At 66.0% G+C, this 56,575-nt stretch carries 51 protein-coding genes and 1 pseudogene (2 of these 52 running past the window's edge); 36 read left to right on the top strand and 16 right to left on the bottom strand.

All coding sequences use genetic code 11. The annotated features are described in order from the left end of the window. The 3 genes from C8C95_RS08130 to pyk form a co-directional block, all read left to right on the top strand. A protein-coding gene (locus C8C95_RS08130; protein WP_116748230.1) for an aminopeptidase P N-terminal domain-containing protein crosses the window boundary here: on the top strand, positions 1-1,345 show its 3' portion. Its footprint begins 53 nt before the window's first position; only the last 1,345 of its 1,398 coding nucleotides appear in the window; the start codon falls outside the window, past its left edge; the stop codon is at positions 1,343-1,345. 14 nt (positions 1,346-1,359) lie between these two features. Next, entirely contained in the window at positions 1,360-2,145 is a 786-nt protein-coding gene (locus C8C95_RS08125; protein ID WP_165836523.1) for a CPBP family glutamic-type intramembrane protease, read from the top strand. A 107-nt stretch (positions 2,146-2,252) separates the two neighbouring features. After that, positions 2,253-3,689 (top strand): pyruvate kinase, encoded by a 1,437-nt coding sequence (gene pyk / locus C8C95_RS08120; RefSeq protein WP_116750190.1) that lies wholly within the window; start codon positions 2,253-2,255, stop codon positions 3,687-3,689. A gap of 66 nt (positions 3,690-3,755) precedes the next feature. Here the strand turns inward: pyk and C8C95_RS08115 are convergent, their stop codons facing one another. Beyond that, positions 3,756-4,319, bottom strand: coding sequence for a phosphatase PAP2 family protein (locus tag C8C95_RS08115; protein WP_116748228.1), 564 nt, complete (start codon positions 4,317-4,319; stop codon positions 3,756-3,758). Next, a complete protein-coding gene (locus C8C95_RS08110) occupies positions 4,312-5,064 on the bottom strand; it encodes a phosphatase PAP2 family protein (RefSeq protein ID WP_116748227.1) in 753 nt (250 codons plus the stop codon). Before C8C95_RS08110 ends, C8C95_RS08115 begins: the two co-directional genes overlap by 8 nt. 92 nt (positions 5,065-5,156) lie before the next feature. Here C8C95_RS08110 and C8C95_RS08105 point away from each other — a divergent pair, with 92 nt between their 5' ends. From C8C95_RS08105 to C8C95_RS08070, 8 genes are all read left to right on the top strand, one after another. Further along, a complete protein-coding gene (locus C8C95_RS08105) occupies positions 5,157-5,861 on the top strand; it encodes a response regulator transcription factor (RefSeq protein ID WP_110960958.1) in 705 nt (234 codons plus the stop codon). Then, positions 5,858-7,249: a histidine kinase dimerization/phospho-acceptor domain-containing protein gene (locus C8C95_RS08100; protein ID WP_116748226.1), complete on the top strand. Its 1,392-nt coding sequence runs from the start codon at positions 5,858-5,860 to the stop codon at positions 7,247-7,249. The genes C8C95_RS08105 and C8C95_RS08100 overlap by 4 nt, the downstream gene beginning before the upstream one ends. A gap of 91 nt (positions 7,250-7,340) precedes the next feature. Continuing rightward, on the top strand, positions 7,341-8,405 hold the full coding sequence (gene fba, locus C8C95_RS08095; RefSeq protein ID WP_116748225.1) for a class II fructose-bisphosphate aldolase: 1,065 nt from the start codon (positions 7,341-7,343) through the stop codon (positions 8,403-8,405). A gap of 317 nt (positions 8,406-8,722) precedes the next feature. Further along, positions 8,723-9,448 carry a hypothetical protein gene (locus C8C95_RS08090; RefSeq protein WP_116748224.1) on the top strand — a complete coding sequence of 242 codons (726 nt, stop codon included), beginning with the start codon at positions 8,723-8,725 and terminating at the stop codon, positions 9,446-9,448. A gap of 63 nt (positions 9,449-9,511) precedes the next feature. Further along, positions 9,512-11,110: a Re/Si-specific NAD(P)(+) transhydrogenase subunit alpha gene (locus C8C95_RS08085; protein WP_108497541.1), complete on the top strand. Its 1,599-nt coding sequence runs from the start codon at positions 9,512-9,514 to the stop codon at positions 11,108-11,110. A 35-nt stretch (positions 11,111-11,145) separates the two neighbouring features. Further along, entirely contained in the window at positions 11,146-12,558 is a 1,413-nt protein-coding gene (gene pntB / locus C8C95_RS08080; RefSeq protein ID WP_116748223.1) for a Re/Si-specific NAD(P)(+) transhydrogenase subunit beta, read from the top strand. A 94-nt stretch (positions 12,559-12,652) separates the two neighbouring features. Beyond that, entirely contained in the window at positions 12,653-14,332 is a 1,680-nt protein-coding gene (locus tag C8C95_RS08075) for a long-chain-fatty-acid--CoA ligase (protein ID WP_056068036.1), read from the top strand. Positions 14,333-14,450: 118 nt separating this feature from the next. Beyond that, a complete protein-coding gene (locus C8C95_RS08070) occupies positions 14,451-15,203 on the top strand; it encodes a 5'-methylthioadenosine/adenosylhomocysteine nucleosidase (RefSeq protein ID WP_116748222.1) in 753 nt (250 codons plus the stop codon). A 197-nt stretch (positions 15,204-15,400) separates the two neighbouring features. Here C8C95_RS08070 and corA read toward each other — a convergent pair whose 3' ends face one another. The 5 genes from corA to C8C95_RS08045 form a co-directional block, all read right to left on the bottom strand. After that, on the bottom strand, positions 15,401-16,387 hold the full coding sequence (corA, locus tag C8C95_RS08065) for a magnesium/cobalt transporter CorA (RefSeq protein ID WP_015016148.1): 987 nt from the start codon (positions 16,385-16,387) through the stop codon (positions 15,401-15,403). A 222-nt stretch (positions 16,388-16,609) separates the two neighbouring features. Continuing rightward, on the bottom strand, positions 16,610-17,392 hold the full coding sequence (locus tag C8C95_RS08060) for a uracil-DNA glycosylase family protein (protein ID WP_243415652.1): 783 nt from the start codon (positions 17,390-17,392) through the stop codon (positions 16,610-16,612). A gap of 54 nt (positions 17,393-17,446) precedes the next feature. Further along, entirely contained in the window at positions 17,447-17,947 is a 501-nt protein-coding gene (gene rimI, locus C8C95_RS08055; RefSeq protein ID WP_015016146.1) for a ribosomal protein S18-alanine N-acetyltransferase, read from the bottom strand. Between the two features lie 21 nt (positions 17,948-17,968). After that, complete coding sequence (gene tsaB, locus C8C95_RS08050) at positions 17,969-18,682, bottom strand: tRNA (adenosine(37)-N6)-threonylcarbamoyltransferase complex dimerization subunit type 1 TsaB (protein ID WP_116748221.1); 714 nt, start codon at positions 18,680-18,682, stop codon at positions 17,969-17,971. A gap of 46 nt (positions 18,683-18,728) precedes the next feature. After that, complete coding sequence (locus C8C95_RS08045) at positions 18,729-19,709, bottom strand: DMT family transporter (RefSeq protein WP_116748220.1); 981 nt, start codon at positions 19,707-19,709, stop codon at positions 18,729-18,731. A 90-nt stretch (positions 19,710-19,799) separates the two neighbouring features. Between C8C95_RS08045 and dacB the strand changes: the two genes are divergently transcribed. The 5 genes from dacB to C8C95_RS08020 all read left to right on the top strand — a co-directional run bounded on the left by dacB (position 19,800) and on the right by C8C95_RS08020 (position 25,028). Then, positions 19,800-21,275, top strand: a complete 1,476-nt coding sequence (gene dacB / locus C8C95_RS08040) for a D-alanyl-D-alanine carboxypeptidase/D-alanyl-D-alanine-endopeptidase (protein WP_116748219.1) — start codon at positions 19,800-19,802, stop codon at positions 21,273-21,275. Between the two features lie 31 nt (positions 21,276-21,306). Beyond that, positions 21,307-21,576, top strand: a complete 270-nt coding sequence (locus tag C8C95_RS08035; protein ID WP_015016142.1) for a SemiSWEET transporter — start codon at positions 21,307-21,309, stop codon at positions 21,574-21,576. A gap of 133 nt (positions 21,577-21,709) precedes the next feature. Next, positions 21,710-23,008, top strand: coding sequence for a lipase family protein (locus tag C8C95_RS08030; RefSeq protein ID WP_116748218.1), 1,299 nt, complete (start codon positions 21,710-21,712; stop codon positions 23,006-23,008). Between the two features lie 165 nt (positions 23,009-23,173). Next, on the top strand, positions 23,174-24,316 hold the full coding sequence (locus tag C8C95_RS08025; protein WP_116748217.1) for an SGNH/GDSL hydrolase family protein: 1,143 nt from the start codon (positions 23,174-23,176) through the stop codon (positions 24,314-24,316). Between the two features lie 25 nt (positions 24,317-24,341). Beyond that, complete coding sequence (locus tag C8C95_RS08020) at positions 24,342-25,028, top strand: OmpW family outer membrane protein (RefSeq protein ID WP_116748216.1); 687 nt, start codon at positions 24,342-24,344, stop codon at positions 25,026-25,028. Positions 25,029-25,105: 77 nt separating this feature from the next. Here C8C95_RS08020 and C8C95_RS08015 read toward each other — a convergent pair. The 5 genes and pseudogenes from C8C95_RS08015 to purE all read right to left on the bottom strand — a co-directional run bounded on the left by C8C95_RS08015 (position 25,106) and on the right by purE (position 30,172). Beyond that, positions 25,106-26,334, bottom strand: a pseudogene (locus C8C95_RS08015) (IS3 family transposase). 117 nt (positions 26,335-26,451) lie between these two features. Then, entirely contained in the window at positions 26,452-27,405 is a 954-nt protein-coding gene (locus C8C95_RS08010) for an SGNH/GDSL hydrolase family protein (RefSeq protein WP_116748215.1), read from the bottom strand. A gap of 75 nt (positions 27,406-27,480) precedes the next feature. Continuing rightward, positions 27,481-28,497 carry an L-threonylcarbamoyladenylate synthase gene (locus C8C95_RS08005; RefSeq protein WP_116748214.1) on the bottom strand — a complete coding sequence of 339 codons (1,017 nt, stop codon included), beginning with the start codon at positions 28,495-28,497 and terminating at the stop codon, positions 27,481-27,483. Positions 28,498-28,511: 14 nt separating this feature from the next. Then, a complete protein-coding gene (locus C8C95_RS08000) occupies positions 28,512-29,681 on the bottom strand; it encodes a 5-(carboxyamino)imidazole ribonucleotide synthase (protein ID WP_116748213.1) in 1,170 nt (389 codons plus the stop codon). After that, complete coding sequence (purE, locus tag C8C95_RS07995; protein ID WP_055395445.1) at positions 29,678-30,172, bottom strand: 5-(carboxyamino)imidazole ribonucleotide mutase; 495 nt, start codon at positions 30,170-30,172, stop codon at positions 29,678-29,680. Before purE ends, C8C95_RS08000 begins: the two co-directional genes overlap by 4 nt. 156 nt (positions 30,173-30,328) lie before the next feature. Between purE and trxA the strand changes: the two genes are divergently transcribed. Together trxA and C8C95_RS07985 are read left to right on the top strand one after the other, a co-directional pair. Next, positions 30,329-31,237 (top strand): thioredoxin, encoded by a 909-nt coding sequence (trxA, locus tag C8C95_RS07990; RefSeq protein ID WP_116748212.1) that lies wholly within the window; start codon positions 30,329-30,331, stop codon positions 31,235-31,237. A 209-nt stretch (positions 31,238-31,446) separates the two neighbouring features. After that, the gene (locus C8C95_RS07985) at positions 31,447-32,121 is read left to right on the top strand and encodes an META domain-containing protein (RefSeq protein ID WP_116748211.1); all 675 of its coding nucleotides are present in this window, start codon (positions 31,447-31,449) and stop codon (positions 32,119-32,121) included. A gap of 42 nt (positions 32,122-32,163) precedes the next feature. On the opposite strand, the gene C8C95_RS07980 is transcribed toward C8C95_RS07985, so the two are convergent. Then, the gene (locus C8C95_RS07980; RefSeq protein WP_116748210.1) at positions 32,164-33,087 is read right to left on the bottom strand and encodes a phosphoribosylaminoimidazolesuccinocarboxamide synthase; all 924 of its coding nucleotides are present in this window, start codon (positions 33,085-33,087) and stop codon (positions 32,164-32,166) included. 219 nt (positions 33,088-33,306) lie between these two features. Here C8C95_RS07980 and C8C95_RS07975 point away from each other — a divergent pair, with 219 nt between their 5' ends. From C8C95_RS07975 to hprK, 4 genes are all read left to right on the top strand, one after another. Next, positions 33,307-34,536 carry an MFS transporter gene (locus C8C95_RS07975; protein ID WP_116748209.1) on the top strand — a complete coding sequence of 410 codons (1,230 nt, stop codon included), beginning with the start codon at positions 33,307-33,309 and terminating at the stop codon, positions 34,534-34,536. Between the two features lie 243 nt (positions 34,537-34,779). Beyond that, on the top strand, positions 34,780-35,115 hold the full coding sequence (raiA, locus tag C8C95_RS07970; RefSeq protein WP_015016131.1) for a ribosome-associated translation inhibitor RaiA: 336 nt from the start codon (positions 34,780-34,782) through the stop codon (positions 35,113-35,115). A 113-nt stretch (positions 35,116-35,228) separates the two neighbouring features. Continuing rightward, positions 35,229-35,696, top strand: a complete 468-nt coding sequence (locus tag C8C95_RS07965; protein ID WP_056068066.1) for a PTS sugar transporter subunit IIA — start codon at positions 35,229-35,231, stop codon at positions 35,694-35,696. A gap of 44 nt (positions 35,697-35,740) precedes the next feature. Then, a complete protein-coding gene (hprK, locus tag C8C95_RS07960) occupies positions 35,741-36,697 on the top strand; it encodes an HPr(Ser) kinase/phosphatase (RefSeq protein ID WP_056068067.1) in 957 nt (318 codons plus the stop codon). Between the two features lie 113 nt (positions 36,698-36,810). On the opposite strand, the gene fur is transcribed toward hprK, so the two are convergent. Beyond that, entirely contained in the window at positions 36,811-37,227 is a 417-nt protein-coding gene (gene fur, locus C8C95_RS07955) for a ferric iron uptake transcriptional regulator (RefSeq protein ID WP_056068069.1), read from the bottom strand. 89 nt (positions 37,228-37,316) lie between these two features. On the opposite strand from fur, the gene C8C95_RS07950 reads away from it, so the two are divergent. The 6 genes from C8C95_RS07950 (at position 37,317) to lptE (ending at position 43,248) form a co-directional block, all read left to right on the top strand. After that, positions 37,317-37,880 (top strand): outer membrane protein assembly factor BamE, encoded by a 564-nt coding sequence (locus C8C95_RS07950; RefSeq protein WP_056068072.1) that lies wholly within the window; start codon positions 37,317-37,319, stop codon positions 37,878-37,880. Between the two features lie 63 nt (positions 37,881-37,943). Continuing rightward, the gene (dapB, locus tag C8C95_RS07945) at positions 37,944-38,783 is read left to right on the top strand and encodes a 4-hydroxy-tetrahydrodipicolinate reductase (RefSeq protein WP_116748208.1); all 840 of its coding nucleotides are present in this window, start codon (positions 37,944-37,946) and stop codon (positions 38,781-38,783) included. 13 nt (positions 38,784-38,796) lie between these two features. Then, entirely contained in the window at positions 38,797-39,477 is a 681-nt protein-coding gene (locus C8C95_RS07940; protein WP_116748207.1) for a MotA/TolQ/ExbB proton channel family protein, read from the top strand. Positions 39,478-39,500: 23 nt separating this feature from the next. Then, a complete protein-coding gene (locus C8C95_RS07935) occupies positions 39,501-39,953 on the top strand; it encodes a biopolymer transporter ExbD (protein WP_116748206.1) in 453 nt (150 codons plus the stop codon). Between the two features lie 99 nt (positions 39,954-40,052). Next, entirely contained in the window at positions 40,053-42,746 is a 2,694-nt protein-coding gene (gene leuS, locus C8C95_RS07930) for a leucine--tRNA ligase (RefSeq protein ID WP_116748205.1), read from the top strand. Between the two features lie 4 nt (positions 42,747-42,750). Next, positions 42,751-43,248, top strand: a complete 498-nt coding sequence (gene lptE, locus C8C95_RS07925; protein WP_056068079.1) for an LPS assembly lipoprotein LptE — start codon at positions 42,751-42,753, stop codon at positions 43,246-43,248. A gap of 152 nt (positions 43,249-43,400) precedes the next feature. On the opposite strand, the gene rocF is transcribed toward lptE, so the two are convergent. Further along, positions 43,401-44,378, bottom strand: coding sequence for an arginase (gene rocF / locus C8C95_RS07920; RefSeq protein WP_116748204.1), 978 nt, complete (start codon positions 44,376-44,378; stop codon positions 43,401-43,403). Positions 44,379-44,566: 188 nt separating this feature from the next. On the opposite strand from rocF, the gene holA reads away from it, so the two are divergent. Both holA and C8C95_RS07910 read left to right on the top strand, forming a co-directional pair. After that, a complete protein-coding gene (holA, locus tag C8C95_RS07915; protein WP_116748203.1) occupies positions 44,567-45,622 on the top strand; it encodes a DNA polymerase III subunit delta in 1,056 nt (351 codons plus the stop codon). After that, positions 45,595-46,968: an FAD-binding oxidoreductase gene (locus C8C95_RS07910; protein ID WP_243415651.1), complete on the top strand. Its 1,374-nt coding sequence runs from the start codon at positions 45,595-45,597 to the stop codon at positions 46,966-46,968. Before holA ends, C8C95_RS07910 begins: the two co-directional genes overlap by 28 nt. Positions 46,969-47,347: 379 nt before the next feature. Here C8C95_RS07910 and C8C95_RS07900 read toward each other — a convergent pair whose 3' ends face one another. Next, the gene (locus tag C8C95_RS07900) at positions 47,348-47,686 is read right to left on the bottom strand and encodes a hypothetical protein (protein ID WP_116748201.1); all 339 of its coding nucleotides are present in this window, start codon (positions 47,684-47,686) and stop codon (positions 47,348-47,350) included. A gap of 46 nt (positions 47,687-47,732) precedes the next feature. Between C8C95_RS07900 and C8C95_RS07895 the strand changes: the two genes are divergently transcribed. From C8C95_RS07895 to C8C95_RS07870, 6 genes are all read left to right on the top strand, one after another. Then, positions 47,733-49,013 carry a glutamate-5-semialdehyde dehydrogenase gene (locus tag C8C95_RS07895; RefSeq protein ID WP_116748200.1) on the top strand — a complete coding sequence of 427 codons (1,281 nt, stop codon included), beginning with the start codon at positions 47,733-47,735 and terminating at the stop codon, positions 49,011-49,013. 60 nt (positions 49,014-49,073) lie between these two features. Continuing rightward, complete coding sequence (gene trkA, locus C8C95_RS07890) at positions 49,074-50,537, top strand: Trk system potassium transporter TrkA (RefSeq protein ID WP_116748199.1); 1,464 nt, start codon at positions 49,074-49,076, stop codon at positions 50,535-50,537. Positions 50,538-50,564: 27 nt separating this feature from the next. Continuing rightward, positions 50,565-52,031 (top strand): potassium transporter TrkG, encoded by a 1,467-nt coding sequence (locus C8C95_RS07885; protein ID WP_116748198.1) that lies wholly within the window; start codon positions 50,565-50,567, stop codon positions 52,029-52,031. Between the two features lie 94 nt (positions 52,032-52,125). Beyond that, entirely contained in the window at positions 52,126-53,421 is a 1,296-nt protein-coding gene (gene gshA / locus C8C95_RS07880) for a glutamate--cysteine ligase (protein WP_015016114.1), read from the top strand. 257 nt (positions 53,422-53,678) lie between these two features. After that, on the top strand, positions 53,679-55,547 hold the full coding sequence (locus C8C95_RS07875) for a potassium transporter Kup (RefSeq protein WP_116748197.1): 1,869 nt from the start codon (positions 53,679-53,681) through the stop codon (positions 55,545-55,547). A gap of 172 nt (positions 55,548-55,719) precedes the next feature. Continuing rightward, positions 55,720-56,575: the 5' portion of a benzoate/H(+) symporter BenE family transporter gene (locus C8C95_RS07870; RefSeq protein WP_116748196.1), read on the top strand. The gene runs 332 nt beyond the window's last position; 856 of the gene's 1,188 nt are visible here — the first part of the coding sequence; the start codon lies at positions 55,720-55,722; the stop codon falls past the right edge of the window.

Raw genomic sequence — 56,575 nt, 5'->3', positions numbered from 1 at the left:
TGCCCAGCTGGGCCCCGGGGGCATTGCCATCATTCCTACGGCGCTGGAGCGCCCACGCAACCGGGACAGCGACTTTCTGTTCCGCCACGACAGCTACTTCTATTACCTGACCGGCTTCACCGAGCCCGGCGCCTGCCTGGTGCTGGCGCACGACGACCGCAGCACGCTGTTCTGCCAGCCCAAGGACCTGGAACGCGAGATCTGGGATGGCTACCGCCTGGGCCCGGCTGCTGCGCCCGCAGCATTGGGCGTGGACGCCGCGCATTCGATGGCGGAGCTGGACAGCAAGCTGCCGCGCCTGCTGGAAAACACGGCCTGCGTCTGGTACCCGTTTGCCACGCACAGCGGTCTGGCTGCCCGCGTGGAGGGCTGGCTCAACGTGGTGCGCGGGCGGGTGCGCTATGGCGCCATCTGCCCTGCCGAGCAGAACGACCTGTGCACCTTGCTCGACGAGATGCGCCTGTTCAAGGACGCGTATGAGCAGGACATCATGCGCCGCGCCAGCGCCATCAGCGCGCAGGCCCACATCCGCGCCATGCAGCGCTCGGCCCGCATGCTGCGCGCCGGGGAGGATGTGCGCGAATACCACCTGGATGCCGAGCTGCTGCACGCGTTCCGCGACGCGGGCTCGCAGTACCCGGCCTACAGTTCCATCGTGGCCGCGGGGGCCAACGCCTGCGTGCTGCACTACCGCGCCGATGCAGCGCCTGTGCGCGACGGCGAGCTGGTGCTGATCGACGCAGGCTGCGAGCTGGACAGCTACGCCAGCGACATCACCCGCACTTTCCCGGCCAACGGCAAGTTCACCGGCCCGCGGCGCGCGCTGTATGACCTGGTGTTGGCCAGCCAGGATGCGGCTGTGGCGGCCACCAAGGCAGGCGCACGCTTCAACGACCCGCACGACGCCACGGTGGCCGTGCTGGCGCAAGGCATGCTGGACCTGGGCCTGCTCGACAAGAACAAGGTGGGGTCGGCGCAGGACGTGATCGACAAGCGTGCCTACTTCCAGTTCTACATGCACCGCACCAGCCACTGGCTGGGCATGGACGTGCATGACTGCGGCAGCTATGTGGAGCCCGGCGAGGTGGGGCAGACCAGCGAACGCAAAGACCCGCTGTCGGGCGAAACGATCACCAATCGCCCCAGCCGCATCCTGCGGCCCGGCATGGTGCTGACCATCGAGCCCGGCATCTACGTGCGCCCCGCCGAAGGGGTGCCCGAGCAGTTTCACAACATCGGCATCCGTATCGAAGACGATGCCATCGTCACCGAGACGGGTTGTGAGCTGATCACGCGCGGCGTGCCGGTGAAGGCCGACGAGATCGAAGCGCTGATGCGCGCCTGAGCGTGGGCAAAACCATGGCCGTGGACACCGCTGCCGGAGCCGATGCGGCGCATGCTCCGGCTCAGCCCGGCAAGTGGCGGCTGGGCGGCGCGCTGTGGCTGCTGGGCATGCCCGGCGTGGTGGCGGTGGTCTGGACGCTGCTTCCCACCCTGAAGGCCAACGAAGCCCTGCTGCCGCTGGCGCCAGAGGTTGTGCTGTTGCTCAGCGGGTTGCAGACTTCGGCGCTCCTGGCGCTGGCCGTGGCGCTGGGGGTGTGGCTGGCGCCCCGCGTGGGGCTGCAGGCGCCTGCAGTGTCTGCCTGGCTGGGCGGGCAACCTGCCTGGCCTGGGCTGAGAGCCCAATTGCTGCCCGGCATCGTGGGCGGTGTGGCAGGCGCTGCGTGGCTGTGGGTGCTGTCCCGGCTGGCGCCCACGGCGCTCCAGCCCTCCGATCCTGCCAGTGCGATGCCGTTGGTGGTCAAGCTGCTCTACGGCGGCATTACCGAAGAGCTGATGGTGCGCTGGGGTGTGATGACCCTGCTGCTGTGGCTGGGCTGGCGCCTGTTGCAGCGCGGGCAGGGGCGGCCGGGCAAGGGATTGGTGGCTTTGGCGGTGCTGCTCAGTGCCGTGTTGTTTGCCGTGGGGCACCTGCCTGCCGCGCAGGCGGTGGCCGGCGTGTTGACCGTGCCGGTGGTGGCGTTCGTCTTGGTGGGCAACACGGTTTTTGGCTTGGTGGCCGGCTGGCTCTTTGCGCGCCAGGGCCTGGAAGCCTCGATCATTGCGCACGTGCTGGCGCATTGGTTGTCATCCCCGCTGCTCTGACGCGCTGAGCCCTGTTGCTGCGGAACGGGTAACTCGCATGTAACCGCTTCGTGTGAGAATTGAAACTCGATTACATCCCCAACGACCGAGAGAAAAGAGACATGTCCATGCCTACCCGCCGCGCCACCAAGATTGTTGCCACCCTGGGTCCTGCGTCGAGCGACCCGGCGCTGCTGGAGGCGATGATCCGAGCGGGGGTGAACGTGGTGCGGCTGAACTTCAGCCACGGCAAGGCCCAGGACCACATCGATCGCGCCGCCACCGTGCGTGCTGCAGCCCAGCGTGCGGGCCGCGAAGTGGCCATCATGGCCGACCTGCAGGGCCCCAAGATCCGCGTAGGCAAGTTTGCCGAGGGCAAGGTACAACTGGAGCCGGGCGCCAAGTTCGTGCTCGATGCCTCGCGCTCCGAGCTGGGCGACATCGATGGCGTGGGGCTGGACTACAAGGAGCTGCCGCGAGACGTGAAGGCGGGCGACCTGTTGCTGCTCAACGATGGCCTGATCGTGCTCACCGTGGATGCGGTGCGCGGCGAAGAAGTGCACACCACCGTCAAGGTGGGTGGCGAGCTGTCCAACAACAAGGGCATCAACAAGAAGGGCGGCGGCCTCACGGCGCCAGCCCTTACGGCCAAGGACATGGAAGACATCCGCACGGCGATGAGCTTCCAGGCCGACTATGTGGCCGTGAGCTTCCCCAAGAACGCGACCGACATGGAAATGGCCCGCCAGCTGTGCAACGTGGCAGCCTCCGAGTTCCGCCACAAGCCCGGCCTGATCGCCAAGATCGAACGCGCCGAGGCCATCCCGCACCTGGAGGCCATCCTGCGTGTCTCCGACGGCATCATGGTGGCGCGTGGCGACCTGGCGGTGGAAGTCGGCAACGCGGCAGTGCCTGCCCTGCAAAAGAAGATGATCCGCATGGCGCGTGATCTGGACAAGGTCGTCATCACCGCCACGCAGATGATGGAAAGCATGATCACCAACCCCGTGCCCACGCGCGCCGAGGTGAGTGACGTGGCCAATGCCGTGCTGGACGGCACCGACGCCGTGATGCTGAGTGCCGAAACGGCCGCTGGCCGCTACCCGCTCGAAACCGTGGAAGAGATGGCCACCATCTGCGCTGCGGCCGAAGCGGCGGAAGACCACCAGCTGGATGCCGACTTCACCGGCCAGACCTTTGGCCGCATCGACCAGTCCATCGCCATGGGCGCGCTGTTCACAGCCCACCACCTGGGCGCCAAGGCCATCGTGGCCATGACCGACAGCGGCGCTACGGCCCTGTGGATGAGCCGCCACAGCATCCGCATCCCTATCTACGCGCTCACCCCCAAGGTGGCCACGCAACGCAAGATGGCCATGTACCGCAACGTGCGCCCCTTGCTCATGGACACCAGCGCCGACCGTGACACCGCGCTGGACCAGGCCGAGCGCCACCTCAAGAGCCGCAACATCGTGCAAAAGGGCGACGTGTACGCCATCACCTGCGGCGAGCCCATGGGGGCACCCGGTGGCACGAACATGCTGAAGATCTGCGTGGCCAGCTGACTGGCAGAGGGGCGCTCCCTCACCGCTCCTGCGCTACGCCCTCGAGGCGATTACGCCGGACGGCGGTCAGTGTGCGTTGCCCTGTGGCGACTTGTGCAGCAGCGCTGCCTGCCAGCGGGGCGCCCGCGCGGCCAGGGCATGGATGGCCGCTGCGGCCAGCCCCCCGGTGAGCAGGCCCGCCAGCACATCGGACGGAAAGTGCACGCCCAGGCAGACGCGGCTCCAAACCATCGCGGCCGTGACAGCAGCGGCCAGCCAGGTCAGCCCGCGGACCGGCCGCAGTGCGAGGCTGGCCGCCAGTGCGGCGGCGCCTGCTACATGCATGCTGGGAAAGCCTGCGCGCGCCGCGTGCTCGATCCATTGCACGCCAATGCCCAGTTGCGCAGGTCGCGGCGCCGGTACGGCCAGCCGCAGCAATTGCACCCCTAGCCAGGCCAGGGCCATCGACGCGAGCGCCAGGGCCAGGGCGCGCCGCTGCGCTGCGTTGCCCAGCACCAAGCTGCCGAGCAGCAGGCCGCCCATGGCGGTGGGCAGTTGCTGCGACACCCACCGTGCCACCGTTACCACGGCAGGCAAGGTGGCGGCGTCGGCATTGAGGGCCTGAAACAGGACCAGATCGATTTCAAGCATGGGAGCCGTCCGCTGGCGTGCTGGTGTTGGCGAAATGCGGAAAGCGGGGCCGCAATGCGGTGGCGGCCAGGTCGCAGAGCCAGCCGGTGGTCCAGCACAGCCAGCCTGTCCACAGCGTATGGCTCATGAAATGGGCGCCGCGCACCTGCTGGGCGGCACCCAATACAAACCCGGCCAGCAATGCGCCAGCCAGCCACCAGCGCGCGGCCGTCGGCGCCTTGTGGCGCAGCGCGAAGTAGCCGCCCAGAAAGGCGAATCCCGCCGATGCATGGCCCGCCGGAAAGCAGCGGCCGCTGCCGCCATCGAGCACGCCCAGCGCCCAGTGCGACACATGGCGCGCCACGCCGCCAAACTGCGCCAGGTCCCAGGGGCAACTGGTGGCGCTGAGGTTCTTGGTGATGCTGACCACGGCCAGCGAGAGCAGGGCGCTCACGGCCATTTGCAGGCGCTCGCTGGCGTCCAGCTTGCGCAAAAAGCCGCGCGGCCACCACACGCTCAACGCCAGCAGCAGCACCAGCAGCCATCCCAGGCGGCGGGCGCCTTCATGCAGCACCTGCACAAAAAACCACTGGTCCCGCATCGGAAATCCGTTGGAGGACCCGAACACCTGCGCAAAGGCCAGGTCCTGGCCTGCCGCATCCCAGGCCAAGACACAGGCCAAGGCCCCCAGGGTCCAGAAAAGCAGTGTGTGGCGGTGTAAGGGGGCGTGGGGCGCGGTGGACGGCGGGACGGACGAAGGCTGCATGGGCCGGAAGATAGGCGGCCGTACTTAACGCCGTCTTAAAGCAGGCATCGTCACTGTCACTCCCCTGTCTGATGGGCTGCGACAATGCCCGCATGCGAATACTCGTGGTCGAAGACGATGCGGGCATAGCCAGTGGCCTGCGCAGCAACCTGCAACAGCGCGGCTATGCGGTGGATGTCAGTGATGGCGTCGCCAGCGCCTGGAGCGCCTTGCGCGCCGAGCGTTTTGACGCGGTGCTGCTGGATCTGGGGCTGGTAGACGGAGACGGCAGCGAACTGCTCAGGCGCCTGCGCCTGAGCCCTCCCGCCACCGGCGCCGCATCAGCAACCTTGCCGGACCCCGCCACGCCCGTCCTCATCGTCACCGCGCGCGACCAGGTGCACCAGCGCATTGCGGGGCTGGACCAGGGGGCTGACGACTATCTGACCAAGCCGTTTGATGTGGATGAGCTGGACGCGCGCCTGCGCGCCCTGTTGCGGCGCGCGGCGGGGCGGGCGTCGCCCACCATCCGCCTGGGCGACATCGAGCTGGACCCTGCGACCCGCACGGTGCGCCAGCAAGGCAAGCCGGTGGAAATGTCTCCGCGCGAGTTTTCGGTGCTGCTGGTGCTGCTGGAGGCGCGCGGCCGGGTCCTGTCGCGCCAGCAGATCGAGGAGCGCCTGTACAGCTGGGATGCTGCCGTGGAGAGCAATGCCGTCGAGGTGCACATCCACCACCTGCGCCGCAAGCTGGGCAGTGCCTCGATCCAGACCATGCGCGGAGTGGGCTATTTCATGCCGCAGGAAAAGCCTGCATGATCGCGCCCCCTGTTTCTCGTCCCGCATCGGGGCGCCGCCCCTCGCTCACCCGGCAGCTGTTGCTCTGGTCCCTGGGGGCGCTGGCCATTGTCTGGGGCAGCTTCGTCTTCATTGGCTACCAGACCGGTGTGCATGAGGCCGACGAGCTGACCGACGGGCACCTGGCCAGTGTGGCCGCGCTGCTGCTCAACCTGCGGGCCACCGAGGCCATGGAGGGCCCGCAACGGACCGAGCGCACCCCCACGCCCTGGCTCAAGTCGCACGACTACCAGCAGACCATCAGCGTGGTGCAGTGGGATGCGCAGGGGCGGGTGCTGTCCATCACAGGCTCGGTGCCCGAGCCACCTTTCAGCGATGCCGAGGGGTTTGCCGACCTCACGCTGGGCCCCGACAAGGTGGCCTGGCGCAGCTTTTCGCAATGGGATGCGGGGCGCACCCGCAAGATCATGGTGATGCTGGAGCTGCGCGAGCGGGACGAGCTGGCGGATGACATCGCGGGGCAGCTGATCGAGCCCGGTCTGTGGTTGCTGCCTGTGGTGTCTTTGGCCCTGGGGCTCGCGCTGTGGCGGGGCTTGCGGCCCTTGTACGCGCTGTCGGCCGATGTGGCGGCGTTGGACCCGGCTAGCGCACAGCGCCTGGCATCGCGCCATGCCTGGAGCGAGTTCGAGTCAGTGGTGGCGTCGATCAACACTTTGCTGGACCGCCAGCAGGTCGCCATGGTGCGCGAGCGCCGGCTGGCCAACGAGGTGGCGCACGAGCTGCGCACGCCGCTGTCCTCCATCGCGCTGCAGGCCAGCGCCCTGGCGGGGGAGCTGACGGAAGAGGCCCGGGCCCAGTCGCTGGCGCGCATCGGTCAGGATGCTCTGCGTGCGGGTCACGTTCTCAACCAGCTGCTGGCCCTGGCCCGCGCCAGCCGGGCCGAGCTGCACGAAGCCAAGGCGCCCGTGGACCTGAGCGCACTGGCGCGGTCGGTGTGCGCCGACTATGCCCAGGCGGCGTGGAAACGCGGCGACGACCTGGCCCTGTCGGCCCCGCCCGCGCTCACCGTGCCCGGCCATGCCGTGTTGCTGGACATCGCGGTGCGCAATCTGGTGGAAAACGCGCTCAAGCACACGCCCGAAGGCACCCAGATCGCCGTCCAGCTGGGCATGGCGGACGCTGGTGGCGTGTGGCTGCAGGTGTGTGATGACGGGGCGCGCCCGCAGGCCGGCGGCGCACCGGGCCGTGCGGCGGCGGTGCCGGTGGACAGCCTGCATCTGGGGCACGAAATCCTGCGCCGCGTGGCGGACATTCACGGGGGGCACTTTGGCGCAGCCCCAGCACCGGCGCCCTTTACCACCTGCTACCGGTTGGATTTGCCATCGCCCTCCGTGTCGGCCCCCGGTTAAAATTGCGAGTTACCAAGCGGTTACCGCCGCGTTGCCAGGTGCTACAGCGCCTCGCACCCTCCTTCTTCAACCCACCACGGACCCCACGACCATGCCCCTCGTTTCGATGCGCGAACTGCTCGACCATGCCGCTGCCAACAGCTATGGCATCCCTGCCTTCAACGTCAACAACCTGGAGCAGGTGCAGGCCGTGATGGCTGCTGCGGACGAAGTGGGCGCTCCTGTCATCCTGCAGGCCAGCGCTGGCGCACGCAAGTACGCGGGCGAACCCTTCATCAAGCACCTGATCCAGGCGGCGGTCGAGGCCTTCCCCCACATCCCGCTGGTGATGCACCAGGACCACGGCACCTCGCCCAAGATTTGCCAGGGTGCCATCGACCTGGGCTTTGGCTCGGTGATGATGGACGGCTCGCTGATGGAAGACGGCAAGACCCCTTCGTCCTTCGACTACAACGTTGAAGTGACGCGCAAGGTGGTGGACATGGCGCACAAGGTGGGCGTCACGGTCGAAGGCGAACTGGGCTGCCTGGGCAATCTCGAAACCGGGGATGCGGGCGAAGAAGACGGCATTGGTGCGGTCGGCAAGCTCGACCACAGCCAGATGCTGACCGACCCCGAAGAAGCCGCCGTGTTTGTGAAGGCCACCCAGCTGGACGCCCTGGCCATTGCCATCGGCACCAGCCATGGCGCCTACAAGTTCAGCCGCAAGCCCACGGGCGACATCCTGGCCATCAGCCGCGTGAAGGAAATCCACCAGCGCATTCCCAACACCCACCTGGTGATGCATGGCTCCTCGTCGGTGCCCGCCGAGTTGCTGGCCATCATCAACCAGTACGGCGGCAAGATGAAGGAAACCTATGGCGTGCCGGTCGAGGAAATCCAGGAAGCCATCAAGCACGGCGTGCGCAAGATCAACATCGACACCGACATTCGCCTGGCCATGACGGGCGCAGTGCGCAAGTTCCTGTTTGAAAACCCCGAAAAGTTCGACGCCCGCGAATGGCTCAAGCCCGCCCGCGAAGCGGCCAAGCAGGTGTGCAAGCAGCGTTACCTGGAGTTCGGCTGCGAAGGCCAGGGCAGCAAGATCAAGGGCCTGAGCCTGCAGGCCGTGGCCGCCCAGTACGCCTCGGGTGCGCTGGCCCAAGTGGTGAACTGATCGTTGGCACCAGGCCCTGCGGGGCCGCTGCCCAGCCTGGCTGCTTTGTGCTGCCAGGCTTTTTTTTGCCTGTTTGCGGAGGGAGACTGGGGAGTTCCCTCTACTGCAGACAAAGGCGACAGCGACAAGATTTTCTTCATGTAAGCTCGCGGTCAGCTTGCCCACCGGCAGCGCCGCAAGAAGTGTCCGATACCAGGGCGCTTTCAACACATTTTTCACCAGCTACACCGCGCTGGTTGTTGCATGGCAGAAGCCGTCGAGGGACGGACTTGGGTGCCGTGGGATGATTGAAGGCGAATTCGTATGAACCTTTCTCTATGACTCTGACCATTTCAAAGTTCCGGCGGCTGTTGCCTGTGTTGGCTGTGACGGTGTTCACGGTGGCGTGCGCGCCCCTGACCGTTCCTCCCAAGTCCGAATATCCAGTCGGGCGTGCCCGCCTTGTACTGCCGCCGGGGGCCTGGCAGGACCTGGGTACCTCCGAGGAAGCCATTGCAGGCTCCGGAGGACGTATTGCGCTCCAGACCCGCGATGTGGGCTTGCGGAATGCGCAGGGAGACTGGCTGGCCGTGTTGCGCGTGCAGACCAACCGCGCAGGAGACCTGAGTGGTTCTCCGCAAGGCATCGGTTATTGCCCCACCCAGCAGGACGTCACCGTGGAGGACGGCGCTGCAGGCAGTCCTGTGCGCGCAGACTGTCTGCGCCTCAAGCGATGGGGAAGCAGTTCCCAGTGGCTGGACAAGAACCGGCCGGACCTTGTCGAGTGGCTCAGCACCCGCCAGATCACTCTGACCCAGCCCTATACCTATCTGAGCTATCGCTATGTGACGGAGGCGGGTGCCTGGGTGAAGGTCGATGCCTTGGTGGACCAGCGGCTGTTGCGTCCGGCTACGCGCAATAACGAGGAGTTCCTTGTGGCGGGAAGACCCGCGCTGCAATGGGGGCGTGACCTGGCCCAGGCCGTGCGCCTGAGCTCCGGCATGGTGGACGGCCACCTGGCCGTTCCGCCCTTCCCGTTCCCTGCGCCCACATCCAAACCCTAGCGCGCCAGTCCTCCCCTGCCTGGCGGCCTTGCATAACGATTACGAAACTCGAGGAGACCTCTGATGCAGACAAGCCCCGTCCCGCAGCCGCAGCGTATCGGCGTGCCAAGGGAAACCTTTCCCGGTGAAAAGCGCGTGGCCACCGTGCCCGATGTGGTGGAGAAGCTGATCAAGCTGGGCTTCACTGTCACGGTGGAGTCGGGGGCAGGGGATGCCGCCAACTTCAGTGACGACGCCTACCGCGCTGCGGGCGCCGAGATCGTGGGCGACGCTGCCGCGCTGTGGGCTGCATCCGATATCGTCTTCAAGGTCCGCCCGCCCAGCAGCGATGAAGTGGCGCTGATGCGCGAGGGCACGACGCTCATCGACTTCATCTGGCCCGCCCAGAACCCCGAACTGATGCAGCAGCTGGCGGCCCGCAAGGCGACGGTGCTGGCCATCGACTGCCTGCCGCGCACGCTCTCGCGCGCCCAGAAGATGGACGCGCTCACTTCCACCGCAGGGGTCAGCGGTTACCGCGCCGTCATCGAGGCGGCCAACGCCTTTGGCCGGTTCTTCAACGGCCAGATCACGGCCGCAGGCAAGGTGCCACCGGCCAAGGTGTTCATCGCAGGCGCTGGCGTGGCGGGCCTGGCGGCCATCGGCACGGCCGCCAACCTGGGCGCCATCGTGCGCGCCAACGACACGCGCGCCGAAGTGGCCGACCAGGTCAAGTCGCTGGGTGGCGAGTTCGTCAAGGTGGACTACGAAGAAGAAGGCTCGGGCGGCGGCGGCTATGCCAAGGTCATGAGCGAAGGCTTTCAGGCTGCGCAGCGCAAGATGTATGCGGAGCAGGCCAAGGACGCGGACATCATCATCACCACCGCGCTGATCCCCGGCAAACCCGCCCCCAAGCTCATCACCGCTGAAATGGTGCAGAGCATGAAGCCCGGCAGCGTGATCGTGGACATGGCGGCCGAGCAGGGCGGCAACTGCGAACTGACCGTGCCCGGCGAGGCCGTGGTGCGCCACGGCGTGACCATTGTGGGCTACACCGACCTGGCTTCGCGCCTGGCCAAGCAGTCGTCCACGCTGTATGCCACCAACCTGCTGCGCCTGACGGAGGAGCTGTGCAAGGCCAAGGACGGCGTGGCCGTGGTCAACATGGAGGACGACGCGATCCGCGGCCTCGCTGTGGTCAAGGAAGGCTCGATCACCTGGCCTGCGCCGCCGCTCAAGCAGGCGCCGGCACCCGCGCCCAAGGCGGCAGCCCCGGTGGCCGAGAAGAAATCGAGCCACGGCACAGGCGCACCCATGTCCGCCAAGACGCTGACCATCGTTTTTGCCGTGCTGGCTGTGCTGTTCTGGGCCATCGGTGCCTACGCGCCCGTGGCCTTCCTGGGGCACTTCACGGTGTTCGTGCTGGCCTGCTTCATCGGCTACATGGTGGTATGGAACGTCACGCCCGCACTGCACACGCCGCTGATGAGCGTGACCAACGCCATCTCCAGCATCATCGCCATCGGTGCGCTGGTGCAGATTGCGCCGCCCGATGCGGGGGTGAACGGTCGACCTGACGGCCTCATCCTGTGGCTCGCCTTTGCGGCCCTGGTGCTCACGGCCATCAACATGTTCGGCGGCTTTGCGGTCACGCGCCGCATGCTGGCGATGTTCCGCAAGTAATCCGATAACGACAAGAACAACGAGGAGCACAAAGCATGTCCCAAAGTCTCGCTACCGTCGCCTACCTGGGCGCGGCCATTTTGTTCATCCTGAGCCTGGGTGGGCTTTCCAATCCTGAAACCTCCCGCCGGGGCAACCTGTTCGGCATGGTCGGCATGGCGCTGGCCGTGCTGGCCACCGTGTTTGGCCCCCGTGTCAGCCCGGCGGGCGTGGCCTGGATCATCGGTGCGCTGGTCATTGGCGGCGGCATTGGCCTCTATGCGGCCAAGGTCGTCAAGATGACGCAGATGCCCGAGCTGGTTGCGCTCATGCACAGCCTGGTAGGTCTGGCCGCCTGCCTGGTGGGGTTTGCCAGCTATGTCGATACCTCCATCCAGCTGCAGGGCGCGGAAAAGATCATCCACGAGGTAGAGATCTATGTCGGCATCCTGATCGGCGCGGTCACCTTCAGTGGCTCGCTGATCGCCTTTGGCAAGCTCAACGGCAAGATCGGCGGCAAGCCGCTGCTGCTGCCTGGCCGCCACTGGCTCAACCTGGCCGCGCTGCTGATCGTGATCTGGTTTGGCCGTGAGTTCCTGCGCGCCGAGACCGTCGAGCAAGGCATGGTGCCGCTCATGGTGATGACGGTGATCGCGCTGCTGTTCGGCATCCACATGGTCATGGCCATTGGTGGTGCCGACATGCCGGTGGTGGTGTCCATGCTCAACAGCTACTCGGGCTGGGCGGCGGCGGCCACGGGCTTCATGCTGTCCAACGACCTGCTCATCGTGACCGGCGCGCTCGTGGGTTCTTCGGGCGCCATCCTGTCCTACATCATGTGCAATGCGATGAACCGCAATTTCATCAGCGTGATTGCGGGGGGCTTTGGTTCGGGCGCGGGCACGCCCGCCAAAAAGGGCGAAGCTGCCGAGCCGCAGGGCGAGGCCGTACCCGTCAGCTCCGCTGAGACGGCCGAGCTGCTGCGCGACGCCAAGAGCGTCATCATCGTGCCCGGTTACGGCATGGCCGTAGCCCAGGCGCAGCACACGGTGTACGAGATCACCAAGACCCTGCGCGAGAAGGGCGTGGATGTGCGCTTTGCCATCCACCCCGTGGCAGGCCGCATGCCCGGCCACATGAACGTGCTGCTGGCCGAGGCCAAGGTGCCCTACGACATCGTGATGGAGATGGACGAGATCAACGAGGACTTCCCCGATGCCGACGTGGCCATGGTCATTGGCGCCAACGACATCGTGAACCCCAGCGCGCTGGACGATCCGTCCAGCCCCATCGCTGGCATGCCGGTGCTCGAAGTGTGGAAGGCCAAGACCTCCATCGTGATGAAGCGCTCGATGGCCTCGGGCTATGCCGGAGTGGACAACCCCTTGTTCTACAAGGACAACAACCGCATGCTGTTTGGCGATGCCAAGAAAATGCTGGATGAGGTACTGACCGCGCTCAAGAGCTGACGGGCATAATTCCTCCACAATAAAAGCACGATCGTGCTGAAAAACATCGACGTGCTTGCAGGACCCCCATAAAACCTACCAGGAGACAATCCCAATGACCGACCGCCCGTGGCTGGCCGCCTATCCACAAGGTGTTCCCGCAGACATCGACACCACGCAGTACAGCTCCCTTGTGGCGCTGATGGACGAGGCGTTCAAGAAGTACGCCAACCGCGTGGCCTACAGCTTCATGGGCAAGGACGTGACCTACGCCCAGACCGATTCGCTCTCCAGCGCGTTTGCGGCCTATCTGCAGGGCCTGGGGCTGGTCAAGGGCGACCGCGTGGCCATCATGATGCCCAACGTGCCCCAGTACCCCGTGACCGTGGCGGCCGTGCTGCGCGCGGGCTTCGTGGTCGTCAACGTGAACCCGCTGTACACGCCGCGCGAGCTGGAGCACCAGCTCAAGGACTCGGGCGCCAAGGCCATCGTCATCATCGAGAACTTTGCCACCACGCTGGAGCAGTGCATCGCGCACACGCCCGTCAAGCACGTGGTGCTGTGCGCCATGGGCGACCAGCTCGGTCTGCTCAAAGGGACCTTGGTCAACTACGTGGTGCGCAACGTCAAGAAGATGGTGCCCGCCTACAACCTGCCGGGTGCGGTGCGCTTCAATGACGCCGTGGCCCAGGGCACGCGCGGCACCCTCAAGAAGCCCGACATCAAGCCGGACGACATCGCGCTGCTGCAGTACACCGGCGGCACCACGGGGGTGAGCAAGGGCGCGGTGCTGCTGCACCGCAACGTGATCGCCAACGTGCTGCAGTCCGAGGCCTGGAACGAGCCCGTGATGAAGAAGGTGCCCGCAGGTGAGCAGCCCACCAGCATCTGCGCGCTGCCGCTGTACCACATCTTCGCGTTCACCGTGAACATGATGCTGAGCATGCGCACGGGCGGCAAGACCATCCTGATCCCCAACCCGCGCGACCTGCCTGCGGTGCTCAAGGAGCTGTCCAAGCACACCTTCCACAGCTTCCCGGCGGTCAACACGCTGTTCAACGGCCTGGCCAACCACCCCGATTTCAACACTGTCAACTGGAAGAACCTCAAGGTCTCGGTGGGCGGCGGCATGGCGGTGCAGGGCGCTGTGGCCAAGCTCTGGCTCGAAAAGACGGGTTGCCCCATCTGCGAGGGCTATGGCCTGTCGGAGACCAGCCCTTCGGCCAGCTGCAACCCCACCACCAGCACCGAATACACCGGCACCATCGGCGTGCCGCTGCCCAGCACCTCCATGAAGCTGCTGGACGATGAAGGCCGTGAGGTCACCACGCTGGGCGAGCCGGGCGAAATCGCCATCAAGGGCCCTCAGGTGATGGCCGGCTACTGGCAGCGCCCCGATGAAACCGCCAAGGTCATGACCGAAGACGGCTACTTCAAGTCGGGCGACATCGGCGTGATGGATGCGCGCGGCTTCTTCAAGATCGTGGACCGCAAGAAGGACATGGTGCTGGTCAGCGGCTTCAACGTGTACCCCAACGAGGTCGAAGAAGTGGTGGCCAACTGCCCTGGCGTGCTCGAATGCGCCGTGGTTGGCGTGCCCGACGAAAAGACCGGCGAGGCTGTGAAGCTCGTGATCGTGAAGAAGGACCCGGCGCTCACCGAAGCGCAGGTCAAGGAGTTCTGCCGCCACGAGCTCACGGGTTACAAGCAGCCCAAGGTGATCGAGTTTCGCACCGAGCTGCCCAAGACCCCGGTGGGCAAAATCCTGCGCCGCGAACTGCGCGACAAGAAGTGACGCGGCCTGCTGGCACGTCACAATCCCCAGGCGGCTTCGGCCGCCTTTTTTGCGACCGCGCTGCCCAGGGTGGCGCGGGTGTTTTGTGGCCCCGTGACATGACCCCGAGGACCTTTGCATGAGCACTGCCATCCTGAGTGCGCTGCCCGAAGAACAGAGCTCGCTGGTGCAACAGCTGGCGCACCCGCAGCGGCTGATGCACGCCGGCCGCGCGTTCTGGCGCGGAGAGCTGCACGACCGCCCGGTGGTGCTGGCGCTGTCGGGCATCGGCAAGGTGGCCGCTGCCACCACGGCCACGGCCTTGATCGAACATTTTGGGGTAGCGCGCATCGTCTTCACGGGCGTCGCGGGTGGTGTCGGCGATGGGGTGCACCGGGGCGATGTGGTGGTGGCGCAAGACTATGTGCAGCACGACGTGGATGCCTCGCCGCTGTTCCCTCGGTGGGAGCTGCCGGGCTACGCACGCACCCGCCTGGCGTGCGATCCGGTACTGACTGCTATGCTTTTGGAAGCTGCCAACCTATGCGTCACTAGCGCAAGCAGCCTCTGGGGCTTGAAAAATATCCATGGGGGTGCCCACCAGGCGCACCAGGGCCTGGTGGCCAGCGGCGATCGTTTTGTGGCCACCGCCCAAGAGTCCGAGCGCCTGTGCACCGCCCTGCGCGCGGCCGGGCACGATGTGCTGGCCGTGGAGATGGAGGGTGCCGCCGTCGCCCAGGTGTGCCATGACTACAGCCTGCCCTTTGCCGCGGTGCGCACCATCTCCGACCGCGCCGACGACGACGCACACGGCGACTTCGCCCAATTCGTGCAGACCGTGGCCAGCCGGTACGCCGAGCACATGGTGCTGTCGTTTTTACAAAAACTATGAAATTGATAGCGGCTAAGGCATGTTGCACTAGCGCTTGCGGCAGATTTTCCCTCTAAAGAGGACTCCGGCGCATCCCATTGGCCACAATGCTCTAAAGCCGGTGCGACGCTCTACCAGCGCCACCGCGGAACCGGCTTTGCCGGGCCGCTGGAGGCGTCCCCCCTCGGGGGGAAGGCGCGCAGCGCCACAGGGGGGGGCTACTTCAGCCAGCCCCGCTTGCGGAAGTACCACATGGGCCCGAGCGCGCTCGCCAGCATCAGGCCCAGCGCATACGGGTAGCCCAGCGACCAGTCCAGCTCGGGCATGAACTTGAAGTTCATGCCGTACACGCTGGCGATCAGCGTGGGCGGCAGCAAGGCGACGCTGGCCACCGAGAAGATCTTGATGATCTTGTTCTGGTTGATGTTGATGAAACCGACCGTGGCGTCCATCAAGAAGTTGATCTTGTCGAACAGGAACGCCGTGTGGTTGTCCAGCGACTCGATGTCGCGCAGGATCTGGCGCGCTTCCTCGAACTGCTCGGAGTTGAGCATCTTGGAGCGCATCATGAAGCTCACGGCGCGGCGCGTGTCCATCACGTTGCGGCGGATGCGGCCGTTCAAGTCTTCCTGGCGCGCGATGGCGGCCAGCACCTCGCCGGCGCGGGTGTCGGTCACATCGCCCGCCAGCACCTGCTTGCTCACGGCCTCCAGCTCGTCATAGATGTTCTCCAGCGTGTCGGCCGAATACTCGGCGTCGGCGTCGAACAGCTTGAGCAGCACTTCCTTGGCATCTTCGATGAGGCCGGGCGCGCGGCGTGCGCGCATGCGCAGCAGGCGGAACACGGGCACGTCTTCATCGTGGATGGAGAACAGCACGCCCCGGCTTTTCAGGTTGGTGTTGTGCTGGTTCAGGATGAAGGCCACGCGCACCGAACGGGGGTCTTCGTCGTCATCGATCAAGAAGTCGCTGCGGATGTGCAGCTCGCCGTTGTCTTCCTCGTAGAAGCGGGCGGATTCCTCGATGTCCTCGTCCATCGCATCCTCGGGGATGGACAGGCCGTAGTGCTGCTTGATCCAGCGCTTCTCTTCGAGCGTGGGGGCTTCCAGGTCCACCCAGATCGGCTGGAACTTGGTCAGCTCTTCCAGGGACTCGATTTCTTCCTGGAACAGCCGACCATTGGCGAGCGTAAAGATGTTGAGCATGGGCTCACTCCCTTGTTTTTTGGCGTCTGCGGTGTGGGGGTAGGGGTGCTTTCAACCCCACAGCAGTCCAATGCGCCGGGAGCTGAAAGCTACCAACTCGGGTAGGTTTCCAAGGAGCTGTCTCCGTAAAAATTAGGCAAGCGGCGGATTATGGCACCGGGCGATGATCTCGCCGGTCCGGCGGGGGGCATGGAAGGGGGCTGGGGCCCTGCCAACAGGCTCTCAGCCCCCGGCCTCGGCACTGCGCACCATGGCCAGCGCCCGGCACAGGTCGGCCCAGGCGGCGGCCTTGTTGTCTTGCGAGCGCAGCAAAAAGGCGGGGTCGTAGGTCACCACCGCCGGGCAACCGGCCAGCACATGCGGGCCCGCGCGCAGGCGGCCCAGGGGCTCGGTCCGGCCCAGCGCCGCGCGTGCCGCCACATGGCCCAGCACCAGCACCATGGCGGGCTGCAGCTGGGCCACAGCTTCGGCCAGGGTGGCCGGGATGTCGGCGCTGGCTTCCGTGCCGGGCGCAGACCGTTCCAGTGCCGCCAGGAACACGCGCGGGTGCCGGTGCAATTGCATGGCCCGCAGCATGTTGTCGAGCAGGCGGCCCGCATCGCCACCCAGGGGCTCGGCGGGCGTCATGCTCTCGGCCACGATCAGCCAGCCCCGGCCCAGCCCGGAGGGCGTTTGCGCCGGGTCGGCGGTGGGGTACAGCGCCTGGGGTGGGTGCAGCCGCAGGGCGGGCGCGGCAGGGCCTGTGGTGGCCGGTGCAGGAGCCGGCGATGTGCTGCGGCTGGTGGTGTGGGCTGGGGGCGCTGGGGGGCGCTCGGCAGGCGCAGGAGACGGCGCCTGGGGTTGTGCGCGCGGCGGCGCGACGGCAGATGCCGCCACGGCCGCAAGGGCTGAGGGAGCGCTTGCCGGAGGCTGCGCCGTGGCCTCCTGGGCGGGGGAGGGGCCCCACACGGTGACGCCCATTTCTTGCAGCATGGCGCGCTGTCGCGCATCGAGGTGGAGGCTCATACGGAAAGAAAACAGGCCATCGGTGGTTCAGCAGGTACGGGGTGCGGTGCGGGGTCAGAGCGCCAGGCTCATGACCACGGCATCTTCGCGCTGTCCGTGTGCTGCGGGGTAGTAACGCTTGCGGTCGCCCACGCGGCGGAATCCGTGGGTCTGGTAGATCTGCTGGGCGCGCAGGTTGCTCGCCCGCACCTCCAGCCACAGCCATTGTGCCCCGCGCCCGCGTGACCACAGGGCCAGGGCGTCCAGCAGCACGCGGGCCCAGCCCTGGCGCTGGTATTCGGGGGTGACGGTGATGTTGAGCAGGTGCACTTCGTCCACCCCCATCATGGCCACAAAGTAGCCCAGCAGGTGGTCGTCCGCCATCAGCAGCTGCGCCTCGTAGCCAGACGCCAGCGCGTCGGTGAAGTTGCCACGGGTCCAGGGGTGCGAATAGGCGCGCTGTTCCACCGCCAGCACGGCATCCAGCCGGGCCAAGGTCAGCGTCTCGAAGCGCGCCTCGGGGCGGGCGGTGCTGGCGCCGGGCGGCAATGCAGAAGAAGTAGGCAGTGCGCTCATGGGGGATTCATTCACCACATCTCAGGGAGTGGCCGCCGCCTGGGCGGCGCGCAGCGCGGCCCGTTCGGCGGTGGTTTGCGCCACTTTATCGCGGATGTAGCGCGGCAGGGCATCGCCCGCCGCCACGGCTTGGCCCGCAGCGATCAGGGCGGGTGCCAGGCGCAGCAGGGCCGTGGCGGTGGGTAAGGCCGTGACGTGTGAGGCGGCTGGCGCCAGCCGGTCGCCATAGGGCGTGCGGGCATTGCCTGCCACCGTCCAGCCTGTGGGGGGCTGCACCGACTCGGGGGCGCCCAGGCCGAAGTCCTCGTCCGCCTGCCAGCGGGCTTCTCCCGGCAACCATTCGCAGCGTGCGTGGTAAACCTCGTCCATGCGCGCATCCAGCACCGCCACCACCTGGGTGCAGCCGTTTTGCAGGCGGGCCTCCTCGGCAACGGCCAGCAGGGTGTCCACCGGCAGCACGGGCACTCCTTGCCCGCCCTTGGCACCAAAGGCCAGGCCCTGGGCCACGGCGCAGGCGGTGCGCAGCCCGGTGAACGAGCCGGGGCCGCGACCGAACACCACCGCGTCCAAGGTGTCGAACGTCAGGCCCGCCTGCGCCATCAGCGCGCGCACCGCAGGGATCAGCGCCGCCGAGGCCTGCGCGCCCCCGGGCCCCTGGTGCTGCCAGACCCCATCGCCATGCTGCACAGCGATGGAGAGGGTGTCGGTACTGGTGTCAAAGGCAAGCAGATTCATGGGCAGGGTTAGGAGGTAGGGGGTGGCGCGGCCGGGACAAAGGCGCTCAGGACGCCGCTTTGGCAGCGGCTGCGGGGGCCTGGCTTTTGCGCAGCACCCCCACGAGGATACCGGCGGTGACCAGCAGCAGGCCGGCCACCAGGTTCCAGTGCATCGGCTCATCCAGAAACACTACTGCGCCGATGGCCGACAGGCCGGGCACCAGGGCTGTGATCATGGTGGAGCGCACGGGGCCATAGTGCTGGATCATGCGCGTGAAGCCAATGCCCGAGACCACCACGGAGCCCCCGCCCTGGAACAGCATCTGGAACGCGATCTCGCTCCACGGCGCCTGGGCCAGATGGCTGGTGACTGCACCCAGCCAGACCAGCAGCGCATAGCTGGGCAGGTACACCATGCAGGCAAACGCGGTGATGGCGATGGTGGCCTGCACCGCATCGACCGCGTGGCGCCGCGCCAGCACGCTGTAGGTGGCCCAGGACGACGCGGCCAGCATGAACAGCAGGTCGCCCTTCCAGACGTCCCCGCCCGAAAACGCCGCCAGCAGACTGCGCCCGCCCACCAGCAGGTCGCCCGCCACGATCAGCGCCAGGCCTGCAGCGCGCAGCGGCGTGATGTGGTCGCGCAGCAACCAGGCGGCCAGCAGCGCCGTCCACAGCGGCAAGCTGCCCGGCATGAGCACCGCCGCATGGGTGGCCGGTGCATGGAAGAACCCTGAATAGGCCAGCAGTGCGTACAGCAGCCCGCCAAAGCTGCCCAGCAGCGCCGTGGTGCGCAAGGGCAAGGGGGAGATGCCTGCCAGGCTGGACGGCGGTGCCGAGGCCTCCAATGCTGTCTGGCGCCGTCGCACCATCCACCAGCCCCAGGGCAGCAGCACCAGGCTGGCGCCCACAATGCGCAGCAGTGCGATGTCGAACGGGGTGAGCGTGCGCTGGGCCGAGGCGCGGGCGATGATGATGAAGCCCGTCCAGATGGTGACGGTAACCACGGCCGCCAGCAGGCCGATGGTGCGGGGAGAAAAACGCATCGCGCGATTATCGGCGCCCGCCGCATGCCGTGCTGGCGCGGGGCCTGGTGCGGGGCCTGGTGCGGGTGCGCGGGCGATAGACTCCCCGCCATGTTGTCTGTTTCTGCTCTTTGGCGCCGCCGTGTGCTGCGTGGTGTGGTGGGTTGTGGGGCTGCGTGGCTAGTGGCTGCAGGCGGGGCGGGCCTGGCGGGGGCGCAGACGGGCGGGCCGCCAGCTGGCTCGCTGCCGCCCGAGGTGGAGGCCACCCTGGCACGCGCCAAGCTGCCGCGCGAGTCCCTGTCGGTGGTGGTGGTGGACGCGCAAGCTGCCGGCAAGGCCAGCCCGCGCCTTGCACACCGTGCCCAGGTGCCTGTGAACCCCGCGTCGGTGATGAAGCTGGTGACCACCTATGCGGCGCTGGAGCAGCTGGGCCCTGCCTATGTCTGGAACACGCCGGTGTATGTGCAAGGCACGGTGCAGGACGGCAGCCTGCGGGGCAATGTCTACATCCAGGGCCAGGGCGACCCCAAGCTGGTCATGGAGCGGTTGTGGCTGCTGATGCGGCGGCTGCAGGGCCAGGGCATCCAGGTCATCGTGGGCGACATCGTGCTGGACCGCACGGCGTTCGACGTGCCCGACCAGGACCCGGCACGGTTTGATGGCGAGCCGCTGCGGCCCTACAACGCCTCACCCGACGCCCTGCTGCTCAACTACAAATCGTCGGTGATGACCTTTGTGCCCGATGCGGCCGCCGGCCTGGCGCGCGTGCAGTACGACCCGCCTCTGGCCGGGATGCAGCGCCAGCCCACCGTGGCGCTGGCGGCGCCGGGCGCCGACTGTGGCGACTGGCGCACTGCGTTGCGAGCGGAGCTGTCGGACCCCTCCAAGGTGTCTTTCCAGGGCGTGTACCCCGCTGCGTGTGGCGAGCGGGTGTGGCCGGTGGCGGCGGCCGACCCGCGTGGCTTTGCGGCGAGGGCGGTGGAGGGCATGTGGCGCGAACTGGGTGGCAAGCTCACGGGCAGCGTGCGTGACGGCAAGGTGCCCCCGGGCCTCAAGCCCGCGTTTGTGGTCCCATCCCCTGCACTGGCCGAGGTGGTGCGCGACGTGAACAAGTACAGCAACAACGTGATGGCGCAGCAGGTGTTTCTGACCCTGGCGCTGCAAAAAAATGGCGTGGCCACATTCGACGGCGCGCGCGAGGTGCTGCGTCAGTGGTGGCAGGCCCGCATGGGCGATGCCGACCTGCCGCAGGTGGACAACGGCGCCGGGCTCAGCCGCGACGCACGCCTGACCGCACAGGCCCTGGCCCGCATGCTGCAGGTGGCCTGGGTATCGCCCGTGATGCCCGAGCTGGTGGCGTCGCTGCCGATCACGGGCGTGGACGGCACGCTGCGCCGCAGCCAGAGCCGTGCTGGCACCGCCCACCTCAAGACGGGCGGCCTGCGCGACGTGATGGCTGTGGCAGGCTATGTGCATGCCGCCAGCGGGCGCCGCTATGTGCTGGTGGCGGTGGTCAACCACGCCAATGCAGGGGCAGCGCGGCCCGTGCTCGACAGCCTCATCGACTGGACGGCGCGCGAGCAGTGAATAATCGCTGCTGCCCTGCGTTTTCCCCACCATGCAACTCCATGAACTGATCGGCTACCTGGCCGCCTGCCTGACCACCTGCAGCTTCGTGCCGCAGGCCCTGCACACCTTTCGCACGCGGGACGTGAGCGGTATCTCGCTGGGCATGTACAGCGTCTTTACCGTGGGGGTCGCGCTGTGGCTGGCCTACGGCCTGGCGCTGGCGGCCTGGCCCATCGTGGTGGCCAATGCCATCACCCTGGCCCTCGCGGGCACCATCCTGGGCATGAAGGTTTTGTACGGCGTGCGCCGTCCCGACTGACTGGTCTAACAGGCCTGCGCGCGCTGTCGCCTAGGTGTCTGGCGGCGCCCGTCCTCCCGCGTTATCCCCTATGGATGCTGCAGCGCAGGTGCGCGCACGATGCGTCGTTCTTCACTGACCGAGGTATCCATCCATGACCTATTTCCGCCTTACCTGTGTGGCCGCTGCAGCGGTCCTGCTTGTCGCCTGCGGTGGCTCTGACGACCCGGCGCGCGGCGCACTGATCGACCCCCCCGCCACGCTCACGACGCTCACCGTGGCGCAGATCGACGCGGCCACGGCCAGCAGCGGCCTGCAGGCGATCAGCGGCAAGGCCAAGTGCGATGTGAAGGTGGTGTCGCTGAACTATGCGACCGTGGGTGCCAAGAGCGGCGAAAACACCAACGCCTCGGGCGTGATGCTGGTGCCTGCCGGCGCCTGCACCACCGCAGCGCCCCTGGTGGCCTATGCCAAGGGCACCGATGTGCAAAAGCCCCGCACCCTGGCCAACCCGCAGGACAACGAAACCTTCCTGCTGGCGGCCATGTACGCCGCGCAGGGTTATGCCGTGGTGGCCACCGACTACCTGGGCTTTGCCAAGTCGGGCTACAGCTATCACCCCTACCTGCATGCCGACTCGGAAGCCACATCGGTCATCGACTCGGTGCGTGCTGCACGCAATGCGGCGGGCACTGTGGGGGCCACGCTGTCTGGCAAGGTGATGTTCACCGGGTACTCGCAGGGCGGCCACTCGTCCATGGCAGCGCAGCGCGCAGCCGAGCGGGACTACGGCAACGAATTCAATGTGGTCGCAGGCGCGCACCTGGCAGGCCCCTACAACCTGTCGGGCTCGCTGCGCCTTCCGGACGCGATCGCGGGCGTGCAGTTCTTTGTGCCCTACCTCGTGACGTCCTGGCAGAAGGTCTATGGCAACGTCTATACCGACGTGAAGGATGTGTTCAAGGCGCCGTACTCCGGCTACATCGAGAACCTGCTGCCCAACCCCACGCTCAACTACACCACCCTGGTGACCACGGGCACGCTGCCGTCGGGCACACCGAACCAGGCGCGCGACGCGCTGTTCCAGTCGGCGTTCATCACCGGCTCCCAGACCAGCACCACCCACCCGCTGTACCTGGCCGCCAAAAAGAACGACCTGCTGGGCTGGACCCCCAAGGCGCGTGTGATGCTGTGTGGCGGTGCTGGCGACCCCACCGTGCCGCCGGCCGTTCACATGGTCGTCATGAAAGCCGACTTTGACAGCCGGGGTGTGACGAACGTCAACACAGTCGATGTGGACGCTGCCATCCAGGCCACCTACGGCCCTGGCGGCAAGGCGCCCACCGACCCTAACTCGGCAGCCTTTGCCACCTACTACGGCAGCTACCACGGCACCTACGAGCCGCCGTTCTGCCATGCGCAGGCCAAGGCCGTGTTCGACACCGTCAAATGACAGCCGTGATGCCTGTGTTAAGCGCTGAACGGGCCCCACAGGCTTTTAGAACCCGCCACCTAAGCCCCACCGGTGTTTACCCGGTGGGGCTTTTTTTTGTTGGCGAATATGATTTGCGAGGAATAGCACGGTCGTTCTATTTTTACGATAACAGGAGTGATACCGATGGTTTTTCAGCGCAAGGCTTTGTGGGTTTCTCTGGCGGCAGCATCGCTGCTGGTGGCGTGTGGGGGCGGCGGTGCCGACACCTCGCCAGTGGCGCCCATCAAGACGGTCAAGGTCATGGGTGACAGCATTGCCGACAGCGGCACGTTTGGCTTCAAGTTCACGGTGCAGGGCAGTGCGCCCACAGGCCCAGCGTCCACACCCATCTGGCCCGAGCTGGTGGCCAGCAGCTACGCAAACACGCTCTGCCCCCGCTATGTGTCCACTGGCAGCGCGTTCAACACAGCGGCGGGTTGTACCAACTACGCCATTGGCGGCGGGCGCATCAACAACTTCACGGCCCCCGCGTCGCCTGTCTCCATCGTCAAGCAACTGACCGATGCAGGGGCCGACGGCTTCAGCGCGGGGGACCTGTTGCTGATCGACGGCGGTGGCAACGACGCTGCGGACCTCATCGGTGCCTACCTGTTGGCCTCCAAGGATGGCGGCAAGGCTTTCGGCGCACTGCTGTCCACCTTGCTGCCAGCGGCCACGGTGAACGCCGGCCTGGCGGGCGGTGCTACGGGCCAGGCCCAGGTGGGCGGCGCCTACATGGTGGCGCTGGCCGACAAGTTCCACGACGCGATCGAAGCCAATGCCTTGAGCAAGGGCGCGCAGCGTGTGGCGGTGCTCAACATGCCCGCCATCGACAAGACGCCGCGTCTGCAACAGGTGCTCGGTGGCATCACGGCGTCGGCCGGCGCCGCCGCCAGCGCGCAAGTGCAGGGGCTGCTCAAGGCCTGGCTTGAAGCCTTCAACGCCCAACTGGCCAAACGTTTTGCGGGCAACAGCAAGGTGGTGGTGGTGGACTTCTACACCTCGTTCAACGACCAGGTGGCCAACCCCGCGCAGTTCGGGCTGACCAATGCCAAGAACACCGCGTGCCCCATCACCGGCCAAGGTGCTGACGGCCTGCCCAGCTATACCTTCCCCACTTGCACGGCCGCTGCCTTGTCGGCGCAGACACCACCCGCAGGCGCCACGGGGGGCGCGGACTGGTGGAAGACCTACGCGTTCTCCGACAGCTTCCACCCCACGCCGTATGGCCACCAGCTGGTCAGCCAGTTGGTATCGCGTTCGCTGGCCCGTGCGGGTTGGCTGTAATCGGCTGTTGAAGGGTTCAAACACCATGCAAAACAAAACCATCACCCCTTCCCTGGCTGGCGTTGTGGCCGCACTGGCGCTCACCCTGTCCGGCGGTGCCCAGGCGCAAACCGCAGGCAGCTGGCTGGTGCGCGCGGGCGCCACGCAAATCGCGCCCCAGGTCACCAGTGGCGACCTGTCCGCGCCCAGCTTCACGGGCACCAAGGTGGACGTGCATGCCGACACGCAGCTGGCTGGCGGCATCACCTACATGCTCACCGACCACTGGGCGGTGGACGTGCCTCTGGCGCTGCCTTTCAAGCACGACATCATGGGCGCCGGAGCCATCGGCGGCGTGGGCAAGATCGGCGAGGTCAAGGTGCTGCCCATGACCGTGTTCGCGCAGTACCGCTTTCTGGAGGCCAATGCGCGGGTGCGCCCCTACGTGGGCCTGGGCGTGACCTACGCCAAGTTCTTCAAGGAGCGCGGCACCGCAGCGCTGACAGGGCTCACCGGCGGCAGCCCCTCCCGTCCCACCACGCTGAGCGCTGAATCGCGGTTTGGCCTCACGCCTCAGGTGGGGGTGAGCATTGCGCTCAACGACCAGTGGTCGCTGGACGTGGCGTACTACAAGACCTTCGTGAAGACCCGCAACACCCTGTCCACGGGCCAGACCATCGACGTCAAGCTCAACCCCAATGTGGTGGCGCTGGGCGTGGTGTATCGGTTCTGACCTTCATCCGGGGCAGATCGATGGTGACCCGTCCTGAATAGCGTTGACACCCAGGACGGTTTAAAACTCCAGCCGGACTATCCGGCCAACGACGCCCGATGCACCGCATCGGGCGTTTGCATTTTCAGCGATAGGTGTGGCCGCTCGCAGTTGTAAATGCGCACCGACTGCTCGACCATGCGTCTGGCCTGGGCGAGATCCGCAGGGCGCTGCAACAAGAGCTCGGTCTTCAGAATGCCGTTGACCCGCTCGGCCAGCGCGTTCTGGTAGCAGTCGTAGCCGTCCGTCATCGAGCAGATCACGCCATGGCGCTTGTGCAGGGCCTGGTAATACGTCGAGCAGTACTGGATACCCCTGTCGGAGTGGTGCACCAGCTGCCGACTGCTCTGTCGCCCCGATAGCGCCATCTTCATGGCCTGCGCCACCTCCTCGGTCTGCAGGCTCTCATGCACGTGCCAGCCGACGATCTTTCTGGAATAAGCATCCGTGACCAGGCTCAGGTAAACAAACTTGCCGTGTGTGGGCAGGTAGGTGATGTCAGCCACCCAGACCTGTTCGCTGGCGCTGGCGCGAACCTGCTGTGGCCCGGCTTTGAGCAGGTTCGGATGGCGCCGGAAGCGGTGGTGACTGTCTGTTGTCTTGTGGTACGCCCGCCGGGGCGCCACCAGCAGCCTGGCGTTGCGCAGGACGTCGAACATTGCATCGCGGCCCAAGTCGATGCCTCAGCGCTGCAGCGGCTCCTGCAGCAGGTAGTGCAGCTTACGCGTGCCGATGCGTGGCCGACGCATGCGCTGCTCGCGCACCAACTCCACCACCGCCTGCGCGTTCGCGAGGCGATCGGCCTGGCGGCGCCTGCCCTGGTAATACGCCTGCCGGCTATGGCCCATGTGCTGGCAAGCCCTCTTCACGCTCAACCCTGTGACAAGGTTTTGCGCGAGGACTTGCCCAAAGGCTTTTTTACGACGCGCACCCCGTAGTCCTTGCGCAGCACGTCGATGACGGCTTCGAATAGCCTGGCCTTCTCCTGCGCCTGTGCGAGCTGCACCTGCAGGGCCTTGATCTGCTGCTCGGGCGTGAGAGCCCCAGTGTTCTTCTTGTCTATCGGCATGGCTGCAGATGATGCCGCAGGACTCCAGCCCAGGCGACCGTGCTTGCGCAGCCAGACCAGAACCGTCGAGCGGCCCTGGATACCGTAGCGCTGCTGCGCCTGTTTGTACGTGAGCTCGCCTTTTTCCACCTGCTCCACCACCGCCAACTTAAAGGCCAGTGTGTAGTCGCGCTGCGTGCGTTTGACACTTGATTCCATGACACATGCCCTTTTTGAAAGGTCCATGTGTCAACGCCGGGTAGGACGGGTCATGGCCCACAAAAAAGCCGCCCAGTGGGCGGCTTTTTTGCTGGGTGGAGCGCGGAGCGCGCCGGCTTACCAGCGTGCGCGCAGGCGGTCGTAGGCGTAGGTGCCAAACTGGCGCTGGGCCGACGGCGTGAGGTACACAGTGTCAGCAAACACGAACGAGGTGGCATTGGCACCCGACAGCAGCGTGGAGGACGTGCACAGGGCCGAGTTGACCTGGCCTGCGCCAATGCCGATGCCGTTGGTCGCATCCACCGACGTGCACACTGCCGCCGTGGAGTTGTTGAAACCGTAGTTGCCAGGCACGCTGGTGTACAGGTTCACGTAGTAGGCCGAGTCCACGTACAGCACGTTGGCGCCCAGGTCCACGATGCCCACCAGCAGGCCTTCGTTGAAGCGGCTGCTGGCGTTGCTCAGCAGGGCTTCGCGGCCAATGGTCTTGGCCCAGGGGGTCTTGCTCAGGTCGTAGGTACCGGTCACCACCACATACTTGGCGCCCGCCGTCACCAAGCGGCGCACCTGTGCAGCCAGGTCCTCCCCGGCCTTGCGGGCGGCGGCCACCATGGCGTCCTGGGTCTGGGTGCCTGCGTTCACAGCGGCCATACCGGCGATCACGTCGCTGATACCGCCACTCACGATCACCACGTCGGTGGCCGCAAAGCTGCCGCTGGCCAGAAAGGTATCGATTTGTTCGGTGACGGTCCGGGTGCTGGCATTGCCTGCGGCGTCGGGCTTGGCGCTGACGCGGGCGTTGCCAGTGGCGTAGCTCAGGCCGCCTGCGGAGACCGGGGTAAGCGACTTGCCGTAGTTGGCCACCAGTTGCAGGGTCCAGTTGTTGACGCTGCCGTCATTGACGGTGTAACGCGAGCCGTTTTGCCCCACATCGTTCATGGCGTCGCCGAACGCAATAAAGCGCTGGGGCGAGATGGCCGATTCGGTGGTGCTGGAACCGCAGGCCGCGAGCAACGCGGCCGACGCACATGCGGCGACCATGATGGTGCGGCGCATCCAATTTGCTGCCATGTATTTCTCCAGAAAAGTGGGGGGTAGTTTAACGACGCAAAGTCAACGGATGTAAAGCGGCGCCATCGTGTCGTGTCAGGCGGCGGAGGCGCGCTGCAGGCGGTCGCGCACGCCCTCCCAGTCGGGGCTCGCCGGCGGGGTCTCGATCCAGATCAGTTTCACGCCCTCGTCGTCAAAACCGCGCAGCACGGCGAACAGCTGCTGCGCCGTGGCAGCCGCGTCATCGGGCATGCGCCGCATGACCAGCTTGGAGGACCGACTGCGCAACGCAGCGCGGGCATAGATCGCAATGTGGGCGGCATCGGTACCCAGCAGGTCCAGGCTGGTCTGCAGTGCCTTCGCGTCCATCAGCCGCACCTTGGCGCTGGGGGCATAGTGGGCCTCCAGCGTGCCCGAGGCGCGGGGTGTGGCCGTGGGGAGGTCTTCCTTGGACAGCGGGGCCATGCCGCAAGCGGCCGCAATCTGCGCCCGGGTGATGGCGCCGGGCCGCAGCAGCACCGGCACACCGCGCGTGCAGTCCACGATGGTGCTTTCAATGCCCACATCGCAGGGCCCGCCGTCCAGCACCAGCAGGTCGGCGCCCAGCTCGTCCTGCACATGCTGGGCGGTGGTGGGGCTCACGCGGCCAAAACGGTTGGCACTGGGGGCTGCAACGCCCCACACGGGAGGGCCGCCGGCCTCATTGCTGTCGCCAGCGGCTGCGCAGGCCACCAGCAGGGCGTGGGCCACGGGGTGTGCGGGGCAGCGCAATCCCACGCTGTCCTGCCCGCCGGTGGCGGCGGTGGCTACGCCGGGCAAGCGCGGCAGGATGAGCGTGAGCGGGCCGGGCCAGAAGGCATCCACGAGCTTTTGTGCAAAGCCGGGCACTTCACTGGCGAAATGCGCAATGCCCTCGGCATTGGCCACGTGCACGATCAGCGGGTGGTCGCTGGGCCGCCCCTTGGCGGCAAAGATCTGCGCCACGGCGGTATCGCTGCTGGCATCGGCTGCGAGGCCATATACCGTTTCGGTGGGGAGACCCAGCAGGGCGCCGCTGCGCACTGCGCGTGCAGCGGTGGCGATGGCCTGGGGGTCGTTGCCGTCGAGAATCATGGAAACAGCCTGGCTCAGAAGGGCTCGATGCCCAGCAGCGCTGCGGCCTGCAGGGCCGTGGCGCGCGCAGCCTCGGGGGTGGCGGCGGTGATGTTCAGGTGCCCCATCTTGCGGCCGCGCTTGGCGTCGCGCTTGCCATACAGGTGCAGTTGGGTGCCGGGCAGGGCCAGTACCTGGGCCCAGGGCGGGGTCTGCGCCGCGTCGCCGTGGGCAAACCACAGGTCGCCGAGCAGGTTCAGCATGACGGCGGCACTGTGCTGGCGCGGCTGCGTCAGCGGCAGGCGGGCCATGGTGCGCACCTGCAGCTCGAACTGCGACACATCGCAGGCGTTCTGGCTGTAGTGACCGCTGTTGTGCGGGCGCGGTGCGATCTCGTTGACCACCAGGCTGCCGTCCTGCAGCACGAAGAACTCCACGCACAGCACGCCCACATACTGCAGGCCTTCTGCTACAGATTTTGCAGCGGCTACCGCTTGATCCACTAGCGCTTGCGGCAGATTTCCTTCATAAACCTCGGTCACGGCCAGGATGCCGTCGCGGTGCAGGTTGCGCTGCACCGGCAGGTGCACCATCGTCCCATCGGCACCACGCGCCACGATGACGGAGCATTCCAGCTGCAGCGGCAGCATCTTCTCCAGCACGCAGGCCACTTGGCCGACCGAATCCCAGGCGGCGGCCAGATCGGCGGGCGTCTTCACGCGCACCTGGCCCTTGCCGTCGTAGCCCATGCGGGCCGTTTTCAGAATGCCTGGCAGCAGGTCGGTCGATACAGCGGTCAGTTGTTCTGCCGTTTCGATCACCGCATACGGCGCGCAGGGCACGCCGCAGGCCACAAAGTGCGCCTTCTCCCGTGCGCGGTCCTGCGCCACCGACACAGCGCTGGCGGCGGGCGACACGGGGCGTTGCGCGGCCAGGGTGGCCAGTGCAGCGGCGGGTACGTTCTCGAACTCGGTGGTCACCGCATCCGACAGACGGGCCAGCTCGGCCAGGCCCTGCGGGTCTTCGTAACCTGTCTGGATGTGGTGGTGGCTCACCAGCCCGGCAGGGCTGGTGGGGTCGGCATCGAGCACGGCCGTGAAGTAGCCCATGGCCTGGGCCTGGTGGACGAACATGCGGCCCAGCTGGCCGCCACCCAGAACACCCAACGTCGATCCGGGGAGCAAGGGTTGCATGGCGGCGCTCATGCGGCGGGCGGCAGGGTCATGTTGCGGGCCACTTCCGTCTGCTCGGCGCGGAAGGCTTCCAGGCGCTGGCGCAGCTCGGGGCTCTCATTGGCCAGCAGGGCCACGGCAAACAGGGCGGCGTTGGCCGCACCGGCGGTGCCGATGGCAAACGTCGCCACGGGGATGCCTTTGGGCATTTGTACGATGGAGTGCAGCGAATCCACACCCTGCAGGTGGCGGCTGGCCACGGGCACGCCCAGCACGGGCACGGTGGTCTTGGCGGCGATCATGCCGGGCAGGTGGGCAGCACCGCCGGCACCGGCGATGATGGCCTTCAGCCCCCGGCCGGCGGCGGCCTCGGCGTAGGCAAACATGTCGTCGGGCATGCGGTGGGCCGACACCACGCGGGCCTCGTGCGCGATGCCGAACTGTTCAAGGATTTGCACTGCATGCTGCATGGTGTCCCAGTCGCTGCTGGAACCCATGACCACGCCGATCTGGATGGGTTTCATGGTGTGGAAGGTGCTGGCCGGCAGGCCTTGCCTGCCCAGCCGCTGTAGGTAGAACCCGCGATTTTACTTTTTGCGCCTCCCTGGCGGGTGTGGGGCTGTTTCGATGGGCCAAAATAGCGCGCAAACCGCTCCATAGGCCTCGGGCCCCACACCATCATGATTGACGTCACCGTAGAGAACTTTGAAGCCGAGGTGGTTGCCGCCTCGATGAACGTGCCCGTGCTGGTGGACTTCTGGGCGCCCTGGTGTGGCCCCTGCAAGTCCCTGGGGCCGGTGCTGGAGAAGCTGGAGACGGAATACGCGGGCCGCTTCAAGCTCGCCAAGATCGACTCCGACCAGGAACAGCAGCTGGCGGGCATGTTCGGAATCCGCAGCATTCCTACCTGCGTGCTGCTGATGAACGGTCAACCTGTCGATGGTTTCATGGGCGCCTTGCCCGAAGGCCAGGTGCGCGCCTTCCTCGACAAGCACGTCCCCACCGCTGAAGAGATGGTGGCCGAGGCCGAGGAAGAAGAGGCGCAGGAAGCTCTGGCCGAAGGTGATACCGGCACCGCATTGGAGAAGCTGCAGCATGCCGTCGTGACCGACCCCGCCAACGATGACGCGCGCTTTGACTACGTCAAGCTGCTGCTGCAACTGGGGCGCGAGGACGATGCCAAGGTGGCTTTTGCGCCCGTGATTGCCAAGGCTGCTATGTCGCGCAAGCTGGGGGCCCTCAAGACCTGGATGGATGCTCTGGATTTTGTAGCGTCTGGCGCATATGACACTAGCGCTGAGGCCGGATTTGAGGAAAAAATCGCCGCGAACAAGCGGGATTTTGACACCCGCTATGCCCGCGCCCGCTGGCTCATCACCCAGCAGCGCTGGACCGACGCCATGGACGAGCTGCTCGAAATCCTCATGCGCGACAAGGCGTGGAGCGAAGAGATCGCCCGCAAGACCTACGTTGCCATCCTCGAACTGATCGAGGCACCCAAGCCCAAGGTCGCCGAGGGCCAGATCCCGCCCGAAGACCCGGTGGTGGCAACCTACCGCCGGCGGTTGTCGAGTGTGGTGCTGAGCTGAGGGCTCAAGAGGTTGCAGTGTTGAACGGCGCGACGCAGGCGCTCTCCATCCAATTGCCACCCTGGTGCAATGGGTCACGTCTAGGCTGCCTACGCCGCGGGCTCTATGGCGGCGTTGTGGTGTGGATACTGGGGGTGACTGGTTGCGTGACGCGTCCCCCTGCTCCAGACGCCGTGGTTACGGGGGTGGCGCTTTCGCGAGAGCGTGTCATGCTGCCGCCCGAGGCTGTTTTTGAGGCCACTTTGCTGGATGTGACCCAGCCAGACCAGCCGCCCGTCGTTTTGGGGCGCCAGCGCCGCCAACCTGCAGGTCAGCCCCCTTACGCGCTGTGGATTCCCTACCCCTCTGCGGGGTTTGTGCCCAAGGGGCGTTATGAGGTGCGAACCACCGTCACCTTGGAGGGGCGATTGCTTCTGGCCAGCGACAGGCGCTACCCCGTGCCGCAGGACGCGGCCTACCGCCATGTTGATGTTCAAATGCAGCGGCTGCTGCCGCTAGCTGCCACTGTGGAGGCGTCCGTGCCCCTGCTGCTGACCCATTGGCGGCTCGTCGAAATGGCTGGGGAGGCCCTATCCCGCCCTGCCGATGGTGTGACGGTGCCCCATCTGGTTTTCCAGGCAGATGAGCCGCGGGTGGCAGGCTCGGGCGGCTGCAACCGCTTTCTCGCTGACTATGAGTGGCAACCTCAGAGCGGACACCTACGTATGGGGCAGCTCGTGTCCAACATCAGCTTGTGCCTGCAAAGCAGTGGGCTAGAGACCCAGTATTTTGAGGCGCTGCTGGCGGTGCGGGGCTTTCGCCAGGTCGGCACGCAGCTCTTGCTACGGGGGGCCGAAGGCGAGCAATTGCTGCGTTTTGAAGCCGTCGAAACGCCGCCGAGCTAGGCTTCAAAGGGGCTTTTGGCGGGTGCCACTCCCACAGCAGATTTATGCCGATGTCAGCCGCTCCAGGGCCTCACGGTACTTTGCCGCCGTCTTTTCAATCACCGCCTGGGGCAGGCGGGGCGATGGGGGGGTCTTGTCCCAGGGCTTGCCGTTGACCTGGGCCTGCTCCAGCCAGTCACGCACAAACTGCTTGTCGTAGCTGGGGGGGTTCTCGCCCTTGGCCAGGGCTTCAGCGTAGCCCTCCACTGGCCAGTAGCGGGAGCTGTCGGGGGTCAGCACCTCGTCCATCAGCACCAGCGTGCCGTCAGGGGCCAGGCCAAACTCGAATTTCGTGTCGGCAATGATCATGCCCTTGGTGAGCGCGATGTCGGCCGCGGCCTTGTAGATGGCAATGCTCAGATCGCGGATGCGGGTGGCCAGGTCCAGGCCAATCATCTCCACCGTGCGCTTGAAGGTGATGTTCTCATCGTGCTCGCCCATGGCGGCCTTGGCGGCGGGCGTGTAGATGGGTTCGGGCAGCTTGGCGGCGTTGGTCAGGCCGTCGGGCAGGGGCACGCCGCAGACCGAGCGCGATTCCTGGTATTCCTTCCAGCCGCTGCCAGCCAGGTAGCCGCGCACCACGGCTTCGACCGGGATGGGCTTGAGGCGCTTCACCAGCATCGAGCGGCCACGGATTTGAGGGGCTTCCTCGGGGCTCACCACGCTCTCGGGTGCGTCGCCTGTGAGGTGGTTGGGGCAGATGTGGCCGAGCTTGTCGAACCAGAACAGGGCCATTTGGGTGAGCAGCTCGCCCTTGCCGGGGATAGGCTCGCCCATGATGACGTCGAAGGCCGACAGGCGGTCGCTGGCCACCATCAGGATGCGGTCGTCGCCCACGGCGTAGTTGTCACGCACCTTGCCGCGTGCCAGCAGGGGCAGCGAAGTCAGGGCCGAAGTGTGCAGGGCGGTGGAGCTGGGCTGGGTCATGGTGTCGGTGTGGGCGGTGGGTGTCCGCTGCGGGCAGTCCGAAGAACGTGGGGGAAAGGGGGCGCGGCAGGGGAGGCCTGGGCGCAACCAGTGGATTTTACGCGCCGCTCTGAAGGGCGGCGGTTTCCGCGGGGAATGCGCCGAGAAGGGTGTGTTCCGGGCAGGCATGCGGCACACTGGGCGGCCCTGAACCTGCCTGGGCCCCTGCGGCCGTCTGCTGTGTCTTCCTCTACGCCTGAGCTTTCCCCCCGCCGCGAACTGTGGCTGCTGCTGACGCTGGCAGGCATCCAGTTCACCCACATCCTGGATTTCATGATCATGATGCCGCTGGGCCCGCAGCTCACGCAGCTGTTTGCGATCACCGACGCGCAGTTTGGTTTGCTGGTGTCTGCCTACACGCTGTCGGCGGGGGCGTCAGGCCTGCTGGCTTCGACTTACATCGATCGCTTCGGTCGCAAGCGGCTTCTGCTGGTGCTCTATGGCCTGTTTGGGCTGGCGACGCTGGCGTGTGGCCTCGCGCCCACGTACGGCACGCTGATGGTGGCACGCATTCTCGCGGGGACTTTTGGCGGCGTGCTGTCGGCCTTGTCGCAGACCATCGTGGCGGACGTGGTGCCCTTTGAGCGGCGCGGGCGTGCCATGGGCATCGTGATGACGTCGTTTTCCGTGTCCACGGTGGCTGGCGTGCCCCTGGGGCTGATCCTCGCGCAGTACGGGGGCTGGAACCTGCCGTTCATTGGCATTGCCGCCATGGTGGGAGTGCTGGCCGTGCAGGCGGCCCGCACGCTACCGACCATGGCGGGCCACGTCCAGGCTGCCAACGGGCGGTCTGTGCTGAGCGGTATCACCCAGGTGCTGGCGGATGGCAACCACCGGTGGGCATTTCTGTTCTCGGCGTTGCTGATGTTTACAGGTTTTACGGTGATTCCCTACATCACCATTTACATGCAGACCAATGCGGGTGTGCGCGCCGATCAGGTGCCGCTGGTGTACTTGTGTGGCGGGGTGGTGACCTTGTTCACGGCACGCCTGTTCGGGCGCATGACAGACCGGCATGGCAAGGTGCCCACCTTCCGGTGGCTGGCCCTCGCAGGCCTTCCCTGCATCCTGGGTATCACGCTGGTGCAGGGGTTGCCGCTGTGGGGCGTGTTGATGGTGTCCACGCTGATGTTCACTTTTGTCAGTGGCCGCATGATTCCCGGCATGGCCATCATTGCCTCTGCGGCGCATGCGCCTTTGCGGGGGACCTTCATGACGCTGAACGCCTCCGTGCAATCGGCGGCGATGGGTGTTGCGTCTTTTGTGGGAGGGGTGCTGATCAGCCGTGATGCGCAGGGGCTGGTACAGAACTACTGGGTGGCTGCGCTGGTGGGCATCGGCGCCAGCATGCTGTCGATGCTGGTGGTGGGGCGCCTCACGCTGCATGGCGCGACGCCGTCGGCACGGTGACAAGGGAGGAGCTTGCGCTGCACTTTGGCCAGTCCCTTCAATCCGCCTATTGTGCGCGCTTTTCGGGTGCTTGGCACCTTGCCGGGCATAACCCAGCGGCCTGCGGCGGTATGGGATTGCATTTCAGGGAGGGCAGGGGCATAGTGAACCCACGACGTCAACAACAGATGCATCCAAGTTCGCCGAGCCGCTCCTCTGATCCAGGACGGCGTTTTTCCACCGAGAGCCACAGGAGACTTATTTATGAACTTGACGATCAGCGGTCACCACCTCGAAGTTACTCCCGCCTTGCGCAACTACGTCACCACCAAGCTGGACCGGATCACCCGCCATTTTGACCAAGTTGTCGATGTCAAGGTACTGCTGACGGTAGAGAAGCAAAAGGAAAAGGAAAAGAGACAGCGAGCGGAATGCAACATCCACGTCAAGGGTAGCGACCTGTTTGCCGAAAGCTCCCACGCCGACCTGTATGCGGCTGTGGACGAACTGGTCGATAAGATGGACCGTCAGGTGGTCCGCCACAAGGACCGTTTGCAAGATCACCACCACGAAGCCGCCAAGCGCGAACTGCACGCTTGATGCGCCAGCCCTGAGCCTGGCACAGCAGCCGCCCCTCTCGGGCGGTTTTTTTGTTGCCTGACGCGCCGCGCTCAGGGTTTTCGCCAATATGTGCATAATTGTTACCCTTGACCATGAACCGACTCGCCTCCATCCTGCCCTCCGCTCAAGTGCTTGTGAGCGTGGACGCCACCAGCAAGAAGCGTGCTTTTGAAGAAGCGGGTCTGCTGTTCGAGAGCCAGCACGGCCTCTCCCGGGCGCTGATCACCGACAGTCTGTTTGCCCGCGAACGCCTGGGCTCCACCGGGCTCGGTCATGGCGTTGCCATTCCCCATGGGCGCATCAAAGGCCTCAAGGCCCCGATGGCGGCCGTGTTTCAGTTGCTCAATCCCATTGGGTTCGATGCGCCGGACGAGTTGCCGGTGGGTCTGCTGATCTTTTTGCTGGTGCCCGAGGCGGCCACGCAAAAACACCTGGAAATCCTCTCCGAGATTGCCGAGTTGCTCAGCGACTCTGCCTTGCGCGAAAAGCTCAAGGCCTGCGCTGATGCTGCCGAACTGCACGGCATGATCGCGGGCTGGCAATCCACCCAAACGGCCTGAGTGCTTTCGCCGCCGCCTGCGCTGATCACCCTGACTGACCTGCCGTGAAGCCCAATGTTGTCAGCGCCGACGTTCTTTTCGAGGAATTTCGCGGCCCCCTGAAGTGGGAGTGGGTGGCAGGTCTCGGAGCGTCCGAGCGCCGTTTTGACGAAGTGGCCGTGCGCTCCGCACGTTCTGGCGCCGATTTGGTCGGCTATCTCAACTACATCCATCCGTACCGGGTCCAGATCCTCGGCGAGCGCGAGATTGCGTACCTGAGCAACGCCTCCCCTGACGATTGCAAGCGCCGCATCGCCCGTATAGTGACGCTGGAACCTCCCGTGCTGGTGCTGGCCGACAACCAGACCGCACCCGACGCGCTGGTGTCGATGTGCGAGCGCGCGCAGATTCCGATGTTTTCCACGCACGAGTCGTCGGCGTTTGTCATCGACGTGCTGCGCGCCTACCTGTCCAAGCACTTCGCCGATCGCACCACCATGCATGGCGTGTTCATGGATATTCTGGGCCTGGGCGTGATGATTACCGGCGAGTCTGGCCTGGGCAAGAGCGAGCTGGGTCTGGAGCTGATCTCGCGCGGCAACGGCCTGGTGGCCGACGATGCCGTGGATTTGTTCCGAATCAACCAGACCACCATCGAAGGCAAGTGCCCCGAGCTGCTGCAAAACCTGCTGGAAGTGCGCGGCATCGGCCTGCTCGATATCCGCGCCATCTTTGGCGAGACGGCGGTGCGCCGCAAGATGCGCCTCAAGCTCATCGTGCACCTGGTGCGCAAGGAGACGCTGGAGCGTGACTACGAGCGTCTGCCCTACGAGCCGCTCACGCAGGACGTGTTGGGCGTGCCGGTGCTCAAGGTCGTGATCCAGGTGGTCGCCGGCCGCAACATCGCCGTGCTGGTCGAGGCCGCCGTGCGCAACACCATCCTGCAACTGCGCGGCATCGACACCTACCAAGAGTTTGTCGAACGCCATCGCCGCGCCATGGAGCGCGATACGGGCGGCTAGTCGCGCTCAGGCCATCGAAACTGGCGCGGCCCATACCAGGGCTCCCGCGCAAGGGCCGCCGCGCCGGAAGCGTCCGCCTTGGGGGAAGACGCCGAAGGTGGCTCAGGGGGGAGTCATTTCTTAGCGCAGTCGGCGCACTGCCCGTACAGCGCCATGGTGTGGTCCTGCACCAGCCAGCCCTTGGCCTTGGCCACCGCATGCTGCCGCTTTTCGATCTCGGGGTCGTAAAACTCTTCCACCTTGCCACACGAAGTGCAGATGAAGTGGTCGTGGTGTTGCCCTTCGTTGAGCTCGTACACCGCCTTGCCGCTCTCGAAATTGCTGCGGATCAGGATGCCGGCCTGCTCGAATTGTGTGAGCACCCGGTACACGGTGGCCAGGCCGATGTCCGAGCGCTCTTCCAGCAGCACGCGGAACACGTCTTCGGCCGTCATGTGGCGCTGCGCACCCTTCTGGAAAATCTCCAGAATCTTCAGTCGGGGCAGTGTGGCCTTGAGTCCCGTGCTTTTGAGTTCGTCGATATTGGTCATGGCTGGCTCTTTCGGGGGCGGGCAACCGGCTCAGGGTCCGGAGGGGCTGCCGCTACAATGGGACGATCATATCCTTTGGCCTTTTACCCATGCCCGTCCAAGCCCGTTACAGCGCCCGTCTGGGCCTGGTTGTGTTGATCGGTGCCAGCATGGCCGCCCTGACCGGTTGCGGCAGTCTGGATGGCGCCAGCAGCCGCATCGCCAACATCGTCAAGCCCTACCGGGTGGACGTGGTGCAGGGCAATTTCGTGTCCCGCGAGCAGGTCGAAGCCCTGCAGCCTGGCATGAGCCGCCAGCAGGTGCGTGAGATTCTCGGGACGCCGCTGGTCACCAGCCTGTTCCATGCGGACCGCTGGGAGTACGTGTTCACGCTCAAACGCCCTGGCGAAGAGATTCAGACCCGCAAGCTGACCGTGTTCTTCAAGGGCGATGCCCTGGAGCGCTCCGAAGGCGATGAAATGCCAACCGAGACCGAGTTCGTCGCCACGCTGGGTGCGCGCGATGGTGCCAAGGGCAAGGTGCCGGCGTTGGAAGCCACGCCGGAGCAACTGGCCAAGTACCCGGTCAAGGAGCGCCCCGCGCCAGCAGCGGCCACACCGCCGGCGTTGCCTGCCGCCACCAGTTACCCGCCGCTCGAAGCGCCCGCGCGCTGAACCTTGCGGCCCTGGCAGTGAGCCCGGTGCGCTGGCTGCCCTATCAATGAACAGGACCTTTTCATGACCGCGACTTCTTCGCCTGCGGCTCCCGCGGCATCCCCCCTCCGTGTAGCCGTCGCCGGGGCTTCGGGCCGCATGGGCCGCATGCTGATCGAGGCCATCCGCGCCAGCGACGACTGCGTGCTGGCTGGTGCGCTGGACGTGGCAGCCAGCCCCGCCGTTGGCTCGGACGCCACCGCCTTTCTGGGCTACGCCAGCGGCGTGGCCATCACGGCCGATGTGGCGGCAGGCCTCAAGAACGCCGAGGTGCTCATCGACTTCACCCGCCCCGAAGGCACGCTGGCCCACCTGGCCGTGTGCAGCCGGCTGGGCGTGAAGGCCGTCATCGGCACCACCGGCTTCACCGATGCGCAAAAGGCCGAACTCGACGCCTACGCACAGCGCACCGCCATCATGTTCTCGCCCAACATGAGCGTGGGCGTGAACGTCACGCTCAAGCTGCTGCAAATGGCTGCCAAGGCCATGGCCACGGGGTACGACATCGAAATCATCGAAGCCCACCACCGCCACAAGGTCGATGCGCCCTCGGGCACCGCGCTCAAGATGGGCGAGGTGATTGCCGAGGCCCTGGGCCGCGACCTCAAGGACTGCGCCGTGTACGCCCGCGAGGGTGTGACGGGCGAGCGCGACCCTTCCAGCATCGGCTTTGCGGCCATCCGGGGCGGCGACATCGTGGGTGACCACACCGTGCTGTTTGCCGGCATCGGCGAGCGCATCGAGATCACGCACAAGTCCTCCAGCCGCGCCACGTATGCGCAGGGCGCCTTGCGCGCCGTGCGTTTCCTGGCGGCCCACAAGACTGGCATGTTCGACATGTTCGACGTGCTGGGCTTGCACTGATCCGCCGACTCCCATGGACGCGCTCCACTGGTGGCGCCAGGGCGATGCCGTGACGCAAAGTGCGGCACTGGTCTTGCTGGCCATGTCGGTGGCAAGCTGGGTGGTCATTGTGTGGAAGCTGCGGCTCATGCGCCGCGCCAGTGCCGACGTGGCCCGCTGCACGGCCGCGTTCTGGCAGGCGCCCTCGCTGGCCCTGGCGCAGCAGCGTTTGCAGTCTTTTGACCGGGATGCGCTAGTGCTTCCTTTGGTGGTTGCTGCAAATTCAATAGCAAATCACGACAACGTTTCCCCGCCCACGCTAGCTACAGCCGGCAGCCTGTCACAGCGGCTCACGCGGGTGCTGCGCGATGCCCTGCACGATGTGCTGGGGCGCCTGCAGTTTGGCCAGGTGCTGCTGGCCACGGTGGGTTCCACGGCGCCCTTCGTAGGGTTGCTGGGCACGGTTTGGGGCATCTACCATGCGCTCACGGCCATGGCAGGCGCGGGGCAGATCACCATTGACCGCGTCTCCGGTCCCGTGGGCGAGGCCCTGGTCATGACGGCGGCCGGGCTGGCCGTGGCGATCCCTGCCGTGCTGGCTTACAACGTGTTTGGCCGCCTGCTCGGGCGCATTGAGGCGGACCTGGAAGGGTTTGCGCGCGATCTGCGAGAGCTGGTCATCGACACCTCTGCCCCCGCCGATCCTCGGCCCTGAGCTCCAGAAAGCTTGACCGCGCCATGGCCTTCGGAAGACTCGAACGCACCACCGGGCCGCAGCCCATGAGCGACATCAACATGACGCCGCTGGTGGACGTGATGCTGGTGCTGGTGGTGATCTTCATCCTCACGGCGCCGCTGCTGGCCAGCTCCATCCGGCTGGACCTGCCGCGCACCGAAGGCGCCACGCCCGGCGCGGCCCCGCAATTCGTCACGCTGGTGGTCGACGCTTCGGGCCAGGCGTTTTTGGATGACCAACCCCTTTCGCAGACTGCGCTGGCCGAGCGCCTGCGCCGCATTGGCGCCGAGCGCCCCGACACCGAGGTGCAACTGCGCGCCGACGCTGCCGTGCCCTACGGCCGCGTGGTCGAAGTCATGGGCGCGGCCCACCTGGCCGGGCTGCAGCGCATCGGATTTGTGGCCGAACCTGCGGCGAACGCGGTGTCGCCTGCGTCCCCCGCTCCGTCCCGCTGACGCACCTGGACGGCTGGGCCGCCAGCGCCAGCCCCTGACCGCCTAAAATCCCTGCAGCGCGGCCCTGCGGCTGCACTCTTCTCTCACCCCCGAGCCCCCATGCAAGACAAATACTCTCCCCAAGACGTCGAACGCGCGGCGCACGACCACTGGACCGCTACCGACGCCTACCGCGTGACGGAAGACACGAGCAAGAAGAAGTTCTACGCCTGCTCCATGCTGCCCTACCCTAGCGGCAAGCTGCACATGGGCCACGTGCGCAACTACACCATCAACGACATGCTCACGCGCTACCTGCGCATGAACGGCCACAACGTCTTGATGCCCATGGGCTGGGACGCGTTCGGCCTGCCCGCCGAAAACGCGGCGCTGAAGAACGGCGTGCCACCGGCCAAGTGGACGTACGAAAACATCGCGTACATGAAAAAGCAGATGCAGGCCATGGGCCTGGCCATCGACTGGAGCCGCGAGGTGGCCACCTGCGACCCCGAATACTACAAGTGGAACCAGTGGTTGTTCCTGAAAATGCTCGAAAAGGGCATTGCCTACCGCAAGACCCAGGTCGTGAACTGGGACCCGGTGGACCAGACCGTGCTGGCCAACGAGCAGGTGATCGACGGCAAGGGCTGGCGAACCGGTGCCACGGTCGAGAAGCGTGAGATCCCTGGCTACTACCTCAAGATCACCGACTACGCTGAAGAGCTGCTGGGTTTTGTGACGGGCGACAAGCTGCCCGGCTGGCCCGAGCGCGTGAAGCTGATGCAGGAGAACTGGATCGGCAAGAGCGAGGGCGTGCGCTTTGCGTTCACGCACGACATCGCGGGCGACGACGGTGCGCTGATCGGCGACGGCAAGATGTACGTGTTCACCACGCGCGCCGACACCATCATGGGCGTGACCTTCTGCGCCGTGGCGCCCGAGCACCCGCTGGCCGCACATGCCGCCAAAACCAACCCTGCGCTCCAAGCCTTCATCGAAGAGTGCAAGAGCGGCGGCACCACCGAGGCCGAGCTGGCCACGCAAGAGAAAAAGGGCGTGCCCACGGGCCTGTTCGTCACGCACCCGCTCACCGACGAAAAGGTCGAGGTCTGGGTCGGCAACTACGTGCTGATGGGCTATGGCGACGGCGCCGTGATGGGCGTGCCTGCCCATGATGAGCGCGACTTCGCGTTCGCCCTGAAGTACGGCATCGAGATCAAGCAGGTTGTGCTGGTCGATGGCGAGCACTTTGACTACCACCAGTGGAACGACTGGTATGGCGACAAGCAGCGCGGCGTCACCATCAACTCCGACAGCTTCAGCGGCCTGTCGTACAAGGAAGCCGTGAACGCCGTGGCCCATGCGCTGGAGCAAAAGGGCCTGGGCGAGAAGAAGACCACCTGGCGCCTGCGCGACTGGGGCGTGAGCCGCCAGCGCTACTGGGGCACGCCGATCCCGATCATCCACTGCGACGAGCACGGTGCCGTGCCCGTGCCCGAAAAAGACCTGCCCGTGGTGCTGCCGCAAGACTGCATCCCCGACGGCTCGGGCAACCCGCTGCACAGGCACGAAGGCTTCCACGCGGGCGTGACCTGCCCCGTGTGTGGCAAGGCTGCCCGCCGCGAGACGGACACCATGGACACGTTCGTGGACAGCTCGTGGTACTTCATGCGGTACTGCGACCCCAAGAATGCGGACGCCATGGTGGCCGGTGGTGCCGACTACTGGATGCCGATGGACCAGTACATCGGTGGTATCGAACACGCCATCCTGCACCTGCTGTACGCCCGCTTCTGGACCAAGGTCATGCGCGACCTGGGCCTGGTCAAGGTCGATGAGCCTTTTACCAAGCTGCTCACACAAGGCATGGTGCTCAACCACATCTACAGCCGCCGCACCGCCAAGGGCGGCAAGGACTACTTCTGGCCGCACGACGTGGAGCATGTGCTCGATGAAGGCGGCAAGATCATCGGTGCGAAGCTCAAGAACGAAGCCACCAGCGGCGACGGCATGTTGCCCGTGGGCACGCCCATCGACTACGAGGGCGTGGGCACCATGTCCAAGTCCAAGAACAACGGCGTGGATCCGCAGGACCTGATCGAGAAGTACGGCGCCGACACGGCCCGCCTGTACACCATGTTCACCGCGCCGCCCGAAGCCACTCTGGAGTGGAACGACGCTGCGGTGGAAGGCAGCTACCGCTTCCTGCGCCGCGTGTGGAACTTCGGCCTCAAGCTCTCGGCCATCGACCGGGACGCTGCCATGGCCAGCGTGGCCGGTGCCAGCAGCCTGCAGGACGTGCAGTTTGGCAAGGAGGCCAAGGCCCTGCGCCTGGAGATTCACAACGTGCTCAAGCAGGTGGACTACGACTACCAGCGCATGCAGTACAACACCGTGGTCTCCGGCGCGATGAAGATGATCAACGCGCTCGAAGATTTCAAGGCCATGGACTCGGCCGGTGCCCAGGTGGCGCTGATCGAAGGCTTTGGCATCCTGCTGCGCTGCCTCTACCCCGCCACGCCCCACATCGCCCACAGCCTGTGGACGGGCCTGGGCTACGCCGGTGCGTTGGGCGACCTGCTCGATGCGCCCTGGCCGCAGGTGGATGCCGGCGCCCTGGTGCAGGACGAGATCGAACTCATGCTGCAGGTCAACGGCAAGCTGCGCGGATCCATCCATGTGCCCGCCCAGGCCGACAAGGCCGAGATCGAGCGCATTGCGCTGGCCAGCGAGGCCTTTGTGGCCCAGGCCGCAGGCGCTCATCCGAAACGCGTGATTGTGGTGCCAGGTCGTCTGGTGAACGTGGTGGTCTGACCCCATGAACAAACGCACACTGCTCAGTCTGGCCCCGGTGGCCCTGTTGTCTGCCTGCGGATTCCGGCTGCGTGGCGTGCCGGAGTTCGGGTTTGGCTCGCTCTACATCGCGGCCCCTGCCAGCTCGCCGCTGGCGCGTGAGCTGCAGCGCACACTCGACGGATCGGGCAGCCAGCTCAAGCTGCTGCGCGACCCGGCCAGCATGCCGACGGCAGAGGCCATCTTCGATCTGCTGCAGGAGCAGCAGGAGCGTGTGGTGGTGGGCCTCAATGCGTCGGGACAGGTGCGCGAGCTGCAGCTGCGCTTGCGTATCAAGTTCCGCCTGCGCACGCCCACCGGCGTGGAGCTGATTCCGGACACCGAGCTGCTGCAGCAGCGCGACATCAGCTACAACGAAACCATTGCGCTGGCCAAGGAGGCCGAAGAGGCGCTGCTCTACCGCGACATGCGGACCGACCTGGTGCAGCAGCTCATGCGCCGGCTCGCAGCAGCCAAGCGCTAAGAGCAGTTCACAGAACTCCCCTGGCGTTGTTGTCTCGCCTAGTCGTACTAGTCTTACTAGTCGTGCTGCCTGCGGCGAAACGCCCAGCCATGGCCGCTTCGCTGAGGTTTGGGAGCTGCTCTAAGAATGTGCGCGCTCAGGCGCTCAGGCGCTCAGGCGCTCAGCGTCGGCCCCTGGCCGTGCGAGGGCACGCGCATGAGCGTGCTCTTGCCAAACAGCGACTCCACCAGGTCCACCGCCAGCACGGCCGTGCGGTTGCGTACATCCAGCGCGGGGTTCAGTTCCACAATGTCCAGAGATGCCAGGCGCCCGCTGTCGGCAATCATCTCCATGCACAACTGCGCCTCGCGGTAAGTGGGGCCACCGGGAACCGTGGTGCCCACCCCGGGGGCAATGTCGGGGTCCAGAAAGTCCACATCAAAGCTCACATGCAGGTGGGTGTGTGCATCCAATCCGGCCAGCGCCTGCTGCATCGTCTGGCGCATGCCCACCTCGTCGATGTAGCGCATGTCGAACACCTCCAGGCCCTGCTCGTGCACAAAGCGCTTTTCGCCCGCGTCCACGCTGCGGATGCCGATCTGCCGGATCTGCGACGGGTGCAGAGCCGGGCCACCACCCGGCGTGCGGGCCAGCCCGGTCAGCGCCTCGGGGCCAAACCCGCACAGGCAGGCCACGGGCATGCCATGCACATTGCCGCTGGGGGTCAGTGCACTGGTGTTGAAGTCGGCATGGGCATCGAGCCACAGCACCCGCAGTTTTTTGCCCACCTCCGCGCAATGGCGGGCCACGGCGCTGATGCTGCCCAGGCCCAGGCAGTGGTCGCCACCCAGCAGGATGGGCAGGTGGCCCAGCTGCAGTTCTGCATACACGGCGTCGAACACGCGCTGGTTCCATTCCACCACCTCGGGCAGGTGGCGGTAGCCGTCTACGGGTGGCTGCCACGGGTTGGCGGGGCCACTCAGGTTGCCCCGGTCAAACACCTGCAGCCCGTGGGACTCCAGCGCCGCCTGCAGGCCGGCCACACGCAAGGCCTCGGGCCCCATGGAGGCGCCACGTGCACCTGCGCCGATGTCGGTAGGGGCGCCGATCAGGCTGGTGGGCTGGGCGCTGCGCAGGGCGGTGGGGGGCATGGCAATCTGACTTTCTGGGATATGGCAGTGAGGGGGAAGGGCGCGGGCGCCCGGGGGAATTCTCCGGGCTTTGGGCGCCAATGAACAGCGCTGCAGCTGATCGGTTCGTGGCCTCCCTTGTGCACTGTGAGGGCATCCGCTGGCAATTTGCGCAATGCCGGGTCTGCCCAGGCGATAAACTTTGCCGCATGCAAGTCGCCTTGGCCCAACTCTCTCAGCATCTTCAACGGGGCCTGTCGCCGCTGTACGTCCTGCATGGCGACGAGCCCTTGCTGCAGCAGGAGGCGGCCGACGCCATCCGCGCCACGGCCCGCGCCCAGGGCTACACCGAACGCAGCAGCTACACCGTGGCGGGCGCCCACTTTGACTGGAGTGCGGTGCTGGCGGCCGGCGGGTCACTCAGCCTGTTTGCCGACAAGCAGATCGTCGAGATCCGCATCCCCTCGGGCAAGCCCGGCAAGGATGGCAGCGTGGCGCTGCAGCAGATCGCCGAATCGGCCCGGGGCAACGACAGCACCCTCACCATGGTCATGCTGCCGCGCCTCGATAAAGCCACCAAGACCGGCGCTTGGTTTGCTGCACTGGAGGGCAATGGCACCTCGATCCAGATCGACCCCATCGAGCGCGGCCAGCTGCCGCAGTGGATTGCCCAGCGACTGGCCCAGCAAGGCCAGCGCGTGGTGGCGGGCGAAGAAGGCCAGCGCACCCTGCAGTTCTTTGCTGACCGCGTGGAGGGCAACCTGCTGGCCGCGCACCAGGAAATTCAAAAGCTCGCGCTGCTGCACCCGGCGGGTGAATTGACGCAATCCCAGGTCGAAGCCGCCGTGCTCAACGTGGCGCGCTACGACGTGTTCAAGTTGTCCGAATCGGTGCTCGCCGGGCAGACGGCCCGCGTGCAACGCATGCTCGATGGCCTGCAGGCCGAGGGCGAGGCCGAAGTGCTGGTGCACTGGGCGCTGGCCGAAGACATCCGCGCCCTCAAGCGCGTGAAAGACGCGATGAACGCCGGCCGCCCCTTGCCCATGGCGCTTCGCGAGAACCGCATCTGGGGCCCCAAGGAGCGGCTGTTTGAACGCATCCTGCCCAAGGCCAGCGACGCCGCCCTGGCGCGCCTGCTGCAGTCGGCCCACACGGTGGATGGCATTGTCAAAGGCCTCAAGCAGCCCGACTGGCCGCAAGACGGCTGGCAGGCCCTGCAGCGCCTGGCCTTGCAGCTGTGCCGCCTGACCAGCGCGGCACGGTGATGGCGGCCGCTGCTGCCTCCCCGCCTTTGCGCCTGCCCAACGACGACGCCACCAACGGCTGGTCCGCCATCCTGCCCCCGCGCACGCCGCGCCCTGCGCTGCAGGGCGATGTGCAGGCCGATTGGCTGGTGCTGGGCGCGGGCTTTGCGGGCCTGGCCGCCGCGCGCCGCCTGGCCGAGCTGCGCCCCCACGCCCACATCGTGGTGGTGGACGCAGGCACCGTGGGCAACAACGCATCGGGCCGCAACTCGGGCTTTGCTATTGATGTGCCGCACAACATCGGCAGCTCGCTCGAAGAACTGCGCCAGGCCGCGCACTACCAGGCGCTGCTCACGGCAGGCATGAACGACTTGGAGCTGCTGGTGGCGCAGCACCGCATCGAGTGCCAATGGCGCCGCGCAGGCAAGTACCACTGCGCCGTCTCGCCCGCCGCCGAGCGCACGCTGCAGCACCATGTGGATGAGCTGCGCGCCCTGGGTGCGCCGCACGAGCTGCTGGACCGCAACGCCCTGGCCGCACGCCTGGGCACCCGCTACTTTGCCGCCGGGCTCTACACGCCGGGCACCGTGTTGCTCAACCCCGCCGCGCTGTGCCGGGGCCTGGCCGATGCGCTGCCTGCCAACGTCACCCTGTACGAGCAAACGCCGGTGCAGCGGCTGGACCTGTCAGGCAGCAAGGTGGTGGCGCATACCCCGCAGGGCCGTGTGCGTGCGCCGCAACTGTTGCTGGCGGCCAATGGTTTTGCGCAGCAGCTGGGGCTGTTCGGCAGCGCCTGGGGAGCGGAGACGTTTCCGTTGGTCACCTTTGGTTCGCTTACCGCGCCGCTCACGCCCGAGCAGCGCAGCCGCCTGGGTGCGCCTGAGGGCTGGGGCGTGACGCCCGCCAGCGCCGTCACGGGGGCCACGCTGCGCTACACGGACGATCACCGCATTCTGGTGCGCCAGGGCTTTGAATATGCGCCGCAGTTCCGCGTCAGCCCTTCGGTGCGCGAGCGGGTGCGGCGTGAGCACGCGGCCGTGTTTGCGGCGCGTTTTCCGCAACTGGGTGATGTGGCGCTGGAGCATTTCTGGGAAGGCTCGATCGCCATCACCCGCAATGGCGCACCGCGCTGGGGGCGGCTGGCCCCGCAGGTGCATGGGGTGGCTGGGTGCAATGGGGCGGGGGTGGTGAAGTTCACGGCCCTGGGGGCTCTGGCAGCGGATTTGGCGCTGGGGCAGGACCACCCGTTGCTGGCGCATGCCTTGGCCTTGGGTGGGCCGACGCGGATGCCGCCGCAGCCGCTCATGGGGCTGGGGGTGCGGGCTTATATAGCGCGGGAGAAGTGGTTGGGGCGGGCGGAGGTTTGATTATTTTTGGCTTCTAGTGCCTGTGAGATAAGCACTGGAAGCTATTAAATTAGGAGTGGTTGTCGGGGCTTGCTCGCTGATTTGGTGGCATGCCTGTGCGCAATGCGGGAGCCGGGTTGTCGCCCCGGCGGGCGAGGTACTTTTCTTTGCTTCGCCAAAGAAAAGTACCCAAAAGAAAGGCGACCCCACTGTCTGCGTCCCTGCGCTTCGCTTCGGGCAACCTGCGGTGCTCGCGTCCAGCGGGGTCTCGCTCAAACTCGCTGCGCTCAAACAGTCGCGAGCCCTGATCCGCTGGCCGCTGCGCTCCTCGGCGCATTCAGAGGGGAGGGGGGAGCCGAACAGCCATTCGGGCCGTCGCTGCGCTCGGCCCTTGGGCGTGTCAGCGGGCGTTCAATGTGCCCTGTGCTTTTTCTGCCCACATCGCCAGGTTCGCCACCAGATCCTTCTGGCTGAACGAGCAGCTTTCTTCCGAAAACAGCGCGCTCGATTCCAGCCGGTCCAGCAGGTTCAGCAGCACATCGCTGTAGCGCGGGGGCAGGGCGGCCAGCAGGGTGGTTTGCTGGCGGGCCAGGGTGCTCAGGGTGGCGGCGGTGTGGTCGCCGCGTTCAAAGGCTTGCAGGGCCTGGGTGAAGGTGGTGAGCTGGGCGTGGGCGGTGTCGGTCATGGCGTAGCCGGGCGGATCGATGGTGGGAGATAGGCCCGAGGGTAAAGCAGCCATGGGCCCGCGCCCACCGGGCCGATACCAAGTGCGGCAAAATCGCCGGATGAACGCCCTCAACGTCGCTGAATACACGCACTCTCTCGGTCTCCAGGCAAAAACGGCCTCTGCGCTGATGGCCAAAGCGCCAGCAGCTATCAAAAACAAAGCGCTCAAAGCGCTGGCCCGGTTGCTGCGCGAGAACGTGGCCCAGCTCCAGATCGACAACGCTAAAGACCTGGAGCGCGCCGTGGCCAATGGGCTGGCGGGCCCGATGGTGGACCGGCTCAAGCTCACCCCCAAGGTGCTGGAGACTTGCGCCGAGGGCTGTGAACAGCTGGCCGCCATGCCCGACATCATTGGCGAGATCCTCGGCATGAAGCAGCAGCCCAGCGGCATTCGCGTGGGTCAGATGCGGGTACCGATTGGCGTATTCGGCATGATTTACGAGAGCCGTCCCAACGTCACCATCGAAGCCGCGTCGTTGTCGATCAAGAGCGGCAACGCCTGCATCTTGCGTGGCGGCTCCGAGGCGATTGATTCGAACAAGGCGCTGGCCAAGCTGGTGCAGCAGGCGCTGGCCGAGGCCGGCTTGCCGCAAGACGCGGTGCAACTGGTGCAGACCACCGACCGCGAGGCCGTGGGTCAGCTGATCGCCATGCCGCAGTTTGTGGACGTGATCATCCCGCGCGGCGGCAAGGGCCTGATTGAGCGCATCAGCCGCGATGCCAAGGTGCCCGTGATCAAGCACCTGGACGGCAACTGCCACACCTATGTGGACGACCCCTGCGACATCGCCATGGCCGTCAAGGTGGCTGACAACGCCAAGACCAACAAGTACAGCCCCTGCAACGCGAGCGAAGGCCTGCTGGTGGCGCGTGGCGTGGCGGCAGCATTTTTGCCCCAGATCGGCGCGGTGTATGCCGCCAAGGGCGTGGAGATGCGCGGTTGCCCCGAGTCGCTGGCCATCCTGCAGTCGGTGCCAGGTGCCCACCTGGTGCCCGCCACCGAGCAGGACTGGAGCGAGGAATACCTGGCCCCGATCATCAGCGTGAAGATCGTGGCGGGGGTGGATGAAGCCATTGCCCACATCAACCGCTACAGCAGCCACCACACCGATGCCATCCTGACGCGCGACCACATGCACGCCCAGCAGTTCCTGCGCGAGGTGGATTCGGCCAGCGTGATGGTGAACGCGAGCACGCGGTTTGCTGACGGTTTCGAGTACGGCCTGGGCGCCGAAATCGGCATCAGCACCGACAAGTTCCATGCGCGGGGCCCGGTGGGCATCGAAGGCCTCACTTCGCTCAAGTACGTGGTGTTGGGCGAAGGTGAGGTGCGGGCCTGATTTGCTCCTGAAACGATAGCTGCTGGCGCATGTTCGACTAGCGCTTGCGGCCTATTTCATATGAAAATCATCATCCTCGGCGCCGGCCGCGTGGGCCAGAGCGTGGCAGACAGCCTGGTGTCCGAGCGCAACGACATCACCGTCATCGACACCGACGCCGCGCGCCTGCGCGACCTGGAGTCGCGGTTTGATCTGCGCGGGGTGGTGGGCAACGGCATCGAGCCTGCCGTGCTGGCCGAGGCGGGGGCCGAGGACACCGACCTGCTGATTGCCTGCGCCGCGCAGGACGAGACCAACCTGGTGTGCTGCAAGATCGCGCAGCTGCTGTTCAACATCCCCAAGCGCATTGCGCGGGTGCGGTCCACAGGCTTCGAGGCCCATGAGCGGCTGGTGGGTCCCGAGGGGTTTGCGGTGGACCGCATCATCTGCCCCGAAGAATCGCTGACCCGCTATATCGGCAAGCTCATCGAGTACCCCGAGGCCATGCAGGTGCGCGAATTTGCCGGAGGCCGCGCATGCCTGGTGTCGGTGCGGGCGCGTGCGGGGGCTCCGATGGTGGGGCACTCCATCGGCGCGCTGCGCGAGAGTGCGCCGGAGCTGGCGATGCGCATGGTGGCCATCTACCGGCGCTTCCCCGACGAGCCTGACCGATTCATCGCCTGCGACGGCCGCACGCGCGTCGAGCCGGGGGACGAGGTGTTCGTGCTGGCCGCGCACGAGCACATCGCCAACGTGCTGGCCGCTCTGCACCGCCCGGCATCCCAGCAGCTCCAGCCTGTGCGCCGCATCATGATTGCGGGCGGCGGCCGGCTGGGTCTGCGGCTGGCGCGGCAGCTCAGCCAGGCGGGCGGGCGTTTTCACATCAAGATCATCGAGGACCATGCGGACCGCTGCGTGGAGCTGGCATCTGCCCTGCCGCCTGAGGTGCTGGTGCTGCAGGGCGACACCACCGACGAAGACCTGCTGGGTGACGAAGGCATCGAGGAGGTGGACCTGTTCCTCGCGCTCACCGACGACGACGAGGACAACATCATGTCGTGCCTGCTGGCCAAGCGCATGGGCGCGAGCCGCGTGCTGGCCCTCATCAACCGGCGCAGCTATGCCGACCTGATGCACGGCACGCAGATCGATATCGCGCTGTCGCCCGCGCAGGCCATGCTGGGCGAGCTGCTGGCCTATGTGCGCCAGGGCGACGTGCAGGCCGTGCACAGCCTGCGCCGTGGGGTGGCCGAGGCGCTGGAGATCGTGGCGCGCGGCGACCGCAAGAGCTCGCGCGTGGTCGGCCGCAAGGTCAGCGATCTGCAACTGCCGCGCGATGTGCACATCGGCCTGATCGTGCGCGGTCTGCCTGACGCGTCGGAAACCACGGGTGCACCCGCTGCCGATCTGCGCGAGCCCGAGGTCATCATCCCGCGCAGCGCCACGGTGATCGAGAGCAATGACCACGTGGTGTTCTTCCTGCCCAACAAGCGGCTGGTGCGCGATGTGGAAAAGCTCTTCCGCGTGAGCGCGACTTTTTTCTGACCTGGCACCGAGCTGCGCGAGACCCCCATGACGGACATGTTTCCCGTTCTGCGCGTGCTGGGCATTCTGGTGATGATCTTCTCGCTGTCCATGGGCCTGCCGCTGGTAGTCTCGCTGTGGACGCGCGACGGCGTCTGGTTTGTGTACCCGCTGTCCATGGGCGCCACGATGCTGGCGGGCGCGTGGCTGTGGTGGCGGTTGCGGCTGTTCCGGCAAGAGCTGCAGCCGCGCCACGGCGTGATGCTGGTGTCGCTGGTGTGGATGCTGCTGCCCCTGTCGGCCGCGCTGCCGCTGATGCTGGCCGGGCACTACACCGGGCACCCGCTGTCGTTCACGCACGCCTACTTCGAGGCGGTGTCGGGGCTGACGACCACGGGCTCCACCGTGCTTGCGGGCTTGGATGCGTTGCCGGTGTCGGTGAATGTGTGGCGCACCTTTTTGCAGTGGATGGGTGGCATGGGCATCCTGATTTTGGCCGTGGCCGTGCTGCCGCTGCTGGGCGTGGGGGGCAGCCAGCTGTTCAAGGCCGAGGCGGCGGGGCCTCTGAAGGACACCAAGCTCACGCCACGCATGACCGGCACGGCCAAGGGGCTCTGGGGGGTGTATGCGCTGTTCTCCGTGCTGTGTGGCCTGGCCTACTGGGCCGGGGGCATGGCGCCGCTGGATGCGTTAATGCACATGTTCACCACCGTGAGCCTGGGCGGGCTGTCGTCTCACGACCTGAGCTTTGGGTACTTCCAGTCGCCGCTACTGGAGGCGATCTGCATCTTCTTCATGCTGGTGGCCAGCTGCAATTTTGCGCTGTACTTCGTCGCCATTCGCAAGGGCCAGTGGGGCGGCTTCTGGCGCGACCCGGAGCTGCGGGCCACGCTGGTGACGTTGATTGGCGGCGGTCTGCTGGTGGCTCTGCTGTTGTGGGCCAAGGGCGTGTATGGGCCGCTGGACGCGCTGCGCCATGGCATGTTCAACCTGGTGTCGCTGGCCACCACCACCGGCTACGCCACGGTGGACTACCTGGCATGGCCCGTGTTTGCGCCGGTGTTCATGCTGCTGCTGTCGGGCGTGGCCACCAGTGCGGGCTCGACGGGCGGGGGCATCAAGATGGTCCGTATGCTCATTCTGGTCAAGCAGGCGCGCCGCGAGATGAACCGTCTGGTGCACCCGCGCGCCGTGCAGCCGGTGCAACTGGGTGGCGCTGCAGTGGACAACCGGGTGATCTTCTCGGTGCTGGCCTTCATGCTGGTCTATGGCGGCACGGTCTTTGGTCTGAGTATGGTCATGCTGCTGACGGACCTGGACCCGGTGACGGCGTTCTCGGTGGTGCTGGCCAGCGTCAACTGCGCGGGCCCGGGCCTGGGCAGCGTGGGGCCCGCGTCCAACTACGCGGTGCTCACCGATTTCCAGATCTGGGTATGCACCCTGGCCATGCTGCTGGGGCGGCTGGAGATTCTGAGCTTCATGGCCTTGCTCACCCCGGCGTTCTGGCGCCGGTAGGGGGCAGGGCCGTGGCTGCGCCGGGGGTGACTTGCGAAAACCTGGCCTGACCCCACATCCTACAATTCACGCAATCGCTTCCCGAGGGCTTTCCATGGTTCCGCATCTCATCACGGCCCTCACGGGGCCGATCAACGAACTCGAACAGCGCATTCTCGACTCGATGCCCGCCATCGAACGCTGGTTCCGGCTGGAGTGGATGGAACACACCCCGCCGTTCTACACGTCGGTAGACATCCGCAATGCAGGCTTCAAGCTGGCGCCGGTTGACACCAACCTGTTCCCGGGCGGCTGGAACAACCTGACCAAGGAGATGCTGCCCCTGGCCGTGCAGGCTGCGATGGCCGCCATCGAGAAGATCTGCCCCGAAGCGCGCAACCTGCTGATCATCCCGGAGAACCACACGCGCAACACGTTCTACCTGTCCAACGTGGTGCAGCTGCAGCGCATCTTCAATATGGCGGGCCTGAACGTGCGGGTGGGCTCCATCAGCCCCGAGATCAAGAAGTCCACGCTGATCGAGCTGCCCAACGGCGACACCGTGACCCTGGAGCCCGTGGTGCGCACCAAGCGCCGGCTGGGGCTCAAGGACTTTGATCCCTGCACCATCCTGCTGAACAACGACCTGACCGCAGGCGCCCCCGGCATTCTGGAAGACATCCACGAGCAGTACCTGCTGCCCCCGCTGCACGCCGGCTGGAGCGTGCGCAAGAAGAGCACCCACTTCAAGAACTACGAAGAGGTGGCCAAGCGTTTTGGCAAGATGCTGGGCATCGACCCCTGGCTGGTCAACCCCATGTACAGCCAGTGCGGCGAGGTGGACTTTGCCGAGGGCACGGGCATGGACCAGCTGCAGACCAGTGTGGATGCGCTGCTGACCAAGGTGCGCCGCAAGTACAAGGAATACGGCATCAACGAAAAGCCCTTCGTGATCGTCAAGGCCAACAACGGCACCTACGGCATGGGCATCATGACCGTGCGCGACGCCAAGGAGCTGGACGCCGTCAACCGCAAGACGCGCAACAAGATGGCCGTGATCAAGGACGGCCAGCCGGTGAGCGAGGTCATCATCCAGGAAGGCGTGCTGACTCAGGAGCGCGTCAACGACGCCGTGGCCGAGCCCGTGGTCTACATGATGGACCGCTACGTGGTGGGCGGCTTCTACCGCATGCACGCCGAGCGCGGTGTGGACGAAAACCTCAACGCCCCCGGCGCGAGCTTTGTGCCCCTGGCCTTTGAGCACAGCACCCACATGCCCCAGCCTGGCGTGCGTCCGGGCGTGAGCGCACCCAACCGCTTCTATATGTACGGCGTGGTGGCCCGGCTGGCGATGCTGGCGGCCAGCTATGAGCTGGAGGCCACCAACCCCGACGCCGAGGTGTACGACTGAAAACCAGAGTCTTTGGGGCCCCATGCGGGTCTTGGGGACACCGGGTTTCAGCGCCAGCACCCTCCCGGCGAACCTGCGCAGCGGGCCTGCGGGGCAGGGCAGTGGCCCCGCATGCCACGCCCGCGCCCGGTTGCCAAGGGCAAGTTGCTGCGTTGCAACATGGGGTTTCGCCTCCAAACGCTTGATCTGGCTCAGGCGCACAATAGCGTTCCCAAAAGTAACGGAACCCCGTCAGGCCCAGTGCGCGGGGGTGGTCAGTGCAAAGCTCCAAGTCATCGCTCGCAGCGCTCACGCTGGGCGCCATCGGTGTTGTGTATGGCGATATCGGCACCAGCGTGCTGTATGCCGTCAAGGAGGTGTTCGGGTCCGGTCATGTGCCGTTCACGCCCGCAAACATCTACGGCATCCTCTCCATCTTTTTCTGGACCCTCACGGTCATCGTCTCCCTGAAGTACGTGGTGCTGGTGCTGCGTGCCGACAACCACGGTGAGGGGGGCCTCATCGCCATGCTGGCCTTGGCCTCCCAGGCCGTCAAAGACAAGCCCCAGTTGCGCAGCGTGTTGCTGGCCGTGGGCATTTTTGGCACCTCGCTGTTTTACGGCGATGGCGTCATCACCCCGGCCATCTCGGTGCTGTCGGCGGTGGAGGGGCTGGAAGTGGTGTCCGAGCACTTCAAGCACTACGTGATCCCGATCACGCTGGTGGTGCTGTTTTGCCTGTTTGCCGTGCAAAAGCGCGGCACGGGCGGCATTGGCAAGTTTTTTGGTCCTATCACGCTGGTGTGGTTTGTCACCATCGCGCTGCTGGGCGTGTCGCACATCGTGGGGCACCCGGAGATCTTGTGGGCGCTGAGTCCGCACCACGCGTTGGGCTTCATGTGGGCCAACCCGGGCACCAGTTTCATCATTCTGGGCGCGGTGGTGCTGTGCGTGACGGGCGCCGAGGCCTTGTATGCCGACCTGGGCCACTTCGGCAAGCGCCCGATCCGCATGGCCTGGTTTGGTGTGGCCATGCCCGCGCTCACCCTCAATTATTTCGGCCAGGGCGCGCTGCTGCTGGCCGAGCCCGAGGCCGTCAAGAACCCGTTCTATCTGATGGCCCCCGACTGGGCGCTGGTGCCTTTGGTGATTCTGGCCACCATGGCCACCGTGATTGCCTCGCAGGCGTTGATCACCGGCGCATTCAGCGTGACCAAGCAGGTCATCCAGCTGGGCTACCTGCCGCGCTTGAACATCCAGCACACCAGCGTGCGCGACACGGGCCAGATCTATATGCCGCTGGTCAACTGGGGGCTGTTCGTGGCCATCGTGCTGGCGGTGGTGATGTTCCGCTCGTCGAGCAATCTGGCTGCGGCGTATGGCATTGCGGTGACGCTGGACATGCTGATCACCACCACGTTGACCTTCTTCGTGATCCGCTACGGCTGGCGGTATCCGCTGGCGCTGTGCATTGCGGCCACTGGCTGCTTCTTTGTGGTGGACCTGGCGTTCTTCGCCTCCAACCTGCTCAAGCTGTTCCAGGGTGGCTGGTTCCCGCTGATGATCGGCGGCATCGTGTTCTCGCTCATGATGACCTGGAAGGAAGGGCGCCGCCTGCTCAATGACAAGCTGCGTGCCGACGCCATCGACCTCAAGGACTTTCTGGAGTCGATCTTCATCAGTCCGCCCACGCGGGTGGATGGCACAGCCGTCTTCCTGACGGCCGAAACCGGCGCGGTGCCCAATGCCCTGCTGCACAACCTCAAGCACAACAAGGTGCTGCACCAGCAAAACCTGTTTGTCACCGTGCACAACCACGAGACGCCCTGGATTGGTTTGGACAAGCGGCTGCAAGTCGAATCGCTGGGGCACGACTGCTGGCAGGTGGTGGTGCATTACGGCTTCAAGAACGACCCCGACCTGCCCCGCGCGCTGGAGCTGCTGCGTGGGCGTGGCTGCGAGCTGGAGTCCATGACCACCAGCTATTTCCTGTCGCGGGACACCGTCATCCCCACCATCGGCAGCGGCATGGCGCCTTGGCGCGAAAAGCTGTTTGCCCAAATGCACCACAACGCCAGTGGCGCGGCTGACTTCTTGCACCTGCCCAATAACGCGGTGGTCGAGCTGGGCTCCAAGATCGAGATCTGACGGGCTGAGAGGGCTCCCCCTGGCCTGGGACGGGTGCCTTGGGCTGGTTTTGCACTGTTTTTGCCTTGTAGCGCCAGTGCTTATTGTCTAAGATGCTATCAATACTGTAGCTGTTGGGGCGGGCTGACGGCCTGCCTGAGCTCCATGGGCGCGCGGTGCCAGAATCGCGCCCATGCAATTTTTCAAAGACCTGAGCCTTTCCACAGCGGTGGCGGGCTTCGTGGCGGTGCTGGTGGGCTTTACCAGCTCGGTGGCCATCGTCTTCCAGGCCGCCCTGGCATTTGGGGCCACACCCGCGCAGATCACGTCCTGGATGTGGGCGCTGGGTCTGGGCATGGGCCTGTGTTCGCTGGTGCCCTCGCTGATCTTGCGCCAGCCCGTCATGGTGGCTTGGTCCACACCGGGCGCCGCCGTGCTGGCCACTGCGGGGTTGGCGGGCGGTTTCAGCATGGGCGAGGCCATCGGCGCCTTCATGATCAGCGCGTTGCTCATCACCCTGGCGGGCGTCACCGGCTGGTTCGAGCGTGTGATGAACCGCATCCCCATGGAAATCGCCGCTGCCCTGCTGGCCGTCGTGCTGGCCCGCTTTGGCCTGCAGGCGTTTGCGGCTGCCCAGACGGCGTTGCCCTTGGTGCTGCTGATGTTGATGGTCTATCTGGTGAGCCGCCGTCTGGCTGCGCGGTATGCGGTGGTCATCACCCTCGCAGCGGCCGTGGTGTTTGTGGCCTCCCGGGGGCAGATGGCCTGGTCGGCGGTGCAGCTGGAGTTGGCCCTGCCGGTTTTCACCGCGCCCCAGTTCAGCGTGGCTGCCGCCATCAGCCTGGCGATTCCTTTGTTTGTGGTGACTATGGCCTCGCAAAACCTGCCCGGTGTGGCGGTCATCCGTGCGTCGGGCTACGACCTGCCCATTTCGCGGCTCATCACGCTCACGGGTCTGGCCACCCTGGTGCTGGCGCCTTTTGGCGCGTTCGCGCTCAACTTCAGTGCCATCACCGCTGCAATGTGCATGGGCCCCGAGGCGCACGCCG

Origin of the sequence: Acidovorax sp. 99 (assembly GCF_003096455.1) — a bacterium.
Classification (GTDB): domain Bacteria; phylum Pseudomonadota; class Gammaproteobacteria; order Burkholderiales; family Burkholderiaceae_C; genus Acidovorax; species Acidovorax delafieldii.
Note: the sequence above shows the minus strand (reverse complement) of the source record. Positions and strands in the feature narration are given on the sequence as shown.

Coding starts and splice junctions, on each gene's coding strand:
- dapB (WP_116748208.1), top strand. CDS start 37,944: ATGACCGCGACTTCTTCGCCTGCGGCTCCCGCGGCATCCCCCCTCCGT.
- lptE (WP_056068079.1), top strand. CDS start 42,751: ATGAACAAACGCACACTGCTCAGTCTGGCCCCGGTGGCCCTGTTGTCT.
- C8C95_RS07900 (WP_116748201.1), bottom strand. CDS start 47,686: ATGGCTGCTTTACCCTCGGGCCTATCTCCCACCATCGATCCGCCCGGC.
- C8C95_RS08090 (WP_116748224.1), top strand. CDS start 8,723: ATGACTCTGACCATTTCAAAGTTCCGGCGGCTGTTGCCTGTGTTGGCT.
- C8C95_RS08020 (WP_116748216.1), top strand. CDS start 24,342: ATGCAAAACAAAACCATCACCCCTTCCCTGGCTGGCGTTGTGGCCGCA.
- rimI (WP_015016146.1), bottom strand. CDS start 17,947: ATGAGCGCACTGCCTACTTCTTCTGCATTGCCGCCCGGCGCCAGCACC.
- rocF (WP_116748204.1), bottom strand. CDS start 44,378: ATGCCCCCCACCGCCCTGCGCAGCGCCCAGCCCACCAGCCTGATCGGC.
- C8C95_RS08115 (WP_116748228.1), bottom strand. CDS start 4,319: ATGCTTGAAATCGATCTGGTCCTGTTTCAGGCCCTCAATGCCGACGCC.
- C8C95_RS08010 (WP_116748215.1), bottom strand. CDS start 27,405: ATGGCAGCAAATTGGATGCGCCGCACCATCATGGTCGCCGCATGTGCG.
- purE (WP_055395445.1), bottom strand. CDS start 30,172: ATGAAACCCATCCAGATCGGCGTGGTCATGGGTTCCAGCAGCGACTGG.
- dacB (WP_116748219.1), top strand. CDS start 19,800: ATGTTGTCTGTTTCTGCTCTTTGGCGCCGCCGTGTGCTGCGTGGTGTG.
- C8C95_RS08060 (WP_243415652.1), bottom strand. CDS start 17,392: ATGAGCCTCCACCTCGATGCGCGACAGCGCGCCATGCTGCAAGAAATG.
- fba (WP_116748225.1), top strand. CDS start 7,341: ATGCCCCTCGTTTCGATGCGCGAACTGCTCGACCATGCCGCTGCCAAC.
- C8C95_RS08070 (WP_116748222.1), top strand. CDS start 14,451: ATGAGCACTGCCATCCTGAGTGCGCTGCCCGAAGAACAGAGCTCGCTG.
- tsaB (WP_116748221.1), bottom strand. CDS start 18,682: ATGAATCTGCTTGCCTTTGACACCAGTACCGACACCCTCTCCATCGCT.
- C8C95_RS07940 (WP_116748207.1), top strand. CDS start 38,797: ATGGACGCGCTCCACTGGTGGCGCCAGGGCGATGCCGTGACGCAAAGT.
- C8C95_RS08075 (WP_056068036.1), top strand. CDS start 12,653: ATGACCGACCGCCCGTGGCTGGCCGCCTATCCACAAGGTGTTCCCGCA.
- C8C95_RS07935 (WP_116748206.1), top strand. CDS start 39,501: ATGGCCTTCGGAAGACTCGAACGCACCACCGGGCCGCAGCCCATGAGC.
- pntB (WP_116748223.1), top strand. CDS start 11,146: ATGTCCCAAAGTCTCGCTACCGTCGCCTACCTGGGCGCGGCCATTTTG.
- pyk (WP_116750190.1), top strand. CDS start 2,253: ATGCCTACCCGCCGCGCCACCAAGATTGTTGCCACCCTGGGTCCTGCG.
- C8C95_RS07965 (WP_056068066.1), top strand. CDS start 35,229: ATGAACCGACTCGCCTCCATCCTGCCCTCCGCTCAAGTGCTTGTGAGC.
- leuS (WP_116748205.1), top strand. CDS start 40,053: ATGCAAGACAAATACTCTCCCCAAGACGTCGAACGCGCGGCGCACGAC.
- C8C95_RS08045 (WP_116748220.1), bottom strand. CDS start 19,709: ATGCGTTTTTCTCCCCGCACCATCGGCCTGCTGGCGGCCGTGGTTACC.
- trkA (WP_116748199.1), top strand. CDS start 49,074: ATGAAAATCATCATCCTCGGCGCCGGCCGCGTGGGCCAGAGCGTGGCA.
- C8C95_RS08005 (WP_116748214.1), bottom strand. CDS start 28,497: ATGATTCTCGACGGCAACGACCCCCAGGCCATCGCCACCGCTGCACGC.
- C8C95_RS08100 (WP_116748226.1), top strand. CDS start 5,858: ATGATCGCGCCCCCTGTTTCTCGTCCCGCATCGGGGCGCCGCCCCTCG.
- C8C95_RS08105 (WP_110960958.1), top strand. CDS start 5,157: ATGCGAATACTCGTGGTCGAAGACGATGCGGGCATAGCCAGTGGCCTG.
- C8C95_RS08030 (WP_116748218.1), top strand. CDS start 21,710: ATGACCTATTTCCGCCTTACCTGTGTGGCCGCTGCAGCGGTCCTGCTT.
- fur (WP_056068069.1), bottom strand. CDS start 37,227: ATGACCAATATCGACGAACTCAAAAGCACGGGACTCAAGGCCACACTG.
- C8C95_RS08110 (WP_116748227.1), bottom strand. CDS start 5,064: ATGCAGCCTTCGTCCGTCCCGCCGTCCACCGCGCCCCACGCCCCCTTA.
- C8C95_RS07885 (WP_116748198.1), top strand. CDS start 50,565: ATGACGGACATGTTTCCCGTTCTGCGCGTGCTGGGCATTCTGGTGATG.
- C8C95_RS08125 (WP_165836523.1), top strand. CDS start 1,360: ATGGCCGTGGACACCGCTGCCGGAGCCGATGCGGCGCATGCTCCGGCT.
- C8C95_RS08085 (WP_108497541.1), top strand. CDS start 9,512: ATGCAGACAAGCCCCGTCCCGCAGCCGCAGCGTATCGGCGTGCCAAGG.
- trxA (WP_116748212.1), top strand. CDS start 30,329: ATGATTGACGTCACCGTAGAGAACTTTGAAGCCGAGGTGGTTGCCGCC.
- gshA (WP_015016114.1), top strand. CDS start 52,126: ATGGTTCCGCATCTCATCACGGCCCTCACGGGGCCGATCAACGAACTC.
- C8C95_RS07950 (WP_056068072.1), top strand. CDS start 37,317: ATGCCCGTCCAAGCCCGTTACAGCGCCCGTCTGGGCCTGGTTGTGTTG.
- C8C95_RS08000 (WP_116748213.1), bottom strand. CDS start 29,681: ATGAGCGCCGCCATGCAACCCTTGCTCCCCGGATCGACGTTGGGTGTT.
- C8C95_RS07895 (WP_116748200.1), top strand. CDS start 47,733: ATGAACGCCCTCAACGTCGCTGAATACACGCACTCTCTCGGTCTCCAG.
- raiA (WP_015016131.1), top strand. CDS start 34,780: ATGAACTTGACGATCAGCGGTCACCACCTCGAAGTTACTCCCGCCTTG.
- C8C95_RS08025 (WP_116748217.1), top strand. CDS start 23,174: ATGGTTTTTCAGCGCAAGGCTTTGTGGGTTTCTCTGGCGGCAGCATCG.
- corA (WP_015016148.1), bottom strand. CDS start 16,387: ATGCTCAACATCTTTACGCTCGCCAATGGTCGGCTGTTCCAGGAAGAA.
- C8C95_RS08035 (WP_015016142.1), top strand. CDS start 21,307: ATGCAACTCCATGAACTGATCGGCTACCTGGCCGCCTGCCTGACCACC.
- holA (WP_116748203.1), top strand. CDS start 44,567: ATGCAAGTCGCCTTGGCCCAACTCTCTCAGCATCTTCAACGGGGCCTG.
- C8C95_RS07985 (WP_116748211.1), top strand. CDS start 31,447: ATGCTGCCGCCCGAGGCTGTTTTTGAGGCCACTTTGCTGGATGTGACC.
- C8C95_RS07980 (WP_116748210.1), bottom strand. CDS start 33,087: ATGACCCAGCCCAGCTCCACCGCCCTGCACACTTCGGCCCTGACTTCG.